General features: G+C 44.8%; 49 protein-coding genes (2 of these 49 running past the window's edge). 35 read left to right on the forward strand and 14 right to left on the reverse strand.

Annotated elements, in window-relative coordinates; all coding sequences use genetic code 11:
- Together ilvA and MKY42_RS04000 are read left to right on the forward strand one after the other, a co-directional pair.
- Positions 1-425 carry the end of a threonine ammonia-lyase IlvA gene (ilvA, locus tag MKY42_RS03995; RefSeq protein ID WP_090904885.1) on the forward strand. It extends 868 nt beyond the left edge of the window, so only the last 425 of its 1,293 coding nucleotides appear in the window; its start codon lies off the left edge, out of view; the stop codon is at positions 423-425.
- Entirely contained in the window at positions 425-1,027 is a 603-nt protein-coding gene (locus tag MKY42_RS04000; RefSeq protein WP_339848748.1) for a GNAT family N-acetyltransferase, read from the forward strand. The genes ilvA and MKY42_RS04000 overlap by 1 nt, the downstream gene beginning before the upstream one ends.
- Before the next feature lie 149 nt (positions 1,028-1,176).
- Here the strand turns inward: MKY42_RS04000 and MKY42_RS04005 are convergent, their stop codons facing one another.
- On the reverse strand, positions 1,177-2,145 hold the full coding sequence (locus MKY42_RS04005) for a hypothetical protein (RefSeq protein ID WP_339848751.1): 969 nt from the start codon (positions 2,143-2,145) through the stop codon (positions 1,177-1,179).
- A 287-nt stretch (positions 2,146-2,432) separates the two neighbouring features.
- On the opposite strand from MKY42_RS04005, the gene MKY42_RS04010 reads away from it, so the two are divergent.
- Both MKY42_RS04010 and MKY42_RS04015 read left to right on the forward strand, forming a co-directional pair.
- Complete coding sequence (locus MKY42_RS04010) at positions 2,433-5,585, forward strand: copper amine oxidase N-terminal domain-containing protein (protein WP_339848754.1); 3,153 nt, start codon at positions 2,433-2,435, stop codon at positions 5,583-5,585.
- Between the two features lie 437 nt (positions 5,586-6,022).
- Entirely contained in the window at positions 6,023-6,940 is a 918-nt protein-coding gene (locus MKY42_RS04015; protein WP_339848757.1) for an AraC family transcriptional regulator, read from the forward strand.
- A gap of 335 nt (positions 6,941-7,275) precedes the next feature.
- Here the strand turns inward: MKY42_RS04015 and MKY42_RS04020 are convergent, their stop codons facing one another.
- Positions 7,276-8,118 carry a DUF1129 family protein gene (locus MKY42_RS04020; protein WP_339848760.1) on the reverse strand — a complete coding sequence of 281 codons (843 nt, stop codon included), beginning with the start codon at positions 8,116-8,118 and terminating at the stop codon, positions 7,276-7,278.
- Positions 8,119-8,531: 413 nt separating this feature from the next.
- Between MKY42_RS04020 and MKY42_RS04025 the strand changes: the two genes are divergently transcribed.
- The 3 genes from MKY42_RS04025 (at position 8,532) to MKY42_RS04035 (ending at position 10,804) form a co-directional block, all read left to right on the forward strand.
- Positions 8,532-8,768 carry a hypothetical protein gene (locus tag MKY42_RS04025; RefSeq protein WP_091000884.1) on the forward strand — a complete coding sequence of 79 codons (237 nt, stop codon included), beginning with the start codon at positions 8,532-8,534 and terminating at the stop codon, positions 8,766-8,768.
- Positions 8,769-9,007: 239 nt separating this feature from the next.
- The gene (locus MKY42_RS04030) at positions 9,008-9,838 is read left to right on the forward strand and encodes an alpha/beta fold hydrolase (RefSeq protein WP_339852696.1); all 831 of its coding nucleotides are present in this window, start codon (positions 9,008-9,010) and stop codon (positions 9,836-9,838) included.
- Positions 9,839-10,018: 180 nt separating this feature from the next.
- Positions 10,019-10,804, forward strand: a complete 786-nt coding sequence (locus tag MKY42_RS04035; RefSeq protein WP_079697187.1) for a class III extradiol ring-cleavage dioxygenase — start codon at positions 10,019-10,021, stop codon at positions 10,802-10,804.
- A 175-nt stretch (positions 10,805-10,979) separates the two neighbouring features.
- On the opposite strand, the gene MKY42_RS04040 is transcribed toward MKY42_RS04035, so the two are convergent.
- Complete coding sequence (locus tag MKY42_RS04040; protein ID WP_076291601.1) at positions 10,980-11,192, reverse strand: hypothetical protein; 213 nt, start codon at positions 11,190-11,192, stop codon at positions 10,980-10,982.
- Between the two features lie 158 nt (positions 11,193-11,350).
- Positions 11,351-11,890 (reverse strand): DoxX family protein, encoded by a 540-nt coding sequence (locus tag MKY42_RS04045; RefSeq protein ID WP_339848775.1) that lies wholly within the window; start codon positions 11,888-11,890, stop codon positions 11,351-11,353.
- 336 nt (positions 11,891-12,226) lie between these two features.
- Here MKY42_RS04045 and MKY42_RS04050 point away from each other — a divergent pair, with 336 nt between their 5' ends.
- The 4 genes from MKY42_RS04050 to corA all read left to right on the forward strand — a co-directional run bounded on the left by MKY42_RS04050 (position 12,227) and on the right by corA (position 16,444).
- The gene (locus MKY42_RS04050) at positions 12,227-13,294 is read left to right on the forward strand and encodes a DUF3048 domain-containing protein (RefSeq protein ID WP_090904872.1); all 1,068 of its coding nucleotides are present in this window, start codon (positions 12,227-12,229) and stop codon (positions 13,292-13,294) included.
- Between the two features lie 216 nt (positions 13,295-13,510).
- The gene (locus MKY42_RS04055) at positions 13,511-14,128 is read left to right on the forward strand and encodes a DUF47 domain-containing protein (RefSeq protein WP_062327047.1); all 618 of its coding nucleotides are present in this window, start codon (positions 13,511-13,513) and stop codon (positions 14,126-14,128) included.
- Between the two features lie 14 nt (positions 14,129-14,142).
- The gene (locus MKY42_RS04060; RefSeq protein ID WP_090904871.1) at positions 14,143-15,132 is read left to right on the forward strand and encodes an inorganic phosphate transporter; all 990 of its coding nucleotides are present in this window, start codon (positions 14,143-14,145) and stop codon (positions 15,130-15,132) included.
- A gap of 352 nt (positions 15,133-15,484) precedes the next feature.
- A complete protein-coding gene (corA, locus tag MKY42_RS04065; protein ID WP_090904870.1) occupies positions 15,485-16,444 on the forward strand; it encodes a magnesium/cobalt transporter CorA in 960 nt (319 codons plus the stop codon).
- A 360-nt stretch (positions 16,445-16,804) separates the two neighbouring features.
- On the opposite strand, the gene MKY42_RS04070 is transcribed toward corA, so the two are convergent.
- Together MKY42_RS04070 and MKY42_RS04075 are read right to left on the reverse strand one after the other, a co-directional pair.
- On the reverse strand, positions 16,805-17,896 hold the full coding sequence (locus MKY42_RS04070; protein ID WP_179261702.1) for a DNA alkylation repair protein: 1,092 nt from the start codon (positions 17,894-17,896) through the stop codon (positions 16,805-16,807).
- Positions 17,897-18,078: 182 nt separating this feature from the next.
- Positions 18,079-18,705 carry a hypothetical protein gene (locus MKY42_RS04075; protein WP_090904868.1) on the reverse strand — a complete coding sequence of 209 codons (627 nt, stop codon included), beginning with the start codon at positions 18,703-18,705 and terminating at the stop codon, positions 18,079-18,081.
- A gap of 448 nt (positions 18,706-19,153) precedes the next feature.
- Here MKY42_RS04075 and MKY42_RS04080 point away from each other — a divergent pair, with 448 nt between their 5' ends.
- The 8 genes from MKY42_RS04080 to bioC all read left to right on the forward strand — a co-directional run bounded on the left by MKY42_RS04080 (position 19,154) and on the right by bioC (position 26,479).
- Positions 19,154-19,444, forward strand: coding sequence for a YerC/YecD family TrpR-related protein (locus MKY42_RS04080; protein WP_017690665.1), 291 nt, complete (start codon positions 19,154-19,156; stop codon positions 19,442-19,444).
- Between the two features lie 2 nt (positions 19,445-19,446).
- The gene (locus MKY42_RS04085) at positions 19,447-20,226 is read left to right on the forward strand and encodes a CbiX/SirB N-terminal domain-containing protein (RefSeq protein WP_179261700.1); all 780 of its coding nucleotides are present in this window, start codon (positions 19,447-19,449) and stop codon (positions 20,224-20,226) included.
- Positions 20,227-20,558: 332 nt separating this feature from the next.
- Positions 20,559-21,917 carry an adenosylmethionine--8-amino-7-oxononanoate transaminase gene (gene bioA, locus MKY42_RS04090; protein WP_339848787.1) on the forward strand — a complete coding sequence of 453 codons (1,359 nt, stop codon included), beginning with the start codon at positions 20,559-20,561 and terminating at the stop codon, positions 21,915-21,917.
- Entirely contained in the window at positions 21,914-22,648 is a 735-nt protein-coding gene (gene bioD, locus MKY42_RS04095; protein WP_179261696.1) for a dethiobiotin synthase, read from the forward strand. Before bioA ends, bioD begins: the two co-directional genes overlap by 4 nt.
- Positions 22,645-23,649, forward strand: coding sequence for a biotin synthase BioB (gene bioB / locus MKY42_RS04100; RefSeq protein ID WP_339848792.1), 1,005 nt, complete (start codon positions 22,645-22,647; stop codon positions 23,647-23,649). Before bioD ends, bioB begins: the two co-directional genes overlap by 4 nt.
- Positions 23,650-23,662: 13 nt before the next feature.
- Positions 23,663-24,841, forward strand: coding sequence for an 8-amino-7-oxononanoate synthase (gene bioF, locus MKY42_RS04105; protein WP_339848794.1), 1,179 nt, complete (start codon positions 23,663-23,665; stop codon positions 24,839-24,841).
- Positions 24,838-25,629 (forward strand): alpha/beta fold hydrolase, encoded by a 792-nt coding sequence (locus MKY42_RS04110; protein ID WP_339848797.1) that lies wholly within the window; start codon positions 24,838-24,840, stop codon positions 25,627-25,629. Before bioF ends, MKY42_RS04110 begins: the two co-directional genes overlap by 4 nt.
- Positions 25,616-26,479 (forward strand): malonyl-ACP O-methyltransferase BioC, encoded by an 864-nt coding sequence (bioC, locus tag MKY42_RS04115; protein ID WP_179261690.1) that lies wholly within the window; start codon positions 25,616-25,618, stop codon positions 26,477-26,479. Before MKY42_RS04110 ends, bioC begins: the two co-directional genes overlap by 14 nt.
- Here bioC and MKY42_RS04120 read toward each other — a convergent pair.
- Positions 26,476-27,042: a TetR/AcrR family transcriptional regulator gene (locus tag MKY42_RS04120; RefSeq protein ID WP_179261688.1), complete on the reverse strand. Its 567-nt coding sequence runs from the start codon at positions 27,040-27,042 to the stop codon at positions 26,476-26,478. The genes bioC and MKY42_RS04120 overlap by 4 nt on opposite strands.
- A 168-nt stretch (positions 27,043-27,210) precedes the next feature.
- Between MKY42_RS04120 and MKY42_RS04125 the strand changes: the two genes are divergently transcribed.
- Together MKY42_RS04125 and MKY42_RS04130 are read left to right on the forward strand one after the other, a co-directional pair.
- Positions 27,211-28,134: a 2-dehydropantoate 2-reductase N-terminal domain-containing protein gene (locus tag MKY42_RS04125; protein ID WP_339848802.1), complete on the forward strand. Its 924-nt coding sequence runs from the start codon at positions 27,211-27,213 to the stop codon at positions 28,132-28,134.
- An 89-nt stretch (positions 28,135-28,223) separates the two neighbouring features.
- Complete coding sequence (locus MKY42_RS04130; protein ID WP_339848805.1) at positions 28,224-28,640, forward strand: DUF4395 domain-containing protein; 417 nt, start codon at positions 28,224-28,226, stop codon at positions 28,638-28,640.
- Positions 28,641-28,815: 175 nt separating this feature from the next.
- Here the strand turns inward: MKY42_RS04130 and MKY42_RS04135 are convergent, their stop codons facing one another.
- Complete coding sequence (locus tag MKY42_RS04135) at positions 28,816-29,532, reverse strand: NPP1 family protein (RefSeq protein ID WP_339848807.1); 717 nt, start codon at positions 29,530-29,532, stop codon at positions 28,816-28,818.
- A gap of 608 nt (positions 29,533-30,140) precedes the next feature.
- Here MKY42_RS04135 and MKY42_RS04140 point away from each other — a divergent pair.
- Positions 30,141-31,022 carry a diacylglycerol kinase gene (locus tag MKY42_RS04140; RefSeq protein ID WP_063568189.1) on the forward strand — a complete coding sequence of 294 codons (882 nt, stop codon included), beginning with the start codon at positions 30,141-30,143 and terminating at the stop codon, positions 31,020-31,022.
- 102 nt (positions 31,023-31,124) lie between these two features.
- Positions 31,125-32,774, forward strand: a complete 1,650-nt coding sequence (rlmD, locus tag MKY42_RS04145; protein WP_339848811.1) for a 23S rRNA (uracil(1939)-C(5))-methyltransferase RlmD — start codon at positions 31,125-31,127, stop codon at positions 32,772-32,774.
- Between the two features lie 681 nt (positions 32,775-33,455).
- Here rlmD and MKY42_RS04150 read toward each other — a convergent pair.
- The gene (locus tag MKY42_RS04150) at positions 33,456-33,875 is read right to left on the reverse strand and encodes a Shedu anti-phage system protein SduA domain-containing protein (RefSeq protein ID WP_090904858.1); all 420 of its coding nucleotides are present in this window, start codon (positions 33,873-33,875) and stop codon (positions 33,456-33,458) included.
- Positions 33,808-34,263: a hypothetical protein gene (locus MKY42_RS04155; RefSeq protein ID WP_090904857.1), complete on the reverse strand. Its 456-nt coding sequence runs from the start codon at positions 34,261-34,263 to the stop codon at positions 33,808-33,810. The genes MKY42_RS04150 and MKY42_RS04155 overlap by 68 nt, the downstream gene beginning before the upstream one ends.
- A 114-nt stretch (positions 34,264-34,377) precedes the next feature.
- Between MKY42_RS04155 and MKY42_RS04160 the strand changes: the two genes are divergently transcribed.
- The 6 genes from MKY42_RS04160 to MKY42_RS04185 all read left to right on the forward strand — a co-directional run bounded on the left by MKY42_RS04160 (position 34,378) and on the right by MKY42_RS04185 (position 42,007).
- The gene (locus MKY42_RS04160; RefSeq protein ID WP_090904856.1) at positions 34,378-35,046 is read left to right on the forward strand and encodes an abortive infection family protein; all 669 of its coding nucleotides are present in this window, start codon (positions 34,378-34,380) and stop codon (positions 35,044-35,046) included.
- Between the two features lie 661 nt (positions 35,047-35,707).
- Positions 35,708-36,178: a hypothetical protein gene (locus tag MKY42_RS04165; RefSeq protein WP_218152293.1), complete on the forward strand. Its 471-nt coding sequence runs from the start codon at positions 35,708-35,710 to the stop codon at positions 36,176-36,178.
- Between the two features lie 55 nt (positions 36,179-36,233).
- Complete coding sequence (locus MKY42_RS04170) at positions 36,234-37,754, forward strand: DUF262 domain-containing protein (RefSeq protein ID WP_090904855.1); 1,521 nt, start codon at positions 36,234-36,236, stop codon at positions 37,752-37,754.
- Positions 37,751-39,778 (forward strand): DUF262 domain-containing protein, encoded by a 2,028-nt coding sequence (locus tag MKY42_RS04175; protein WP_177185922.1) that lies wholly within the window; start codon positions 37,751-37,753, stop codon positions 39,776-39,778. The genes MKY42_RS04170 and MKY42_RS04175 overlap by 4 nt, the downstream gene beginning before the upstream one ends.
- Positions 39,779-40,056: 278 nt before the next feature.
- Positions 40,057-41,508, forward strand: coding sequence for a hypothetical protein (locus MKY42_RS04180; RefSeq protein ID WP_090904853.1), 1,452 nt, complete (start codon positions 40,057-40,059; stop codon positions 41,506-41,508).
- Positions 41,509-41,593: 85 nt separating this feature from the next.
- On the forward strand, positions 41,594-42,007 hold the full coding sequence (locus tag MKY42_RS04185) for an IS5 family transposase (protein WP_256222524.1): 414 nt from the start codon (positions 41,594-41,596) through the stop codon (positions 42,005-42,007).
- A 597-nt stretch (positions 42,008-42,604) separates the two neighbouring features.
- On the opposite strand, the gene MKY42_RS04190 is transcribed toward MKY42_RS04185, so the two are convergent.
- On the reverse strand, positions 42,605-43,543 hold the full coding sequence (locus tag MKY42_RS04190) for a 2-dehydropantoate 2-reductase N-terminal domain-containing protein (protein ID WP_339848822.1): 939 nt from the start codon (positions 43,541-43,543) through the stop codon (positions 42,605-42,607).
- Positions 43,544-43,691: 148 nt separating this feature from the next.
- Between MKY42_RS04190 and MKY42_RS04195 the strand changes: the two genes are divergently transcribed.
- Positions 43,692-44,273: a TetR/AcrR family transcriptional regulator gene (locus MKY42_RS04195; protein WP_090904850.1), complete on the forward strand. Its 582-nt coding sequence runs from the start codon at positions 43,692-43,694 to the stop codon at positions 44,271-44,273.
- Positions 44,274-44,446: 173 nt separating this feature from the next.
- Here MKY42_RS04195 and MKY42_RS04200 read toward each other — a convergent pair whose 3' ends face one another.
- Both MKY42_RS04200 and MKY42_RS04205 read right to left on the reverse strand, forming a co-directional pair.
- The gene (locus MKY42_RS04200) at positions 44,447-46,114 is read right to left on the reverse strand and encodes a leucine-rich repeat domain-containing protein (protein ID WP_339848827.1); all 1,668 of its coding nucleotides are present in this window, start codon (positions 46,112-46,114) and stop codon (positions 44,447-44,449) included.
- Positions 46,115-46,497: 383 nt separating this feature from the next.
- Positions 46,498-47,379: a GNAT family N-acetyltransferase gene (locus tag MKY42_RS04205; RefSeq protein WP_090904848.1), complete on the reverse strand. Its 882-nt coding sequence runs from the start codon at positions 47,377-47,379 to the stop codon at positions 46,498-46,500.
- A 467-nt stretch (positions 47,380-47,846) separates the two neighbouring features.
- Here MKY42_RS04205 and MKY42_RS04210 point away from each other — a divergent pair, with 467 nt between their 5' ends.
- Positions 47,847-52,322, forward strand: a complete 4,476-nt coding sequence (locus tag MKY42_RS04210; protein WP_339848832.1) for an endo-1,4-beta-xylanase — start codon at positions 47,847-47,849, stop codon at positions 52,320-52,322.
- Positions 52,323-52,583: 261 nt separating this feature from the next.
- A complete protein-coding gene (locus tag MKY42_RS04215; RefSeq protein ID WP_339848835.1) occupies positions 52,584-54,437 on the forward strand; it encodes a sugar-binding protein in 1,854 nt (617 codons plus the stop codon).
- 143 nt (positions 54,438-54,580) lie between these two features.
- Here the strand turns inward: MKY42_RS04215 and MKY42_RS04220 are convergent, their stop codons facing one another.
- Complete coding sequence (locus tag MKY42_RS04220) at positions 54,581-54,787, reverse strand: DUF2536 family protein (RefSeq protein ID WP_339848838.1); 207 nt, start codon at positions 54,785-54,787, stop codon at positions 54,581-54,583.
- 399 nt (positions 54,788-55,186) lie between these two features.
- Here MKY42_RS04220 and MKY42_RS04225 point away from each other — a divergent pair, with 399 nt between their 5' ends.
- The 3 genes from MKY42_RS04225 to MKY42_RS04235 form a co-directional block, all read left to right on the forward strand.
- Positions 55,187-56,173, forward strand: a complete 987-nt coding sequence (locus MKY42_RS04225; protein ID WP_339848841.1) for a tRNA-dihydrouridine synthase — start codon at positions 55,187-55,189, stop codon at positions 56,171-56,173.
- Positions 56,174-56,188: 15 nt separating this feature from the next.
- The gene (locus MKY42_RS04230) at positions 56,189-56,758 is read left to right on the forward strand and encodes a hypothetical protein (RefSeq protein ID WP_339848844.1); all 570 of its coding nucleotides are present in this window, start codon (positions 56,189-56,191) and stop codon (positions 56,756-56,758) included.
- Positions 56,759-56,993: 235 nt separating this feature from the next.
- On the forward strand, positions 56,994-57,671 hold the 5' portion of the coding sequence (locus MKY42_RS04235; RefSeq protein WP_339848846.1) for a cobalamin-independent methionine synthase II family protein. It continues 489 nt past the right edge of the window; the window shows 678 of its 1,167 coding nt (coding positions 1-678); the start codon lies at positions 56,994-56,996; the stop codon falls past the right edge of the window.

Raw genomic sequence — 57,671 nt, forward strand, 5'->3', positions numbered from 1 at the left:
AAAATGCGATAGTTGTGGAGCCTGCTGGTTCTTTGGCGGTTGCTGCACTCGAGCAGTATCGCGAACAGATTGCGGGCAAGACGGTTGTCTGTGTGATCAGCGGCGGCAACAATGATATCGATCGGATGCAGGAAATCAAGGAACGTTCGTTGATTTATGAAGGTCTGAAATATTATTTCATGGTCAATTTCCCACAGCGAGCGGGAGCTTTGCGTGAATTCCTTGTGGAAGTACTGGGACCCAATGACGACATTGCCCGTTTTGAATATACGAAGAAGCATGATAAGGAAAATGGACCGGCCTTGGTGGGCATCGAGCTGATGTACAAGGAAGATTACCAGCCGCTGATTGAACGTATGAATCGTAAAGGCCTCGCGTATACCGAGCTGAACAAAAATCTCAATCTGTTCAACATGTTAATCTGATGAAGCAATCCAATGTGAAGTCGGACCGTAGTGAGGCACAGCCTCTGTTGAGACCTGCTCGCAAAGAAGATGCCGCACAAGTCATTCCTTTGCTTTATCAGGCGATTGGTGATATTGCCTATGCTCTGGCGGGTGAAGGTGAGCATGAGAAAGCGATGCAGATATTGCAGCAATTTTACGTGCAGGAAGACAATAGGATCAGTTATCGCAACATAACGGTAATGGAGCAGAACGAACAGGTCGCTGGAATACTGGTAGCGTATGATGGCGGTGAAGCAGATCTTCTGGATCAGCCAATATTGGATCGGCCTGGTCGGAGTACAGATGAGAAATATACGTTGGTCAAAGAAACCCGTCCCGGGGAGTATTATCTGGATACTCTATCCGTAAGCGAAGCGTATCAGGGGCAGGGCATCGGCAAGGCGTTGATGGCTGCTTTTGAGCAGCAGGGAAGGGAACTCGGACACTCCCAGGTGTCCCTCATTGTTGAACGGGACAATGGCCGGGCCTTGATGCTGTACGAACGGCAGGGCTATATCAAGGATGAAGTCATTGTCATTGGTGGACATGAGTATAACCATATGGTCAAGCCAATTCTGTAGTTCATGCATCCGAACGAATTAGCCTGGTGTAGGAGATTCAATTCAAATTCAATTCATCGATAGAACCACAAAGAAAAGCCGACATGGGAGCGAATCCTATGTCGGTTTTCTTTGTGTTCTTTATATGCTTTAGGTGATTAATATCATGATTATTGAATAGCAGCATCCGCCCCGGTCGGAACATTCTGTTCCAGCCATTTCTCCACCGCAGCTGTTTTCTCATACTTCGCTTCCTTAACCACATCCATAAAGGCATCCAGCTTGGAGAGAAACACACTATCGACGGATGCAAGACGCTGCAAGACGCCGTTGTAACCTCTTTGGGCGTTAGCAACCATTTTGTTCGTTTCATAATCAAACAGCGGTGTATTGTTCAGCCCATAAAAGGTATACAGGGTATAACTGTTCAACAGATCCTGTACCTGCTTGGCCCGATTCGATTTCGGATGCAGCTCCAGGAATCTTTCCTGGCTAAGTGCCCGAAGGAGAATTTCCTGATATCCAATGACCAGAGCTCCGTCATCCGCAGGCAGGTTTTTCGTTTCCTTCGTCATGATATTGATGTAGCTTGAGATATCCTCTGTAATTTCAGAGGTATATTTCACGAATGCCGCATAATTCATAATGGGATAGAGGGAGCCTTCGAGCATGACGAGGCGATAGCCGCTGTCACGGGCTTCTTTTAAAAGTACACGCAGATCGGAATTCTGGGTACGCTCCATGAGTTTAGTGAAACTGTCGTTCGCTTGGTATGCCTTGAGCATTTTGTCCTGAACGTTAGGAACGAGCAAGCGGTCCGTCATGGAGGTTAGAGCCTTCAGGCGTGCATTCTCCAATTGAAGCACCATCAGGGTGGCATGATGCTTTGTTACTTTTTTGATATTGGATTCCAGAAAGGTGTCAGCGGCGGGAAGGCCGTTCTTTTTTCTGAGCATGGACTGAAAGATTTTATATATGGCGGTTGAACTGCTGGTGGTTACTTTGGTATCCAGGCTTGAAGGAGCGGCAGTAGCAGCTCCGGATGTAGCTGGGGTTCCTGTAAAGATTGCAGCAATGGTAACGACTGTGATGAAGAATCGCATCCTTTTGCGTTGACCAGATAAGTACGATGATGTCATCTGTGTGAACCTCCCGTAATTATAAAGATAATAGGTTGTTATTCACTATACATTAAACGAAATTGGGAAAGATGTTGTTGCGGAATAATGACAAATTCTTCTGTTATTTTTAACCTTTGGAGGGTAGATGGTGCAAGGACATTTCTGCGAAAATATTTTTTGTGGGATTGGAAACTTTTACTCATGTTCATACGTCTTAGATGTGCACAGGAAATTACAGGAATAAATTGAAATTCATCAACGATCACATTTTAACTTAAATATTGAAGAGAATGGGGATATTGGATATGAGAAAAGCGGGAGGACGTCAAGTGAAAAAGGTGATGTCAGCACTGGCCGTATCGGCCATGTTGATGTCTGCACTTCCAACGTCAGTTATGGATGCAGCGGCAAGAATCAGTATTTATATTAACGATGCGGAGTTATCCTCTGCACAGGCTCCTGTGATGAAAGGTGGACGTGTACTGGTTCCATTACGCTCTATTTTCGAAGGCTTGGATGCCACGGTAAAGTACACCAATAAAACCAAAACGATCACGGCGAACCGGGGAGATCAGGAAGTATCGCTGAAACTGGGTTCCAAAACGGCTTACATCAACGGAGAAGCGGTAGCGCTAGATGTACCTGCAAATACCATCAAGGGAAACACAATGGTTCCAATTCGTTTTGTTAGTGAAGCTTTTGGGGAGAAAGTATTCTGGAATTCCCGCAATCAGCGGGTAGATATCAAAACAACGTCTACTCCTCCTGTGGATGAGACACAATATGCAGCATGGAACATTTACGGTGCTGTGTCAGGAAGCAATGGGGATGGTCGAGATCTGACCGTAAGTTTCACACGTCCGACGTCTGAGAAGGCTGTATCCGCATATCGGATTATGTTGGTAAAAACGCGTGATGTGAACAGTTTCAATGAGTCTGCGGCAACGGCAGTACCATCTAGTAATTACACTTCCATTTCTCCAAATGGCACCGATCCAAGATTGACATTGAATGCTCAGACACGTGACGTGAACGGGGATCTGTTGAATTCAAATGAAACCTATCGATTGTATGTACTTACGGTGGGGAACAGCAACAACAGCTACAAAAATCAGCTGGCCTGGTCTACCCAGTCCATAAAACTAAACAATGTGAAAACGACGGTGCAGCCTGTCACAGGCCTGCGGATCGCAGATATCAGTGATTATGGCGATGGACGTGATCTGGAAATTAACTTCACACAGCCAAGTACCACATCCAATATTACGTATTACCGTGCTTTTGTAGTTAAGGCGAAAGACGCTTCTTCATTCAATCTAACTACGGCCAATAATGTGTCCAGTTCGAATTCAACCATTATTTACAAAGGTAACAGCGCAGCGGTCAAAACCCAGCTCAGTTCCTCGACGCGTGATACATCCGGGGAATTGATCAAAAACGGCACATCTTATGTCGTTTACATTGTATCCGTGAGCTCCAATGCGGCAACAGCAGACAATAAACTGTCCACAGTATCATCTTCACTTACGCTGGGCGTAAACACAGCAACAGCGCCAGTCATCACGCAAGTAAAAGACAATTCGGATTATGGAGACGGTCGTGACATTCAGGTGAGCTTCAACCGTTCATCCGATGAGTCCAAAGTTGCTAATTATCGAATTTTTGTAGTGCGGAACTCGGTATCCAGCAGCTTTAATCTGACTACGGCGAGCAATCTGTCTTCCAGCTTGTACTATAACGTGAACAAAACAGGCAACAACATTACAACAACACTGCCATCCTCCATGAAGGACACAAGTGGTTATAACGTAACGAATCTGCAAGATTATCGAATCTACGTTATGGCTGTAGGCAACCAGCAGAATGGATATACTAATGCGCTGTCTTCGTCGTCAACGCTGTTGAGACTGATAACGAATAGTAATGCTGGCGTTGCAAGCAATATCGGGGTTGCTGATGTGAGTGACTATGGCGATGGGCGCGATCTCCGGGTTTCGTTTAATAGAGCTTCGGATGAATCCAATGTTTCTGCGTATCGGGTATATGTGGTACGTTCTGCTTATGCAGGCAGCTTCACACTGAGCGCGGCTAATGCATCGAACAATTATTATCAGGTGAGCAAAACGGGTGGAAATCAGTCATTTACTCTTCCGAGCAGCGCGGTAGATACTAATGGATCTCGAATCTCTAATGGTGTTTCTTATCGTGTGTTCGTCCTGTCGGTAAGCAATAGCGGCAATTCCAGCCAGAATGCATTGTCATCTTATTCTTCACAAATTACGCTAGTACAGAACTCGACTGTGGCCGCTCCGACCTACGTGAATGCAGCGGACATCGGAGATAATGGAGACGGTAGTGATTTGCAGGTGACATTTAATAGATCGTCTAATGAGACGAATGTTTATCATTATCGTGTTTTCGCAGTCAAAACGGCGAATTTGGGTGGGTTCGATTTGGCCGAAGCAAATCGGAACTCAAACTATAAGGTTGTAAATAAAGCTAGCGGAAGCGGAAATTATACTTTGACTTTAAAGGATGTAAAAGCAACAGATGGTACAGATATTCGCAATGATGAGAACTATCGTATATTTGTGCTTGCAGTAAGCAATACCAGCAACTCTTCCAATGTGCTGTCCACGGCGTATGCTGATATTAAATTGTCTGTAACAAGTGCCGTTGGAAAAGTTAAAATCACTGATGTAGAAGTTAAAAATGAAGAGCAAGCTGCTGGTGATGCAACGGATGTGACTTTGAAATATACTGAACCAGCTTCAAAGGTAGGGATCAGTCGTTATGTTTTAATGATTGCCCCGACTGGAAGCACATTTAATCTAAGTATGGCAAAGAATATTGCATTAGTTAATAATAGTAGATCTGTAGGAATAAATGGTAGTCCAGTTTTACTTTCAAATGCTCTGCTTGACATTAACGGTCAAAATATTGAAGCAGGTAAATCGTATACTGCATATATTTTATCAGAATCCTCCGACAGCAAACGTGAATCAAACATAGATTCAGCTACTTTCATAATTAATGCTAAAAAACAGTCACCAACATTTGTAGAGAAGGTAGCAGATGTGAAGGCAACGGCAACCGATACTTCGATTAGTGTAAGTTTCACCAAGCCTGGCAATGAAACAGGAATTTCTCGTTATGATGTGTACGTTGTTAAAGCTAAGAGTGGTTCAGGTGATACTGGAAAAGCTTTAGAAAGAGTGAATATTGGTAGTAACCCAAGAACAGCAACTGTGAATATTGGAGTTTCCTCCAATGATTCTGACGGTTCAGTTTTTGAAGCGGGAGAATACAAAGTTCTGGTAGTTTCTGTGGCTAGTGATAATACTAAGTATAAAAACAATTCAGAAGTAGCTACATTTCCAATTTCGGTAGCTCCTACGGGTACAGACCAAGGGAGCAACAATACACCAGCACCAGCTGGAGATACACCATCTTCATAATAATAAAGTAAGATTAACGTTAAACAAGGTAAGTAGTTCGTTTTGAGCTCCAGAAGTAGTGGAGGGGACGGAATCGATTCTGAAGAAGCGGTAGCGCTCGCCTTTGTCTCCGAATTTAAACCTTATAGAGGTTGAATCAAAAAAAATTTGGAGACAACAGCGATCGAAAGAACGATCCGTAACCGGAACGGCCACTCCAAGAACCAACAATCTTATCTTTCAGTTATGTTAACACTCAGCCTCCCTTTCCAAATGAGAAGGGGAGTTTTTTTATTTATCATCTTAAAAGTTGTTGTGTCATCGCAGTAGATTTTGTGAATCGTATGTAATCCATTTTAAAAATCCTGTCACCAAAAAGGTTCCTTTGACCGTTGCTGCAACGAGTCAACCGATGGATAATAGGAGGAAGAAGAGCATGATCCGAAAGGAATGATGGAATGCTTGCATTTCGCTTGACCGGCCTGCCGGATTCCCGGTTGCCTCTGTATCTGTATTGTGTGGGAACACAAGAAGAGAAGGTCCAGTTCAGACCGGATGGATTTCCGGTGTATCAGCTTTTTTTGTTACGCAGCGGCAAGGGAGAATTTAAGGTTCCAGGTGAAGGAGCATGGACAGTATCGGCAGGTGAACTGTTCGTGATCGAACCGGGGGTGGCACATGAGTATATTCCGCATTCCAAAACACACGGGGAGCTTGGATATATTGGCATTGGTGGAGAGGCGGCGGGGGCGGTGCTTCGGTCGGCGGGACTGCTGCCAATGGGGCCACGGCGTTTGTCCGAATTTGAACAGTTCTGGTCAAGAGTGACGGGGATCTGGCACTCGCTGGACGATGGGATGACTGAAATGTGGAACAGCTCAACGATCATCTACCAGCTTATTCTGGACATGTCTCGTTACATCCTCCCGCTGCATGATGAGACAGAAGAGCGAGAAGCAAGGCGTAGGTCGTTAACACGTTCTGAGCGCGAGTCGGAATCGGCAAATGAAGCATTCACTCGAGCAGTGTCGCTGATGCATTCACACTACCAGGATGATCTGCTGCTGAAGCATGTAGCTGAAGCTGTTGGTTATTCAGTGCAGCACCTGAACCGATTATTTCACCAGAGACATGGGGTGACGGGACATCAGTACATGCAGCGATTACGTTTGCACAAGGCATCGGAATGGCTGGACAAGCACCCACGAGCAAGTGTAAGAGAGGCTGCGGAGACGGTTGGTATGGAAGTGAACTACTTTATCCGCATGTATAAGCGAGAATTCGGAGAGACCCCGGGCAAGGAAATCAAACATCGCATTCAGCTCAAAATGGAGAGAGACTCTACGGGTTCTGTGGATCATCTATATGAAGTATGATAAGCCCTTCCTTTCGGGAGGCGGGATCAGCTTCATACGAGCTACTGACTGTATGTAAGGTTACTCATAAGGTGTGGCACATGATCACCTTTACCTCTGATAGATAAAGAGCATTATGAGCTTTTTCTGAACGGTTTGAAAATAAAAATAGCTGTCGAGAATTTCTCAACAGCTGGCCAGGGGCCATTATGGCCCCTTTTTGGACACTCGATAATCTATCTCATCACCGAATGTCGTACTTCAAATGTCGTACTTCATTCGTACTTTAATCTTCGCACACCACATTACTGTACGATATACCCAATGCTACTGCCCCACCAAGGGCATCAGCATCCTTATGCTTTCTTTTGTCCAAATAGTGGTCTCAACGTAGCCAAGCCCACAATACCGATCACAAGACTTATCCACGGAGCCAGCGTAAATACGGGAAGGCTGTCACGCAACGGATATCCTACAAATAAGACAAGCACAACGATAACGATATAGATGGCGATCCCACGAAGGTTGATCTGTGGTCTGGCCGTCTTGTCTGCTCCCTGATCATCTGGACGCTCAGCAAGGCGACGAAGCATTTCAACCAGTGCAATACCTCCAACCGCCGCAACGATAAGGGAGAACAGGCTGATATGGCTAAATGGTTCCGTATCTCCACCCGTCCAGCCAATAAATAGCCCTACTGCACCTTGAATCAGCATGACAAAAGACAAAGCTGCCCAAGAGATCATGAAGTACCATTTAGGCGTCCGTTTCACTTGATCCGGAGTCTCCGCGGGTTCCACTTCAACCGCTGCTGTCTTTTTGGCTGAGGTACTGGTTGTTTTATTGGATTTGCTTCCGGAGCTCTGTACAGCCTTACTTGAAGCTCTGGATGAGTCCATATGAATTTCGCCAGCAGTTGCAGCCGGATTATTATCATCTGCTACTCCTAGTTGTGAATAGATATGTTGTTCCAGATTAGGTCCATATAACTCGCGAGCAGGCTTACCGTCACGCTGAGCTTGTACGATGGCTCTTCCAGCCGAGAGAATCCATTCTTCCTGCGTTCTCTCATCGGCAGGTGCTTGGCGCGCAATGGTGCTGATCTGATCAAACAGTTTTACATGCTCCGGTGTCATTTTACTCATTTCGGTCATTTGCCGATTCTGTATTTCTTTCAACTTTTTATAGGAAATCCCCAATGATTGCTCCCCCTGTCTACACACGTTCTGATCCCCGTTGATCTGGAGACCCTGACGGTATTTTAGTATACGGGAAGGGCTCTCGTTTCGCAAAGTCATTCCTTATAAAACAACTGTTTACGATTCGACCATAGCCCTGCACAGGCCAGAATGACACAGGTGCATAACAGCACCAGTTTTCCGTGACTACGAATCCATTCCAAGATGTGTTCCATGAATTCAACCCTTTCGCCAGAAGGAATCAGAGGCAAATGTTGGCTATAATATTTTGCTTAGGTTCTCCGTTGTTCGCCATTAATATGCGTAAGTGCTCGTCAAGTTCTAACGATTGTGTGAAGAATGAATAAAGTACAGCCGATTCCACCACAATAGTAGCATTTCCAACAGAAACCAGGGATTGGAGTGTGGCAGGTATGGATCAACAAACGGATAAACTAACAAGGAAGCTGCTGCTGAATAGCAACTCTCGTGGAGTAACAGATGAGGTTGTGCCAATGGAAGAGACGTTGGAGGATGTTGAATATGCGGAAGAGTATACAGATGGAACCTTTCAGTCTGGGAGCTTCTGGGGGAGCTCGAATTCGGTTCATGAACATGATTGGCAGGGTCGAGTGGAGACCCATGAGATGTTCCGTCGCAGTTATGAGTAGTGACATTAAGGATTAGAAATGATTCGAGTCAGCTGTGATCAGCTTGGCTCATTTTTTTTGCGAAATTACCGATAAAATGTAGACAAGGTACGTCTGGAACTAGACATTTCCTCGCGTTGACTTGAGGTTCACAGGATGATAATATACTAATATCATCTTAATACACATTAAACTTATCGGATTTATATATAATTAACAAAATGAACAAGAGCAGGGAAGAATGGAAAGGGGAAATGGGCATGGAGCGTCAGATCAGTATTCGTCATGGGCAAGAAGAATTAACAGCCACGATTCATTATCCTGTCGTCAAAGACATCAAGGAGGGAAATCACCAACAGCGCGTGCCTCTTGCTATCATCTGCCATGGATTCGTAGGGAGTCGGATCGGTGTGGATCGTCTGTTTGTGAAGACCGCCCGTGAGCTGGCCGAAGATGGGTATTTGGTGCTGCGCTTCGATTATATCGGCTGCGGGGAGAGCAGTGGTGAGTACGGAGCTGAAGGACTGGAATCCATGATTACCCAAACACGTTCTGTGCTGGACTATGCGGTTAATTGCAGTGATGTAGATCCAACCCGTGTAACGCTGATCGGTCATAGTCTGGGTGGAGCTGTTGCGCTGCTCACTGCTGTCCGTGACAAACGGGTCAAGAATCTTGTGATGTGGTCATCCGTGGGATACCCGTTCAATGATATTGTGAAAATTACGGGACGTGATGTATACGATGAAGGGGTGAAACTTGGGGCTGCTGATTATCTCGGCTACAAGTTTACACCAGCATTCTTTGAATCACTGGCTGAACATCAGCCTTTCCAGGAAGCCGTTAAATTTAACGGGGATGTGCTGGTGGTGCACGGTACGTCGGATGAGACCATTCCTGTCGATTACGCATTCCTGTATCAAAAGGTATTCTGGATGCGCCAGGAAGGCCGCTGCGACAAGGAGATTATTTTCCAGGGCGATCATACCTTCTCTTCCGGTAAAGAGCGTGAACAGCTGATTACGCGTACGAGAGAATGGCTGGGAGAACGTCAGAAGATCGAACAGGATTGGCAGCACTGGATGATCTAAGAGTGGTTATATAGCAATCTTTATCTTTAAGCTAGAACATTCTATATCCAATATGGATTGGTCCATAAGGCCACATACGCGTCCAGATTGCATCTGATTGGGATGTTAGCTTGGAAAAGCGCCTTCTTCGGGGTAAAATAGAAGGGTAAGCATACTATCCGTGTCTGGAGGTTGGCAGCAATGACATTACCCGCACTATTCATTGCGCATGGTTCTCCCGCTCTGGCGGTGGAGAGCAATGATTACACTCACTTTTTGAACCAGCTTGGAGACAGGCTGCCGGCTCCGAAAGCCATTGTTGTATTTACGGCGCATTGGGATCGTCCCGAACCGTCCGTGACAATGGATGATACACATCAGACCTTGCATGATTTTTACGGATTTCCCTCTAATATGTATACAATGAATTACCCTGCACCTGGTCAGCCAGACCTTGCGAATGAGATCTGCGCTCTGTTCACCCGTAGTAATCTCCCACATCAACCGGTTCGAGGCCGGGGATTGGATCATGGGGTATGGGTACCGCTGCTACACATGTATCCAGAGGCCAATATTCCTGTAATTGCGGTATCTGTCGATTCGCTGCGTTCCCCGCAGGAACAGTATGATATTGGCCGGATGCTGGAGCAGCTGCGTCATGATAATGTGCTGATTATTGGCAGCGGTGGAACCGTTCATAACTTGCGTATGCTTGGCAGTAATGATGAGCCGCAAGACTGGGCAGTGGAATTCGATAACTGGATTGGCGAGCGGCTGGAGCAGTGGAATACGAGAGAGCTGTTTCAATATGACAAAAAAGCGCCCCATGCCCGCACAGCAGTTCCATCTTATGGAACGGAGCACATTGCGCCTTTGTTCTATGCCATGGGTACGGCCGATATGTCACGATCTGCAAAACGTCTATTCCAGTCGTATCCTTACGGTACGCTCAGTTTGAACTGCTGGCAGTTTGGTGACGGCGTATAACTTGGAACAGACAAGAGGATGTAAACAGGTCCGCGGATTGTATTTTGCAAAAACACGTAGTTCTTTGACCAGATAGAGTTAGGTTATGAATGAGCTGATCCAAAAAGGTTTCTGCGGCCAGCGTAATGGGCCTCAGGAACCTTTTTCTATAACTTGACCATTCTGCAAATGAGATTCACTTGCGAATCTCGAAAAGCTCACATGCTGTACGCGAGTGATATGCCAGTTCACTTACACTGGACTGAACCACAACGGTATTGCTGTCAAAACGGATAATGACGCCACCGGAATCAATCTGGTGATTATCTTTAAAAACACGGACTTTATGCTTCATTTCCATGGCTTCCTGGAAGTCGGCATCGGTCTCAAGACGGCGCTGGGTTGGCATGTCATGTACTCCTTTGATTATAATCGATCGATATGTTCATCATAATACGTGTTTCTGTCGATGGGCAAGTCGGATGACCTACAAGCATATATAAAAATACAAAAAAGTCCTGCTCTCCAGGGGGAGGGGAGCAGGACCGGATCATGTCTACTTACGATTTAGGCTGTTTTGTGCGTAGGATTTATCGTTGGTGTTTCTTTAGGCTGGCTTCCTTTATTGCGATTGAACAATCCGCGAAGGTAAGGCATTACCCAACGATCCAAACCAATTTTACCAGCGTTCGCACCTGCAACTACAAGGAAGATTTCCATCAGAACTAATTGAGCATTCGTGCTTACTGTTCCCGAGAAGAGGAACGCGAAGTTCATGACCATCGCCATCAGTGCTGCCAGTGTTGTAAAGCATCCAAGAATGAGACCCAGACCTACAAGGAATTCACCCAGCGGGATGATGAAGTCGAACAGTCCTGCATTTGGTACCGCGAATTTCTCAAGGAAGGTTGCCCACCAAGCTTGCACCGCCGGGTGATCACCAGTTGCTTTTTCTACAGCGCCTGCAAGGAATCCGCCAGCTTCGAATCCACCTGTTAATTTGCCCCAGCCGTGTGTCATCCAGTCGTAACCGATATACACCCGAAGTACTGTCAAAATCCACATTGCCACTTTGTTTTCTCTAAGCCATTGGTTGAAGCTGAACATATAAACCACTCCTTCATGGAATCTAGTGTGTGTTGTTTTTGTTTTTCTAAGTGATCACCTTTGATGTCTTTATTGTATAGTTCAAAAGTCATCTTGTTTGTGATTATTATCACAATCTAGTTCAAATTTTAAGTAAGGTTTGAGAAGTTCACATTTAGGACATATTTTTCATCCTGACTCAGGTTTCAAATGTAAAATGCAGGGTAGAAAATACGCTCTCTATCGAAGACAAATGGTGCTGTGTGTGATTAAATGGAAAGAAATACGTGAAATGGTCACCTTCATAAGAGCAACTACAGCCTAGATTTCAGCCATATCGTTCAGGAGGTACATATATTGAAGCAATTGAAATGGAACAAGATGGTTTCTGCGGCATCAGTGCTTATTCTGGCCTCAAGTCTGGTTGCTTGCCAGAGTAAGGAGATGGTTCAAATTCCGAAGCCGGAGTCCGTTCCTACACCCGTACAGGAAGAACAAGAGACGGAAGAGCCTGCTACGTCGCTCTATACAGCCCCATTGACGGGTCTGCCTGTTGATGAAGCCATTACGCGCCGCCCATTGGCGGTTATGATTAACAATGCTCCTGCAGCACGGCCCCAATCCGGTCTGAGTGCGGCAGATATTATGATCGAAGTGCTCGCTGAGGGAGGCATCACCCGTTTTATTGCCATCTTCCAAAGCGAAGGCGGGGCAGAGACGGTTGGGCCCGTGCGCAGTATCCGTCCGTATCTGATCGAGCTTGGTGAGAGTTATGATGGGGTATTGGTTCATGCGGGTGGCAGCCCGGATGCCTATTCCATTTTGCAAAAGCAGCAGAAACAGCATATGGATGAGATATCGAATAGCGGCCCTTATTTCTGGCGTTCCTCCGATCGTAAAGCACCGCACAATCTGTACACGTCGGCGGACAAGCTGAGAGAAGGCGCGGACACCAAAGGGTATAGTCACGACTTCAAATCCCCTGTATATACGTATAACGAGGAGGGAGCCACGTCTAGCGGGGAGTTGGCCAAGCAGTTCGATATTCATTATTTATTGGAGAGCTACCGGGTCACGTATGATTATGATGAAGTTAGCGGACGATATATGAGATTGGTGAACGGAAAGGCAGATCAGGATCTGGATAACGGCAATCCGATCGGAGCGTCCAACATTATTGTAGCGGGTGCGGATCATAAGGTGCTCGATAATGTGGGCAGATTGTCCGTTAATCTGGAGCAGGGCGGTGAAGCCATGCTGTTTCAGAGAGGCAAAATGATTCGAGGACAGTGGGTCAAAAAACCGGGTGATATTATTCGATTTGTACAAAATGGGACCGAAGTTGCTCTTGTTCCTGGCAAGACTTTTATCAGTATCGTTCCGAATCAGCCAGACTTTGCAGGACATGTCGAAATTGAAAATTAATCCAATTTGAAGAGAAATGTAAACGCAGTGTAAAATTTCATCATCATTTTTCCAGCCATTCCAAATAATTAAGATTCATTTCAGATTTATGTGATAAGAATATAAAAAAGGATCATGCCTTATGTACAAACCGTGAAACATTTATGATAAGATATCAAAGGTTGTCATTTCATGTTTCATCGGTTATCGGCAATTTCTCGTAAAGGGGATAGAGCTATGAAGCTTAAGAAGAAGAAGGATATATTTTTTGAGACACTAGAGAACATGGCAGATACGGTCGTGCAAGCGGCTGATTATTTCTCCCAACATGTTTCCAACCTTCAGGATGTGACTCTTTTTGCCAATGAAATGAAGAAGTACGAGTCCCAGTGTGATGATTATGTTCATACCATCATTACAGAGCTCAACAAGACATTTATCACGCCGATCGAACGCGATGATATTATGGAACTGACAACGACACTTGATGACGTATTGGACGGACTCGAAGCAACGGCTTCCCGTTTCTATATGTACCAACTGACTGACCCGGACGAATATATCGTTCAATTCGCTGAAATTTTGCGCCAATCGGCTTACGAAATTCAGAAGGCCATTCATTTGCTGTCTCAGAAAAAATTGCTGGCGATCCGCGAGTACACGATTCGTCTGAACGATCTGGAAAACCAGGGCGACGAAGTGCTGCGCAACTGTATCAAGAACCTTTTCGCTACTGTGCCTGATCCGATTGAACTGATCAAACGCAAAGAAATTTACGAACGTCTTGAGACAACAACGGATGCTTGTGAACACGTAGCGAATGTGCTCGAATCCATCATCATGCGTAATTCTTAAGGAGCCAGAGAATAATGGAAACAACGATTTGGGTATTGGGTATAGTCGTCTTCCTTGCACTGGCGTTTGACTTCATCAACGGATTCCACGATACGGCGAATGCCATTGCAACTTCGGTCTCGACACGAGCACTGACTCCTCGCCGGGCAATCCTTATGGCTGCCGTGATGAACTTTGTCGGTGCCATGATGTTTACTGGAGTAGCGAAGACGATCGGGGGGAGTGTAACAGACCCCACCAAGCTGGATAACGGGATTGAGGTCGTCATAGTCACCTTAATCGCCGCGATTATCTGGAATCTCGTTACATGGTGGTTCGGAATTCCTTCTTCATCCTCGCATGCATTGATTGGTGCTCTTGCTGGTGCTGTACTTGTTGGCGCAGGGGCTGATAAAGTCAAATGGAGTGGATTTATTGACATCGTCGGAGGGTTGTTATTATCACCTCTGATCGCATTTGCCATCGGGTATGTGGTCATGACCATTCTCAAATATATTTTTGCCAAACGCAGTCCGCATAACGTGAACAAAGGTTTCCGTACGGTACAGATTTTCACAGCAGCACTCCAGGCGTTTACGCATGGTACCAATGATGCACAGAAGGCAATGGGGATCATTACCTTTGCACTCGTTGCAGCAGGCGTACAGGATCATCTGGAAGTTCCGTTGTGGGTTAAAATCTCTGCGGCAACAGCGATGGCTCTTGGTACTTCCATCGGTGGTTGGAAAATCATCAAAACGATGGGAACCAAAATTTTTAAAATTGAACCGATTAACGGATTTGCAGCAGATCTGTCAGCCGCATCTGTTATTTTCACAGCAACCTTGCTCCACCTGCCGGTGAGTACAACTCACGCAATCACATCTGCCATTCTGGGTGTTGGTTCCGCGAAACGTTTCTCAGCCGTGAAATGGGGACTAGCTGGACGTATCATTATTACGTGGTTCATTACAATTCCGATTACCGGGGCGCTGGCAGGATTGTTGTACTGGATCATTTTCTAATTCGAAAAAGTGTTCCAGAACAAATTTTGGATTTCAGACAAACTGTTCATAACGTTGTGAATATCGGGATATGTGGACAATTAAACAACCAAAAAGAAGAGACGCCTGTGCATGAACGTGTGGACAGGCTGGATATGTGGATAGCCATCCGTGGAATGATAAACCAAAAGAAGATATTCCTGTGGATACAGGAGACTGTGGATAGGGAAATGAGAGAAGCCAACAGGGTTGGCTTTTTTTGTTGTCGCGTTTGCAGGATAACGTGTGTATAATGGGCTGTTGCAGGGGACGGTTCAATGGTTAAAGTTGTGCAATAGCGTAAAGGATACAAGACAAGGACGTGGTCTAATTTATGATTCGTACACTCGCCATCTCACGGGATCATCAGGTATCTGTAAATGTACCGCTGACACAGCTGGATCTGCAGGATTACGCCTGGGTATGGGCAGATTTCAATCAGCCTTCCGAAGAGGAAAGCAAGTTACTGGATACATATTTTCATTTTCATCCATTAGCTATTGAGGATTGTATGCATGTGTTGCAGCGACCCAAGCTCGATTATTATGACAATTTGCAGTTCCTCGTGCTGCATGCATTGAATCCGACCACATTGGAAGCGGAAGAGGTGGACCTGTTTCTGGGTGCAAACTTCCTGGTATCCTATCATCACGGGGCCCTGGAGGAAGTCGATGAAGCTTGGGAGCGATTGCTGCATCATGCGCATGAACGAACCATTTGGGCCCGAGGCCCGGTGGCAGCGGCGTATACGGTGATGGACAAGCTGGTCGATCATTATTTCCCGTCTCTATTTGCCATTGAGGATGAGCTGGCTGAACTGGAGAACCGGGGCGGCAAGGAGTCGGTGGAAGACCTGATGAATCAGGTGTTCGACTTGCGCAGTCGATTGCTGAAGCTTAGACGGACGGTAGTGCCCATGCGGGATCTGCTCTATCGGGTAGTCAATTCTCAGCATGTGCAGCGAACTGGGGAGCATACCGTTTATTTTACCGATATCTATGATCATTTGTTGAAGCTGACAGACATGATTGAAGCTGATCGGGAAATGACGGCTGACCTGCGTGACAGTTACATCTCCTTGAATTCCAATCGAATGAACCAGATTATGAAGACCCTCACCGTAATTACAACAGTCTTTATGCCACTGACGCTGATCGCGGGGATCTATGGCATGAACTTTGCTTATATGCCTGAGCTGCAATGGAAGTTTGGGTATGGAGCTGTGCTGCTGCTGATGTTTGTTCTGGGCGGAAGCATGGTGGCCTGGTTTGTGAAGCGGGGCTGGTTTAAATAAGAAAGACTAGCAATTGGATAGCAAGCGAAGAGTTAGCGATCTGCACAGATCGCTTCTTTAGCCTGTGTACGATGTGTATAAGAGGGCAAATAGGAGTACATATAGATTGGTTTTCGGAATAGATGTCCACATGTGGATAAGATAAATGAAGAAGCAACATGTGCATAACTTTATTTTGAAGGATATTTGGCTGCTACGAACAGAGTGAAAATAGTAAAAGGCATCTTCAGTAGTGAAGACGCCTTGGGGAATTTCTCGATGAATGGATTCTATGAGCTGAATTCTAACATGGGATGCATATCATAAAATGAACCGTGCCACGTTTTCATGATAAGTTGGATGGCTACAGCATAGGGTAGTTTACTCTGCTTGCTCCAATACAAATGTGGCCGTAGCGGCAGGTTGTCCATTAACGACAATCGTTAGCGTATGCAAACCAGCGTAATGCTTTCTCGTCGTAATGACTTTGAACGATTGCTTCGTTGCAACCTTGGTTCTCCCTGTAGGGAAGGTTTTGTCAGAGCATTTGAACCGCTTGGGTGCCTGCTTGCCATTGGCTTTCATATATCCGATTTCATATTCGATTCGCAGCATCTGTGACTGACCACTTTTATTTACCACATCAAAAGAGAAATGAAGATCTTCCCCGATGGCTACGGTATCTCTTGCAAGCTGAAGATGCTCGATATGTGTCGCATCCTGCTCGACATAACCAAAGAGGCTCAGCGCCTTCGGATGTCCCTTTTTCAGCAAAGAGCGGCTTGCATGACGAACGATCCAGTCCGTATGCTCATGTTGTCCGTACCAGCTGGAGGCCAAATCCAGGACCAGTTCAGGGTGGTCTTTCGAGATGTCGTTCAGGTGGTTGGCTACACTTTTTCGGACATACAGGGATTCGTCCTGCTTCAATTCATGCAGAATGGGAAGTACGGGTGTTGGATCGGTGATGAACCCCCGAAGTTTGGAACCCCATGGAAGACGTGGACGGCTGCCTTCACTGGCAAGCCTGCGTATATGTTCATTCGGACTGCCCGTCCATTCCATCATGCGTTTCATCGTTTCGATCGGGTATCGTTCAATAAAAGGGCGTACCGCGAACTCGGAACTGGAATAAGGTGTGAAGAGGGTCAAGTATTTCATGGATAGTTCGTAGTTTTCCGGCGCAAGTCCGTTGACTTCAATAAAATCGGGAACGAACAGATACTCGACCCCTCGCATATGCGGTGCGGCCTGCTCAATCACGTGTAATGCCTCTTCATAGTTGTCAGGGAGAACTTCGGTCAATGCCGACGTAATGCGGCGGATACGAGCTTTGAATTCCAGCTCTCCCCAGCCTTCGGCAAATACAAGTTCACGAAATTGCTGTTTGTCCAACTTGGGGTAGAATTGGTGTAACCATTCCCCTGTCCGGTCGATTAATGCGGGAGTATATTTGTCTTTGAACAGTTCCATAATCCGCCTCCTTTATCTATAACTCAGTATACCTCAATTTACGGGAATAAGAACATAGGTTCTTAAAAAATGGTTAGGAAAATTCTCTTATATTAAAGAATGAGTGAATTGATGGGGAGAATAGATGGAAGTGGATTAAGGCACCCCCTTATGTAAGAGGGCACCTGGGAAAAATGTTAGAGTTATTTGCTTTTTTTGGGACGACGTTTGGTGGAATTGGATTTATTCCGGCCCGTTTTACTACTCGTGTTCCGTTTGCGAGGAGCAGAGGTCGTTTTTTTACGACGTTTGCGTGAGCGAGGTGGCGAATACTCTTCATAATCTTTATCCGCAAGACTGCTGCTCTTTTTTCCTTTTCCAAAAGGCAGAATCCCCATCACCAGTTTCATCATGGGTGCCATCTGCTGGAAGCCGCCAACGACCTTTTGCATTTTGCCGATTCCGTTCATGATGCCATCAATTCCACCAAAACGGTCGATCATTCCTTTCAGTTCCCCGATGTTGGCCAGGGAAAAGCCTGAGGAAGACGCAGGCGCTTCCACCGGAACAGGGGGAGCAACAGGAGCTCCCCCGCCGAAAAAGTTTCCACCAGGTCCCCCCGGGCCACCTGGACTATAAGGTACAAGTCCGGATGCTTCAACCTCTTGGAATTGAGGGTAGTAAGGCTCTACTCCAGGATACATGGGTTGAACCTGAGCTTCATTCAATGCCCGTGGCGGCATATAGGCAGAAGAATGGGCCTGCCGTTGCGTATGGGAAGACGGACGCTGCCGTGGAGCGGGCTGGCGGTGATAATAATGCTGTGGCATGAACTATCACGTTCCTTCTATGTTGGATTTCGGAATTGCGTTCCTTCAGCTGCTGGACGTGCATAACAGACCGAGTCGGAACTCCCTTTTGCTATACTGTATGTCATTAGCGGAGAGACGGCGTAGGCGAGTATCCCGTAAAACGGGATATTTGCGGATTTGGGCGCAGAGAGGATGCCAGCTTCACAGTGGAATTATATTTTTCCGACACAAAATTGTCACATTTTAAATTTGATAATTCCTACATAATTAATAGGAAATATACACGGAAAAAGAGGGAAAATCGTAAGAAAGAGGAGGATTGTGCGCGCACGGAGGACATTTATGCTATATGAAAGCGGTAACATGTATTTTTATTCTGTAGTGCGTGAAATCGTTAACGCTTGAAATACCAACTCAGGCTGGGTACAATGAAGGTACACAGTAACCGCTAGGGGATGATGATGAAATGCAGCTGAAAAAGCTAAATGATAAAAGCATTGAACAATTATTTGAGGCTATTTTGACTCTGAAAGATATTGAAGAGTGTTATGTGTTTTTTGATGACCTCTGCACGGTAAACGAGATTCAATCCATGTCCCAGCGGCTGGAAGTAGCACGTATGCTTGGCAAAGGAAATACTTATAACCAGATTGAAGCGGAGACAGGTGCAAGCACAGCCACGATCTCTCGTGTAAAACGCTGCCTGAACTACGGTAATGACGGTTATAAAATGACGCTGGAACGCCTGGGACGATAAGGATGAAGAAACCGGGTGTACTCATCATTAGTCACGGTTCTCAGGAGAAGACCTGGGTAGAATCCGTCGATGACGCGGTCTCCCGGTTGAATCTGCCTGAATCATTGCCCGTTGAAGCCGGGTTTCTTGAACTGGTGGAAGGACGCCTGATCCAGGACGGTATCAACCGACTGGAAGCACAGGGCGTAACTGATATATTGGTCGTACCTCTGTTTGTATCGTCCGGTAGTACACATGTGGATGAGATTGAGTATGCCATCGGTGCCAAAGACGCTCCGGAGCGTGAGACGGATCTGGAACCCTTTGAGGTGAAAGCACAAGTCCACTTCGGCTATCCTGTGGATAACGACCCGGATATTGCGGTCATGGTCTGGGACAAGGTAAAGGCCCTGTCGCAGCAGCCAGAACAGGAGACGATTCTGCTAGTCGGACATGGGAGTATTCACGATGGATTCCGTCAGCGCTGGGAAGCGGGTATTTCTTCACTCGCACAGCGGGTGCAGGAAGTCAGCGGTGTTGCTCATACCGATTATGCGCTGCTAAATCCGGACAGTGTGTACAGCAAGGCGAAATACTGGAGTGAAGAGCGGGGGAGCCGGGTTATTGTGGCGCCGTTGTTTTTGAGTGCCGGTTATTTCACTATGAAAGTGATTCCGAGCCGACTGAAGGAGCTGGATTACGCGTATAGTGGTGAGACGCTGCTTCCACATCCGCTATTAGGGACGTGGCTGGAGCGCCAAATTCAACGTTTACTGGAAAGATGTAATGAGGTTAAGGTTTAGGATAGGGAAAGCAGGTCGCTGCTAGCGATTATTTCCGTTCTCTCTAACAATAGCTTAAACACCAAACGGCAGAGATGCCGTTTTTTTTGTTTTTGTATGTAATTTAGACCAAACACGCCGAAGCAGGCGTGTTTTTTTGTATTAGGCAAACCCTCTACGAGGGGAAACTTCGAGTTCAATCCATGCAGACAGAGTGAAGACAGAGGATTCTAACTCTGAAATGATTCTCTTTACAGGAAAGTTTTTGTCTGATAAGATGTCAACATTCAATTGTTAACCTAAATAATATTTTTGGTTAACAATTGAAATGCTCTTACGGAAGGTGATATCTTGTGACACATTATGAACGGCTTGCAGCCAAAAATAAGGCTCATTTATGGAACCCTTTTACGCAAATGAAAGATTACAATAACTCTGATCCTCTCATCATTGAACGAGGCGAAGGCGTCATGCTGTATGACGTCCAGGGACGTGCTTATTATGATGGCTTCTCCTCGGTTTGGCTTAATGTTCACGGACATAACATACCCGAGCTGAACCAAGCTATAACGGATCAGTTGGAACGTGTTGCACATTCTACGTTACTCGGAATGGCTAATGTGCCAGCTATTGAACTTGCTGAGAAACTAGTAGAGATTTCCCCAGAGGGATTAAATAAAGTATTTTATTCCGATTCGGGAGCAACCGGTGTCGAGATCGCGGTGAAAATGGCGTTTCAATACTGGAAGAACCGAGGAGAAACCGGTAAAACGAAGTTTATCACGATGAATCAAGCCTATCACGGAGATACGATTGGTGCGGTAAGTGTCGGTGCAATTCCGTTGTACCACGATGTGTTCCGTCCCATGCTGTTTCCTACTCATGTCATTCCATATCCTTACGTTTACCGACATGAGGACGGCGAACGGGAAGCAATGGAAGCTACGTTAACCGCATTACGTAATGTACTTGAAACGAGTGCAGATGAAATCGCGGCTATTATCGTGGAGCCGATTGTGCAAGGAGCTAGTGGCATCCTGATTATGCCAGAGGGCTGTCTCCGCGAGATGGCAGCACTTTGCCGTACATATGGTGTATTGTTCATAGCCGATGAGGTGGCGACAGGCTTCGGTAGGACAGGTGCGATGTTTGCTTGTGATCTCGAAGAAGTGTCACCTGACTTGATGGTGATAGGCAAAGGTCTTACAGGCGGTTACTTACCTGTGGCTGCGACACTGGCAACAGATGAGGTGTACAACGCATTTTATGCCGATTATGAGGAGCAAAAAACATTTTTCCACGGTCATTCCTTCACAGGTAACCCGCTCGGCTGCGCTGTTGCTTTGGCTAACTTGAAACGATTTGAAGAGCGCAACCTGGTGGAAGGTGTAAGAGCAAAGGCGGCTTTTGTCGAGCAGAAGCTCTCAGTACTTAAAGGTTCTCCGCACGTCGGGGATATCAGGCAAAAGGGATTGATGTTAGGAATTGAGCTTGTACGGGATAAAGCAACTCGGGAACCGTACGATTGGGCCGAACGAATTGGTGTTCGGGTAACGGAGCGGGCCAGAGAGCTTGGCATGCTTACGAGACCCCTTGGCAATGTTGTTGTGTTCATGCCTCCTCTCGCTAGCACAGAAGCTGAGCTTGAAGCAATGATTGATATCTTGATGCAATCCATTGTTGACGTTACCGAAGGTGGTTCGAAATCATGAATGTATTTCCCGGATTATTTGTAACTGGTACGGACACAGGGGTTGGAAAAACAATCGTTACAGGGGCTCTTGTTGCTGCGCTTCGTGCTGAAAAGCGGAATATAGGCGTCTGGAAGCCTGTGCAATCCGGTGCACTTCTTGGCAGTGGAGAAACCGATGCAGAACGCCTGTTGCAATACACCGGAATTGATGAGCGTGCCGAGCATGTGGCGCCATTTACGTTCCAAGCTCCACTGACCCCGATGCTAGCTGCCAAGCAGGATGAGGTGGAAATTACGCTACAGGAAATAATCAGTGCGGGTCAGCCGCTGGCAGATCGATACGAATCGGTACTCATTGAAGGAGCAGGCGGTGTCGCTGTCCCTCTGACCGAAGACTCTTTTGTGGTGGATTTGATCTCGAAGCTACGGACACCGGCCCTGATCGTTGCACGGACAGGTTTAGGTACGATTAATCATACACTTCTTACAGTGTCATACCTGCAGCAGCATGGGATTAAGATCGTAGGTTTTATTCTGAACGATGGTGAATCTGACGAGATTTATAACGACTCCAGCATCACAACAAACGCGGAGCTGATTGAACGTTATTGCGGCATCCCCTTTCTTGGACGTTTTCCTCGCTTAATGGACGAAATAAATACAGAATTGTTGATCCAGGTCATTCGAGAGACGATCCAGTTAACACCGATCAGACAGGCATTAACAGTTCAATCCATGGAGGAGGAATGAAGTTGAAAACAACGGTAACTAATCTAGAATGGTCGTCGCTTGCGAATCGATCGTTGAATGGCGAATGTTTAACAATGGAAGAGGGACTTGCCGTGCTTGAAGCAAGCGGCGATGAGGTATTGCCGCTGATGCAAGCGGCTTTCCAAGTGAGGCAATATTTTTACGGCAAAAAAGTGAAGCTGAATATGATTATCAACGCCAAAAGCGGCTATTGTCCCGAAGACTGCGGCTATTGCTCACAATCCATCGTATCCACCGCTCCCATCCAGAAATACAGCTTGCTCGACAAAGAAACGTTGCTTGCAGGAGCACATGAAGCTATGGCGCGTAAAGCAGGAACCTATTGCATTGTAGCTTCAGGCAAAGGTCCCACGAATAAAGAGCTGGATCAAGTGGTTGAGGCGGTAAAAGAAATCCGTGAAACGATGCCACTTAAAATCTGTGCTTGTCTAGGAATCTTGAAGGACGATCAAGCAGAACGTTTGGCTGAAGCAGGCGTGCACCGATATAATCACAACTTGAACACAAGTAAGGCCAATTATCCATCGATAACCACAACGCATACCTATGACCAGCGAATTGAAACCGTGGAAAAGGTAAAAGCATACGGCATGTCTCCCTGTTCCGGTGTCATTATTGGTATGGGTGAGAGTAATCAGGAAATTGTTGAGATGGCTTTCGCGCTCCGTAAGCTTGATGCGGATTCAATTCCGATTAATTTCCTGAATGCAATACCGGGGACCCCTCTGGAAGGAGCAGGACGCACTCCGGCTATGAAGGCGCTTAAGGTACTGGCACTATTTCGGCTCATCTGTCCGTCTAAAGAGATTCGTGTTGCGGGTGGACGCGAGATCAACCTCCGTACATTGCAACCTTTGTCCCTGTATGCTGCTAATTCACTCTTTGTAGGTGACTATTTAACAACAGCAGGTCAGGAAATATCGAATGATCATCAAATGATTGAAGATTTGGGTTTTGAAATTGAGTTAAATGCACTTTAAGGCGGTATGGACTATGAATTGGATGGAAAAAGAACTTGCGGTATTGGCTGATGTCTCCAATGAACGTTACTTACGTGACAGTGCTGCGGTTCCAGATCGTCCTGGTTATACGTGGAGAGGAGACCGGGTGCTCCTCAACCTGGCCTCCAATGACTACCTGGGACTTGCTCGACATCCCGCTATCATCGATACCATTCGCGAGGCGCTTCTTATCGAAGGAGGAGGCTCGGGAGCATCTCGTCTTGTTACTGGGAGTCGACCGCTTTATGGCCGTCTGGAAGAAGCGCTGGCCACTTGGCAGCATAGTGAAGCTGCGCTTGTTTTTGCAAATGGTTATATGGCTAATTCTGGTGTCATTCGCGCACTCGTGGGCCGAGGTGATGTGGTTTTTAGTGATCAATTAAACCATGCCAGCATCGTGGACGGTATTGTGCTGAGCCGCGCGGAACATGCCCGGTATCGGCATCATGATATGGAGCATCTGAAGCTATTATTGAACAAACATCGGGATAAACGGCGTAAGCTGATTGTCACGGATGCCGTCTTTTCAATGGATGGTGATCAAGCACACTTGAAAGAGCTCGTTGCGCTCAAACAAGAATACGGGGCCATGCTGATGGTGGATGAGGCGCACAGTGGGGGCATCTACGGGAAACGGGGTGAAGGACTGTGCTTTAAGCTTGGTCTGCATCATGATGTGGATGTGCATATGGGGACGTTTAGCAAATCATTCGGTTTATATGGAGCTTATGTCTGTGGCAGCCGAACATTAATCCGCTTTCTCATCAACAAAGCAAGACCACTTATCTATTCAACGGCATTGCCGCCTTCTCTCGTAGCTGGTATTTCAACAGCGTTAACTTTGGTACAAGCAGACCATTGGCGCCGCGAACGCCTCTACTTGGCAAGTCAATTATTTCGTTCTTCGCTTAGGGATGCCGGATTTCACGTTGGGACCGGGGATTCCCCTATTGTGCCGATCATTGTCGGTGATAACGAAGGGGCTCTTCGTTTCAGTGAGGCACTTGAAGCAGGCGGTATTGCTGGGATTGCCATCCGACCGCCTACCGTTCCTGATGGCACAGCGCGAATTCGCTTCTCCTTATTGGCCGACCATACCCCTAAGGAACTGAATGATGCCAGCGCACAAATCTGCAAAATCGGGCTTCAGTTAGGGGTGCTGAGCTCATGAATGCCTTGGATAATAATCCGCTGCAAATCGAGCAAGAGACTAGTGGAACTATATTATGGCTAACGGGATGGAGCATGCCAGATGCGGTGTTTGACCGTCTTCGCTTGTTGTTGCCTGATTTTCGTCATATGTCTGTAGATTATAGTGCTGCGGATTCTCCAGAGGAACTGCTGTGTTTAACTGAAACAGCAGTTAAGGACATGTTAGATATTGAAGGGTCAGCTTGCAGGGAGAGAGTAGCCCATGGTCCGCTTTTGATATCAGGTTGGTCGCTCGGAGGTTTACTGGCGCTCAGACTAGCGGCTAAAGGTTACGCAGATGGCCTTGTGCTGTTCGGTGCAACGGCTCGTTTTACCCGCTCAAAAGAAGAGTTTGACCGCGGCATAGCAGATGCATACGTTAGGCAGATGATCAAAGGGATGTTAAAGGATCGACACGCAGTGGAAGCCAATTTTCGAAAGATTATGTTTACGGAGCAAGAATGGGAGGCGGGTCTTGCTGAACGTCTACCTCATACGGGGAGCTGGACAACGGAAGCACTACTCGCAGGTCTCCAGATTTTACGAAGCGAGGAATGCTTGTCTCAATTGCCCCATATCGATAGTCAGGTTCTTCTTATTCATGGGACTGAGGATAAGATATGTCCTTATGGTGCTGGATTGGAGCTTATGAATCAATTACCCCATGCCAAGTTAATTACATTAACCGCCTGCGGACATGCACCTTTTTTGGGAAAGGAAGTACACATTGCTGATGAATGGAGGAGATGGTGGCATGACCATTGGTAGAAGCCGTGCGGTTCAACGCCAATTTAATCGTAGTGCCACTTCTTATGATGCACATGCTCATATTCAGCGTTCTATGGCTGAGCAGCTAGCAAGATCCCTCGCTGAATGGAGGAACAGAAGGTTCTTAAGTGATCCAAGCATTCTCGAAATCGGTTGTGGCACGGGGGCTTTGACTCAAATTCTGGTGAATGAATGGCCTAATGCCAATATTACTGCACTTGATATTGCATCCGAGATGATTGAAGTGGCTTCAAAACGGTTCCGATCAGCAGAGCATCCAGGTACTGCAAATTGCAAAATGGATAATTTACGTTTTCTACAAGCAGATATCGAAATGTGGGCCGTAAATGCTCCGGAGTGCTCAGTGGATATCATCGTCTCCAACGCCTGTTTTCAATGGCTAAGTTCGCCGAAGGAAACACTGGGTCACCTGCGGCGAATGCTGCGCCCAGGGGGTGTGCTCATATTTACGACCTTCGGGCCTGATACATTTCGTGAGATGCATGAGGCATTTGATAAAGTTTATCATGCCAACGGGATGGAACCACAGCGACATGGACTTTCGTTTCATGCACCTGCTCAATGGGAGATCATGCTTCAGGAATCCGGGTATTCTGGTTTCCGTTGTGAGCGTTCGATGCATATGGAAAAGTATGCTTCCGCGAGAGATTTTCTTTATACAGTTAAAGGAATGGGAGCCAGCACTTCAGAAGCAGCAACGGTATCCGGGTACAGCTTGCGGCGATTGTTCACCAACATGTATAAGGAGTACGAGGATAAGTTCAGCATACAGGGAGGCGTCGCAGCGACGTACGATCTTCTACTCATTCAATCCGTAGCTCCTTATTAACCCTTTACCTGAGAAGGAACAATCAGATGAAGCTCCAGCAAAGACATCAGTTCTTCAACAATCTGTTCGGCTGGATAAGGCATGGAATTCATGATCCACCATTCCAGCAGGCCTGCGGAGGCACAGGCCAGAAATTGTACAGTGATTTCCCGGTTAATCCCTTTGTGAATGCCACACGCATCAACCTGCTCTTCGACCCCCTGAACCAGGAGCGTCATCATCCGATTCCGGAAGGCGGGAATGCCTTTTTGGGTTAATAGCGTGGTATACACGGGGGCGTGCTGCTCCAGGTAACGGAAGGTTCGGAGCAATGCCTCCTTGACAGTCATGGGCGTGGTAGGGCTCTCCACCATACAGCTCTCCACCAGCTGCTGCAAATACGTCTCAATGCTTTGATCCAGCAGATCGAACTTGTCCGTGTAGTGCAAATAGACGGTACCGCGGTTCACATCGGCCCGATCAGCAATGTCATTAATCGTAATTTGCTCAAAATCCTGCTCTTTCAACAGCCCGATCAATGCCTCGGTTATGGCTTTTCTTGTCTTGACAACTCGTCTGTCCATGGCTCCTCCTTTGATGTTTTCAACAATATGGGTTCATTCGTTGATTATTCAACAAAAACGGATATTTTAGCGATTGAAGCGCTGCAGATGCTTTGTTACTCTTATTTTATCAACAAATGTTGATAAAGCAACGAATATCTATAAAATTTTGAAATAGAGGGATAACTAATGAACATATTAGTGTATGGTGCAGGCGTCTTGGGCAGTCAGTTGGCGCAGGTTCTGGTACGTGGGGGAAATGACGTCACCATTCTGGCTAGAGGGAAGCGGGCAGAGGAACTGGAGAGGGATGGCATTGTCATTCGTCATGTGTTCCAGTTTAGAACGACCGTTGACCCGGTGCGGGTAACAAGAACGTTGGAAGAGAATGATCACTATGATCTTATTTTTGTGGTTATGAAATATAACGATTTTCCATCAGTGCTGCCTATTTTGGCGGCCAATCAGAGCAGGAATGTGGTGATTGTCGGTAACAATGCAGATGCACGAAGCATGCAACTCTTTTTGGAGGAAAACAGCAAGGTGGAAAAGAAAGTCGCATTTGGTTTTCATATCAGCGGCGGGCGGCGGCAAGAAGACCGTATGTTATCCATTGGTGGAGCAAGCGGGCAAATGGTGATTGGTGGGCTGGATAGCGAGATTGCCTTTAAATCCATACTGGATCAAGCTTTTGAGAAGACGAAATACAAGTTGAATTACCTGGATGATATTGATGCCTGGCTGAAAAGCCATATTGTGCCCATTCTGATGCTTAATGCGGTGAGCTTTAATGAGAAGCGTGAGATGATCCAGCTGGACGGGAACAGAAAGCAAATCCAGCATATGATTGGGGCGATGGATGAGGGCTTTCGCGTGCTTGAGGCCATGGGCATAACGATTATACCCGAGATTCAGGCTAAACTGATTCGCAAGCATCAACGGATGTTTTACCTTCTGTTGAAATTATATAGTATGCTTCCGATCTATAAACTGGTTGCGGGTTCTTTTTGGGAGATCGAGGCGTTAGATCATGCATTTACCGATTGGAAAAAGGCCACAGGTGTACCAACACCGCATTGGGAGATCTTGAAAAGGGACTATTCCATCTTATAAGCATGATCAAAGCAACTTCCTATTGCTCTTACTTCATTTACAGACTACAATTAAACCAACTAATAAAATGGGGATAAGGTGATATACAGATGCGGGAAGTGCCTATGCGCTATGTCAAAGCGAACCAGATTGGGATTGTGCTATTTGTTGTCCTGTCATTTCTGTTCAACCAGCCGTTAATTCTGGGGGCGTTATGGATCATCCAAGTTGTCGGCCTGGCATCCGGAGGCAAGCTTAATCTGTTTGTACAGATTGGGAAGGCCGTGTTAACGGGAAAAGGGTCAGAGACACAGGCAGTGGAACTGCAACGCTTCAACAATGTTCTGGCCGTATTGTTTCTCACGTTGGCACTTGTCTCATTCGGTCTTGGCTGGCAGGTAGCGGGCTATATTTTCTCGTCGATGCTTCTCCTCGCTGCAAGTGCCGCATTGCTCGGTTACTGTGTGGGCTGCACCGTATATTTTTGGTATAAACAGCTCCGTGCTGGCAGAAAGATTGGCTTTTAAACTATATGTGATTGCAAAAACAATCCCCTCCAAGTTCTGTGTCTACTTGAAGGGGATTTTACTTTTTTTCAAAAGAGGATGGCGGTTAATTCTGTTCTCTGCACGAAACATGTATTCAAATGGAGAGAGAAAGACCTTTTTGTGACAACTCCCATGCCTAAAGGCAGAGGAGTTGTCACCTAAACCAGGCCTTGTTTAAATTGTTGATAAAATTACTATCGTTCAAAGGAACATTGGCACTGCCAAAATCGGTTGTATTCAGCGCATTGCGGGCCGCAGACGTCAGATCATCCCAACCGATCAAAGGCTGCATTCCACCGACGGTTCCAGTAACACCAAGCTCATGGTTTAGAGGCCAGGTACTGTTGTAACTAATCAAAGGATTCGTACCGTTCAGGTTCGTATTACTTGGTGCAACATTCGTGAACTGCCCATGTCCTGAATAGGCGATGGAGAGAATTTGAGGATTTGGTGCTGCGGGATTGTCTACCCATACAACGATACCTTCCCAGTCATGACGATGGCCGAGGCCGGAGGAAGGGGAGTCTTTCGGGAAGTACCATGCGTACATAATAGCCCATACGCCATTATGCCATGCCGAACGGGAGTACACTTGGCCTGTGCTTGAGCTGCAATTTCCACTAGGTGAACCGGAGGTCTGCAAGCCTGCATTGGTATTGCCCTGTTGATCCACGGCGGGGAATGGAACACATCCATGGTAGACTTTTAGGTAGGGTTGGAAACGCTTGGCTGCGATTTGGGTGACTGTGACGGGACTTACTTCCTGGAATCCGACAACCTGATCATGGTTAATGACTGCGGCTTCAACGGCTGTAATAAAGGGAAAAAAGGCTAAGATCGATATCATGAGCAATAAAACGAGTTTTTTCATTCGGTGATCTCCTTCATGGATATGGTATTGGAATGTGTTGAGGATGCACTAAGACTATATTGGAAAAGGTTTCATTTTATTTGTCATCTCATTCAGGTTATTGTGAATTTTTTGCAGGATATGTGTTCTCATGATTTGAGAGGGTATAAGACTATTTCCGGCCCAAGCGGGCAGAATGGTGATGAATGGTTATAATTTACAGCAAATCCATAGGATTAGATTCAAGAGGAGTGCCAGAGGTTTATTTTGTAAAGGATAGGCAAGCTCGGAAGTGAACAGAAAGTATGTTGTCATTGCTGGAATGAGGTAATTCTTGAGGGTTTATCGTTATTGTTATCCAGATGTAAAATTTCACTATAGTATATATGAAAATAATTACTTATGTATCACAGGCTAGGACATCTTCACATTTGATGATATGATAGTACATAAAGGCTTTGGAATGAGACGGAATTCCTTATGCATATATATAAGTAGAGAAAAGTGTTGGGGCAGGATTAACGGACGTGAGTCATTGTGTAAAATGATGCCGACTGCGATCACTCTCAGATAGTAAGAAAATGAGGTCGTTCAGACTCATGGATAATGTGGAATAGGTGGCGTATGAGATGAAAAAAGCTCGCTTGATATATAATCCGACCTCAGGCCGGGAAGAAATGAAGAAACGTCTGGCTGATATTTTGCAGCGTTTGGATCAAGGTGGTATCGAAGCCTCGTGTCACGCAACAACGGGTGAAGGAGATGCAACCCGGGAAGCGGAGCTGGCGATTGAACGCGGATATGACATGATTATTGCCGCTGGCGGCGATGGTACATTGTATGAAGTCATTAACGGTATGGCCGAGCGGGAGAATCGTCCTCCGCTGGGTGTATTTCCGTTGGGAACGACCAATGATTTTGCGCGTGCGCTGGGTATTCCGAGGCAGTGGGAAGATTACGTGGATCTGGTCATCAACCAGCAGCTTCGTCCGCTCGATCTGGGCAAGGCGAATGATAAATATTTTATCAATATTGCAGGCGGGGGTTCGTTAACCGAACTGACCTATGAGGTGCCAAGCCGTCTGAAAACGATGATTGGGCAACTGGCCTACTATATGAAAGGTATTGAGAAAATGGCGAGCCTGTCTCCGCAGGAGCTGGTTATCCGTGCCGCGGGTCAGGAAGAAATTCATGATGAATTCATGCTGTTTCTCATTGCCAATACGAACTCCGTCGGGGGCTTCGAGAAGCTGGCTCCGGGTGCGACCATAGATGATGGCTTGTTCGATGTGATCGGTGTGCGCAAATGTAATCTGGCTGACATGATTCGCCTCGTAACCCTTGCGCTGCGTGGTGAACATCTGAATGACAAGAAGGTCGTTCATTTCCAAACGGATTATATGGAAGTAACGTCTCCGGGCTATGTGCAGTTGAACCTGGATGGTGAGCTGGGCGGTACATTGCCTGCGACATTCAAGAACTTGCGCCATCACCTGATGTTGTATCGTTAAGCGTAGTATGGATCGGGGTGTGATTTCCTGTTGCCGTGGGCAGTGGGATCACGTATAATCTCAGGGTGCCTGAAAATGAATGGAATCTCCCTTGTACAAGGGATGAACATATATGAAGAAAGAAGTGAATGTACGTTGTCTAATACGAACCGCAGCGGTCGTGGAAAAAACCGCCGGAATTCGGCTGCCTCTCAGGGGCAAGGGAATGCTTCAGCATCCCGTCAGCCAAGTCAAACATCTCGTCCATCTACACGTCAGCAAGGAAAAGAGGTGCGGCCACAAGGCGCATCTCTTTCTGCCGTTCGTCCAAAGGAGAGAGCGCGTGAATCTGCACCAATCGAAGGGCTGCCCGTTAGTAAAAATGAAGAAACCGTCATCGATATCATTGGCATGAACCATGACGGTGAAGGTGTCGGCCGTGCCAATGGATACACGCTCTTTGTGCAGGGTGCGCTTCCCGGTGAAACTGTGCGTGTGCGCGTGATGAAAACCAAAAAGCAGTACGGCTACGCCAAACTGCTGGAGATTGTGAAGGCCAGCCCGGATCGTGTATCCGCGCCTTGCCCGATCTACGATCAATGCGGCGGATGTCAGATCCAGCATATGAGTTACGCTGGACAGCTTGCGTGGAAACGCCAGCTGGTAGTGGATAATTTGCAGCGGATTGGGAAGTTGAATGTGTTGGTGGAGGATGCGGAAGGTGCCGAGCAACAAGGCATTCGTGTGCTGCCTACCATGGGCATGGACGAGCCATGGCGTTATCGCAACAAGGCACAGGTGCCTATCGGTGCAGCCGATGGAGGCTTAGTGGGTGGTTTTTACGCCAAAGGAAGTCATCGGATCATCGACATGGACATCTGCTTGATTCAGCATGAGCATAACGATGAAGTGGTGGCCAAGGTCAAGGAACTAGGAAGCCATCTCGGCATTAGCGCATACAATGAAGAAACAGGTCGCGGTCTGCTACGTCATGTGGTCGTGAAGAAGGCATTCCGTACAGGCGAGATGATGCTCGTTCTCGTCACCAATGGCCGTGACATTCCACACAAGGATGCATGGATCGGTAGTATCCGTGAAGCGATTCCGCATGTGGCGAGCATCTGCCAGAACGTGAACAAGAAGCAGACCAACGTCATCTTTGGCGATGAGACCCGCGTCCTGTGGGGACGTGATGTAATCTATGATTATATCGGGGATGTGCAGTTTGCCATCTCGGCACGTTCGTTCTATCAGGTGAATCCGGTGCAGACGGAAGTACTTTATGGGAAGACGGTGGAGTACGCAGGCTTGAGTGGTAAAGAGACGGTAATTGATGCCTACTGCGGCATCGGTACGATCTCTCTTTTCCTGGCGCAACATGCGGATCAGGTGTACGGGGTGGAGATTGTACCTGAAGCGATTGAAGATGCTCGCAGCAATGCGATGTTGAACGAGATGAAGAACGTCAAGTTCGAAGTTGGTGCTTCAGAGGACGTTATTCCACGCTGGAAAGAGCAAGGCATCGAAGCCGACGTCATCGTCGTCGATCCGCCGCGGAAGGGTTGCGATCCGCGTTTGCTGGATACGATTCTGGAAATGAAACCGGAGCGTGTGGTGTATGTGAGCTGTAATCCGAGTACGTTGGCACGTGATTTGAGAGTGCTGGAAGATGGCGGGTATAGAACGGTTGAGGTAACGCCGGTGGATATGTTCCCACATACGGTGCATGTAGAATCGGTAGCTTTGCTGGTGAGGGATGGTACAGATCATTGAGATTGCAGTAGTGGAGTGGATTATGGGAGTAGTACAGATGGGGTTGAAGTGTGAAACAGAGGCTTGAAAATAGTAGAGTTGACTGATTGTTGACGAAATAAATAGATTAATTGGGAGATGCCTGATTCTTGAATCGAGTAATTTCTATTATAAGGACAGGGTTCAAATCCCCTCGCCCCCACCAAATGGAAGCCCCGTCCTCGTCTGTGTTGACCACTGAGGATGGGGCTTTGTTTTGTTCGTAAATGTAGACAGCTTGTAGACAAAGGTTATGAATGGCTTGCATTATCTTGTCTTCCTGTAGACAAAATGTCTACAACAGATAACGGTTATTTATGCAGCTTGTTATAAATCTCAGCCGGAACTTGTGACAGGGGTGAAAAGTGCAGTCTGTCAACTTTACACAATGTCCGTTTCCTTTCGTTCCTCCCGGAGCGCAGCTTTATGAGGTTACCATGAGAAAGTCCATTATTGACGAAGTATTTCCCACGGAGCTGCTAAAGCCGGTGAATGAGTACCCACCGCCAATGGGAATCGTTCGTCCTGGCAGCTGCCAAACTTTAATGGGTAGGTCGCCTTTAGCCTATTTTACCTTACGGAAACATGCGTCACTAAAATTGATAAGGGCATTGTTCTAATTTCTTGGGCATGACTTGTCCCACTATAGTCATAATCGTATGTTCAGTAAGTATTTTGACCGATTTTTTCCTTAGCGTAGTCACACAGGTTATCGAAGTGAAGTATTTCAATACCATTAGTGCTTCTTAATTGCCTCTTATGCCAACGTGTAGTGTCGTTAAAATCGTCACGTCTACCCGCAACGACTGCGAAATGAAGACGGTATGGTTCGTAGGTCTTAAACTCGTTAGGCAGTTCCATGGTAGAATTTTTGTATTTATTGAATGTTTCTTCTAGCGTGGTGAAGTTGGCCGAAAGGTAACGTTTCCAATCGTTTACTTGTTTAATTCCTTTATTAAATGTCGCGCCCAAGTCTCCCGTTTGAACCGTTATATTTTTATACGGATTTTCTAACTCAACGAAAATAAACTCGTATCCGCCCGAGTTTTTGCCAATTATTAAATAGTCGACACGGGTATGTATTGCCTAACCAGAATTCGGGAATTACGTATACGTCATGGTGACCGAAGTCGTAACTTTTAAGTATATAAGCGATAATAAAATGCGCTTCATTATTCTTAATGTTAGCCATTAGCGTTGTTTCTGTCGCATTTGTAGCGTCTAGGTCAGCAATAAACTTTGCCAATAAATCGTTAAGCCGCGGTTCGTCTTTTAAGTCCACGGTGTCTAGATAGTGGTTAGGAAAGAAGCTTAGATAATGCCTAACCGCTTTTGGGTAGGTCAAGTAGTTAACTGCTTTTCTTAACTTGCTAGTGTTTCTCAGCTTTTCGGCGGCATCCATTTCGTCCCATGCTTTTCTTTCATCGTCAGTTAGTACGTTATAATCTCGTTGGTACAATGTCGCAGTCATGTTTATTAACTCTCACATTAGGTATTGATTCGTAATACTTCGATAAAAATGCCTTTTCCCTTCATTTCCCAACAAGTATAATGAAAAATATAGTACTTTCGTTGGGGGCGTAATATGTACGAAATTCAAATAGAGGTTGAGACGTTAAAGAACATTATGCTTTCTAAAGCGACTGGTGGAGTTGTAGATGGTAGAGAGTACCGTAGCTTAAGGGATAAGCTCGTTAAAAACGATAAGGTAAAGTCATTACTCCCTAAGTGTGTCGTTACCTGCCGTACGATTGACGAGTTTTGGGGGCATATGAAAGAGGTTGCAGGCTCTTACCAAGGTCGACGTGATTATTTACGCGACGAGTTCAACTCAATATTAGAATACCTCGAAAGCATGGCGGAAACACCGTCTGACAATATCATTCTAACTGCGTTGGACGGTAAGAACGGGGCTACATTTATTCAAGACGCATGGAGTAAAGCTCTAGAACGTCGGGATTCTGACCCCGAAGGGGCAATAACTTCCGCAAGGACGCTATTGGAATCGGTCTGTAAATTCATATTGGACGAAACAGGAGGATCATATGACGATAAAACCGACATGCCCCAGCTCTATAAAGGCGTTCATAAGGCGTTAAAACTTGCCCCCGACGACCATACGGAGGAAATATTCAAGCAAATCCTAGAGGCTTGTTCGTCAGTCGTGGGCGGGTTAGGCTCACTACGTAACAAGCTAAGTGACGCACAAGGGCGTGGCTCAAAAGCCTTAAATGTCTCAGGAACGTCCTTATAATGTAAAAAGAGACGCCCTATGTCGACGTCTCTTTACGGTTCTAACCGCTCTTATCACCGTTGATTTACGTATACCCGTTAGCGATTCTACTTGCGTGTATGAATTGGTAGCTAACAGTACTATAGCGTGGTCAATCTGTTTCTTGCCGAAACTTCTTAGGACGCCCTCAGAGTAATCATCACGCTGCCTAACGATAACCCTACGTACGTTCTACAAACATATCCCGCTCAAATTCAGCGAAGGGAAGCATTATTTTGAATAAGGCAACCTGTAGACGTATCCTCGACAAGTTCCATAAGACTTGGAACCTCCCTAGCCCCAGACCAAAGGGGGGAGAGAGGTATCAGCCGTGCGCCAAAGTGTTACAATTTGCATATATTTTTCCGTAATCTCGAAGGGGACGTTGGGAGGCAACCGAGCATGGGATGCGCTATCTCCAGATCCGTTTCTGAATCCTATGAAATACGATTTTCAGTGGCTGACAAGAGTGTTTGAATCGGTGAAACCTACTGATTGAAGAGGTGGGTTGATATGGGCTTCACTCGGGGCGAAGACGTTGGAATTGGTTCATGAGAATCTGCAAGTGGGAGAAGTACATGATGAATGGAAATTCTTACGATGGAGGCAGATTTAATCGAGAATTTATTCAAAACAAAAGGACTTGAGAAAGACAACGATCAAAGTTGAAATTGATTTGGTCGCGAAAATTCGCAAGCACAGTAATGATGTTAAATTCGTAAAGTTAGGAGAAAAACTTGAAAATCTCCGTGAGAGACACGAACAGGGGTTAATTACCAGCATTGAGTTTCTAAAGCTGTTACTAGAGCTTGCGCGGGAAGCTGCAGAAGCTGAAAAAGAAGTAGTGCCTGAGGAAGAAGTGGACAAAGGCAAAGCAGCATTGACAGAGCTCTTTGACGGGGTAAGGAATTCAAAGACACCAATTATCGTCGAGCGAATTGTTAACGATATAGATGATATCGTTAAGATTGTACGTTTCGATGGTTGGCAGGGTACGACTGCAGGAGAACAGGAAGTAAAGAAAGCTCTTCGGAGTGTTGTCTGGGTCAAGTACAAAATTAAAGACAAAGAGGTCTTTGATAAAGCTTATCTGTACATCGAGCAGTATTACTAATTCGAAGATAGAGTGTTGTTTAGCTATGACCAACCATTGTTAGGAGGTTAGAAAATTGGCAAATGGAGAAATGACAATACGAGAGCTGAAAGGTTACAATTTTTTCGTGCCTTCATATCAAAGGGGATACCGTTGGACCGAGGGTGAAGTAACAGCGCTACTTGATGATGTGTCCGAATTTTCTAACGAAGGCGATAAGATGTACTGTATTCAGCCACTTATAGTAAAGAGACGGGATGATGGTTCATTCGAAGTAGTAGACGGACAGCAACGCCTTACCACTATTTATATTTTTATGAAAATCGCTGCACAAGAAATTCGCTCTGCCGTGCCACCGTTTGAATTGAGTTACGAAACGCGTGAAAACAGCACTTCATTCTTAAAGAATTTATCGGACGACAACTACTCTGATAATTCAAACATAGACTTCTACCATATGGGACTTGCCTATAAAAATATGAATACATGGCTTGAATCTCAACCTGATAAGTCGGTTGCAATTCAAGAACTTAATACCAAAATCAGAAAGAGCGTTTTTTTTATATGGTATGAACTCCCTCAAGACAGTGACCCTATTACTATGTTCACAAAAGTGAATCTGGGTAAAATTTCACTCACTAATGGGGAGCTTATTAAAGCCTTACTCCTAAACAAAGATAACTTCGACACATCTGCAAATAAGCGCCAAACTGAGATTTCCTTAGCGTGGGACAGGATAGAGCAAGGATTACGCGATGATTCCTTTTGGTATTTCCTAAATGAAAAAGAGCAAAGCGGCACTCGTATTGATATGCTATTTGATTTGCTTGCAAAAGATTATAACAATAACACAAAAAATCCGATATCAACTAGCCAAAACTACTTTCCGTTTCTAGTATTCTCAGCAGCTTTGAAAAACGCTAAGGGAAGCGAAACTGATTTTGTCAATTACCTATGGAGTGATGTTGAAAAGTTATATGCAGAATTTCGCGATTGGTATAATGACTTAAATAAATATCATATAATCGGCTATCTAATAGCTACAGGCACAACGATTACAGAGATTTTTTCACTTACTCGCGGCAAACGAAAAAGCGAGGTTGCCACAGCTTTGCTCGCAAAGGCTAACATTAAGTATGATGACTTAGCCATACTAGCTCTTGATACAACTGCCCATAAGAGAAGAATTCGCCAGCTACTCTTGCTTTTCAACCTTGCAACACTTGTATGTAAAAGTGAAAAACAATATCGGTTCCCGTTTGATATTTATAAACGTGAAAAATGGGATATTGAGCATATCCATGCAACTGCAGATGAAACAGATGATGCAGATGACAGTTTCGGTAACCTTGCCTTGCTCGACTGTCACACAAATCGCAGTTATAAAGAAGCGCCATTCGTTGACAAACGCAAAATAATTATTGAACGTGAATCCAAGGGTCTTTTTGTGCCGCTATGTACAAAAAACGTCTTCTTGAAGGTGTATTCAAAAAATCTTGATGAAATGGATATATGGAACGAAAAAGACAAAGCGGATTATGTTTACGCTGTAACCCAAACGCTGAACTCATTCTTCAACGGGGGGGCAGGGCAGTGAGCGAAAAGACAATTCAAACCTTCTTAGAACTGCTTGATAAATATCAGGTTGAAGTTCCAATTATACAGCGAGATTACGCCCAAGGGCGACAAGATACCCATGTAAAAACCGTACGTTCAACTTTGCTCAATGACATGAGGGCTGCAATTCTGGGAGAAACACCGCCACTAGATCTTAACTTCGTGTATGGAAAAGTCGAAGGCGAAAAATTCATACCGATTGATGGGCAACAGCGGTTGACAACGCTCTTTTTGTTATACTTATTTGCTTTCCGCAATGACAGTACTAAAACACCGGTTTTAAATAAATTCAGATATGAAACCCGAATAACATCTCGAGAATTTTTGAAAGCATTGACTAATAACCGTGCTGCAATTTTTGAACCTAAAGCAAAACCATCCTCAGAGATAGAGGATTCTGAGTGGTTTGTTTCAGGTTGGATACACGACCCAACTATCCAATCTGTTCTTGTTATGCTCGACGAAATACAGGTAACATTCGGAAATGTAGAACACCTTGCTGAGAAACTATTAGATGTAGAAGTTAAACCTCTTACATTTAAATTTTTTGACATGCAGAAACTTGGCATGGAGGACAGCTTGTATATAAAACTAAATGCACGAGGAAAACCTCTGACAGAATTCGAGAATTTCAAAGCACGGTTAATCGGAAGGATGAAGAAGTTAGAACTACCATATATCAATAAGTTCGAACTTTATTTTGACACCGACTGGACGGACCTTTTTTGGGCAGAACACAAAGTTGATTTCGACCAGACGTATTATGCTTTCTTTGGTGTTTTGTTGATGAACAAAGGTATAATTCAAGACGATAAAAATTGGGCGAACAACCTGAACTATAGTAAGATTGATGCAGAAGTATATAAAAGGGCATATTATACTCTTAATTTTTTATGTAAATACCCTGACTATAAAGAAGTAAGTAATCTGATATTTAAAGCTTTGACCGAAGGGCGTACTTATTCTAATCGTGTATTGTTCCACGCTGTTACAACGTATTTGTTTAAGGCAAAGGGTATATATAACGGTTCATTGAATCAGTGGCTGAGGATAATAAAAAATCTAACGCTTAACAGCAGATTGGACGAAATCAATTTATACCGCAATGCGATCGAAAGTATTAACGCTCTCGCCGAAAATTGGAATAACTTACTTGTGTATTTTTCGGAAAATGGGAAGGTTTACGGTTTTAATCAACAACAAATAGCGGAGGAAAGAATAAAGGCACAGTTGATTATCGCCGATATGAGTTTTGCGAAAGAAATATATAAGGCAGAAGAACACCCATATTTCAGTGGACAGATTCGTTCAGCCCTATATCTTGCAAAGAATTCAGATAAAAAGTTTGAAAAAGAAAAATTCACAGAATACTGGAAGATAATGTCCGCCATGTTTGACAGTAATAAACCAAAGCATGGGCATTTATTACGCCGTGCATTACTTGCAATAGGGGATTACACACTCCCTGTAAGCCAATTTAAAACTCTGTGCGTTGATGACCCGAATGAAGCTGCAAGTACGCCCAGTTTGAAAACATTGTTCTCGAATTGTGGTAAAGTTGTTGGGCAACTGCTCGATGCACTTGATTCAAATTCCGATATTCAAGTACAATTGCGAGGAATAATTACAAAATCGGTAGTGTCTAAAAAAGATTGGCGCTACTGTTTAATTCGCTATCCAGAATTGTTTAATTGGATGAGTGTGTCTCACCTGCGATTGCGTGTGCTCCAAAACGAGATGCATCTCATACAAAACAAATGGTCAAATGGATACAACTATGCACTCTTCCTTTCGGCATTGTATGAGGAGTTGAAAAGCCGTAAGATAAAATCACAATTTGACGCTGAATTGGGGATTTATGTACAGCACTACCTATACGTTAAAGGATATACCGTAAGCTTTAGCAATGGGAAATTCACTGTTACAAACGGAACTAATAAGGTTGTGTATGAATCACAGACAGATGACCCGATTCTCGAAACGGCGGAATTTATCTCCAGGTGATTATACACTCCCTATCGACAATATACCTCGGATTAAGTGTTATCCTTAAGTTACAATAAAACTTGAGGAGGACATATAAAAAAACTCCACGACAGGTATATCTTTGTGGGTGAAGATATTATTATTTTTAGGAACATCAATTAACTCCTTTAGAGACAAAGCCACAACATTAGTACCTATTTACAAGCCTAAAAAAATGAGGTGCTTTCATCTTGCAATAACATTAAGCAGTAAGGTAGCTCTTTATGTAGCACGAGTACTAAAAGCGAGGTCATTTTATGATATTAGATAATAAATTAAAAAAACTTGAAGACTCTATTGATACGCATGTTATTGATGTTTCAAAATATGATTATTCAGAGGTTCCAGTTGTTTTAGCCTTTTATGAGCTGGAGGGATATCTGAAACTTATCATTGAATTGAATCGTGAAAGAAACGCATGCAAGTCTTATGAGGAAAAAGAACTATTTCTTAATAAGTATAAAAAAGTTTACTTATCAGAAAGATTGATGTACCGACGTATTCTAAAGAATTTGATTAATGGAACAGTTAAGATACGTTATTCAGAAACTCTTAGGGGTCAAGAAGAATATCTATTTGGAGCGCTGAACCGTTTCAAAAAGTTTGATAGACAGAAATCATTAAATGAAAATTTAAGTGAATATATGAAAGCAAAACTGAGACAAAAAATTCTTGATGTTAATCAGGAATTGTACAAGCTGCAAAATTATCCTGCTGACTATATTAATACTTTTAGCAAATTTATTGGTCCAAACCCAATCTCAAAATATCGGAAGGATATAATTGTTTATAAAGATGTGAGCATTGCAGAAACTGAATCGAATAGTTATTCTGTCTTTTATAATGAAAACACTACTGAAAATACCAAGAATGCTTTGTTAAACATACTGGCATATTTCAACGGTAGTCCCTTTTTTTATTATACTGAGAACTACAATTTCAATAGAAAACTTTTAGAACTCTATGAACAGTTTGATTTATTAGATATGCTGAGGCTTAGAGAAAAAAACTTCTTTGACAGAAATAGGAAAGAGCCGTTCTATCTTGAACTTCCGATTTTAAAACAAAAGAATGATTACAATATCGTAACCATTCAAGATTCAGAACACGAAATGATTTTTGAATTATACCATGCATCACTGAAACAATTCGAGTCACTTCCAAGATGTGTATTTCTTTACAGGGTGATTGAGTATGGTATTGTTAAGCATTATCAACCATTAATGAGACCCTCAGACTTTTCTCATGAAGAAGCCATAGAGTATTACGCTGATGAAATAATGGTTCATAGATTTAATCCTTTATTTTATGTCGATTTTGGAACGTATGAAAATGAAAATGGAACAGCGTTTGTTAGAAAAAGGAGAGCGAAATACGTTAATTTAACTACAAAATTAAAAGAAGAAATCAAAAAAATTAAGTTAGAGTGGAGCAACCATTCGTTTCTTAAAAATAAAAGTATCGGAAGTATTATCTATGGAACTGGGAGAAATGCAGTAGCCCATGGTGGGGGTGGTAGAGGGAATGCAAGGTATGACTATTCAATGAATTACAAACATATAAACGACGTGAATATATTTCTTGAACTAATAGCTAGGTATATTATTGAAAAGTTAAATCCACAATTAATGAATATGGTTGAAAGAAGAACGAATTATTACATTCAGCATAATCAATATGGAGATATTTTTGCTCAAGAGAAAGATTAAGTTGATGAATTGAAAGAAATGTGGTTGGATCTGCCCCGCCTTTTGTTTACAATGGCTCGCCTGTGCTGCTACCAGCAAGCAAGCGATCGGACGTTCCCGAGGCGGATTAACCACGAAAATTCATGTTGTAGTTGATGCCTTGGGCAATCCGATCCGCTTTGAGTTGACACCCGGACAAGCACGCGGTTCGGTAATGGGTTACGAGATGCTTTCGAAGCTGGATATAGAGAACCGAGAAATTTTAGCGGATCGGGCACATGATGCCGATGCAATTCTGGCCTTAGCAGAGGAACAAAACGCAACCACCGTCAATCCGAGCAAACGCAACCGGCGAAAGAAGCGGGCTTATGATAAGAATACGTATAAAGAACGGCATTTAATTGAATGCTTTTTTAATCGAGTAAAAAAGTATCGGCGCTTGGCAACCCGCTATGACAAGACAGCGAGCATGTTCAAGGCCTCTTTGGTGTTGATTTCGATAAGGATGTGGCTCAAATAGGTTTGCGTACAGACCCTAAAACATTACGTGTATTTTAAACGGACTTCCTGTCAGGTTTTTATTAGACGCACATAGACGGGAGCTTAAATACCAAGGTAATTTTAGGTAGCGAGAGATAGGAAGATGACTGTTCAAAATCCTTATAGTTTAATGTTTTTCGGATTTGATAACACGAATTAATTTTAGGGGATAGCAGTTCGACTCCTATCAGAGTATCCAATATTTGTTGACACCTTGTTGACGAACATCGTCAACAAACAGCCAAACCTAAACAAAATGAACAATGCGGTATGGTTAAAACCCTTATATATCAAGGGTTTTAGCCAACTAACACAGATCCCATCCAACTCCCACATGTTCCCGCATACGGTGCATGTGGAGTGCTGTGCGTTAATAGTTAGGGTGTAGTGTTTTGAAGCCACATTTACATGTTTTAATAAATAGCTACTTGCCCGAAGCTTCTAAAGCTCGGGCTATATTTGTTATAACCACAGTAATTAATTCATCGCAGCGCAAGATGAGGCTTCCGTTCGTCGGATGATGGTTTATATAATCATAGTAGAGTTGATGTTAGTCTGAAATATCCAGTTTTCCTGTTTATCCGTTTTTAATAGCTGTGTGTTGTTCATTGTTTTCTAATGCCGAGGTAAGACGTGGCAAAGGTATACCTAACTTTTGGGCTTCTCTCACAACTTCAAGTACAGCAAAACCCGCTTTACTATTGTTGTATTCAATGAAAAGTCGTGGTAAGCTGCCCTTTGCAAAAATAACTTTGTTAAACAGCGTGCCGAGAAGTGCTGGTGGAATCTTGGTCAACAATAGAGTAATCGCGTCCATCTTTGCACCTCTTGCTTTAAGAACAGGCTTCATTTCTCGCATACTCTTGCCGACATTTACGAATGAGTCACCATGATTCAAGAGTGCTGGGAAACTTCCCCGTTTTAACACCTCGGTCTCCATCGCCGCATTCATGGCATAGTGATTCCATAACCAGCTTTGCATATCCTTGATCCAATTGATTTTAAAATTGGCGCTTTCAAATAGTTCTTTGACCTTGTTGTTTATCTGTTCCGTGCCTACCCGTGGTTTTTCTAGAAATATCATTCTTAAAAAGCCGCCCCTGAGCTTATTGTCCTCAATGCCGCCTCCTGCTCCTGGGAACCCAAAGACAACATTGTTCATAGACAGGGGCAAGATTGATGATTTTAAATCCTGCCAAATATTATTGAATATTAGGATCGGGGTGTTACCAGCAGTATTCGAAAGTATTCTTGCTGCTTCGGGAAGTTGCTCCGTGTTGACACTCGCAATAATGAGATCGTAATTTGGGCTTATCTCCTCATGCAGCTTGATTTTCCAGCTTTCCTGGATGAACTGTTTTCCTCTTCGTGCGTCCCACATTTCAAGCGCTATATGACTTCCGAACGTTTCTTTCCTCCCTGTTCTAACGTAAAACTCAACGGTATGCCCTGCCTTCTCTAAAGCCCAAGCGTATTGGGTCGATATTACACCTCTACCGAAAAATAAAATTCTCATCTTAGCCTCCTAATATCCATATTCATCTTTGTTGATGATCCAACAACGTGTTGTATAATGTTATTGTATAGATTCACTATTTGGTCATCAACCATCAGATTTTTAATATCTGTCGTATAATCAATTCAACAGAAAATGGAGGTTAACAATGAATAAGCAACCTGAAATTACGGAAAAAACAAGGCAGACATTTATAAATGTATTCTGTGATTTATATTGCCGAAAACCAATCGAAAAGATATCCATTCAAGAGATTGCTAACCAATCAGGATATAATCGGAGTACATTTTATCAATACTTTACAGATATCTATGAGTTGTTGGACTGCGTTGAAGAGCGTATGTTGAAATCGATCAAGGAGGAAATGGCAGGCAGAGAGTTTTCTACACATACTATCCAAGATGCACTTCAATGCTTGGAAAATGCAGAGGAAATTACAGTTCTTAAAGCTGTATTGGGCGACTATGGTTCTGTTCATTTTGTGGAACGCTTGAAAAGAGAAATTCCCTTTGAGCGATTGATTATGGATTTTTCAACAGATGATGTCTTGGCACCATACATCATTGAGTTTTACATATCAACATTAATATCTATGTTTCGTCTTTGGATACACAGAGACAAAGATCTATCGTCGGAGGAATTGATCAAGCTGATCGATAGTCTATTTTCAAAGGGGATAACACCGTATCATATCTTTGGCACGGTCAATTCGCAACGCTCTGGAGTGTAGCGATGATGGTTAGTAAAGCTAAACATAAACAAAAGGGGTTCGAGAATTTAACATGATTCTCGAACCCCTTTTTGTCTTTGTTTTAATACCATCCCTTCATTTGTGAGTAATTCTGGAGTGCCGACAAACAGATCATACAGTAGTCTAAAACTCCCCATCATCCCAGCCGGTAATTAATATACGTGCACACCCGTACCAAGCACGGATTTATTTTGTACGGAATTACCGGATAGATATACCTTTTGCAGATTAGGCAGCTGGCTTAGGGTCTCGATATTGGAAATGGCATTGTTCTCGAGATGAAGCTCTTCTATGGCCTGCCAGTGACTCATAAATTCGAGAGAAGCTAAATTGCTGTCTTGCAGAGTGAAGGAACGCAGAGCGGACATGTTGGCAAAGTAAGGCATCATCTGGTCAACTTCAGTAACAGAGGTGTTGTTTATGCTGAAATATGGCTGCTCTAAGGTCAAATGTTCAAGCACGCTGTTTTCCGCGGCCGCCTTTTGTTCAAAGTTCAGCCTGCACTCGGAGCACATCAGAGATTTGACCTGTTTTAAACGAAATAAGGCATCGCTTTCCTTGAACAGTGACGAGTCGTAAATGCTTAGGGCCTCTAGGCTGGACAAGCCGTCCAGGGCGCCAAGACGGGTTATTTCATCGATCTCCCAGAGCGATAGTTGCTCCAGTTTTGGGAATTTCCCCAGCGCAGCCAAGTTCAATTCCCCGCTTCCACCACGAAGCGTCAGACTTGTTGTAGTCGGGGCCTTTAGCCCGGTGAGAAAGGAACTTGGAATTTCCACTCGCCCCACATTAGGTAATGTCAGCGCTTCTGCATTCTCGTAGTAACCGGACAACGTTAATTCCCGCAGAGAGGGCAGACTGTTTATGGCCTTTACCGAGCCAAGTTGACTTAGAGAAGCCAGACGTAAGGTAGTAATGGAGTTTTTGCCGGCCAAGGGCTCCAGGCTTGAGAAGTTTACGTTTTCGAGATCAAGCGTTTGTAGAGCAGGCATATTTTGTACAAAGTCGATGGACTTTACATTCGTTAAGAAGGACAGCCGAAGCTCCTGAAGCTGGGTCAAGGCGTATAGCGGCTGTAGGTCTGTGGCTTCACTGTAATTGATGGACAGGGAGGTCAGCCCGGTCATGGACGACAACCATCCGAGTTCATCGACAAAGGTGAGCGACAGGGACTTGAGCGGCAGCTTGTTCAACAGAAAGAAATCCGTTACAGACTCATCCACGTAGGTAATGGATAAAGAGCTCAGATTAGGAAATTCCAGCAGTAGGGCCAATTCCTGATTGCTGCGAAGCTGAGTGGAAAGCTCCGTAATCTTAGACTTGTCGCCAAAGTAGCCCGAAAATGTACTAAAGGATTCGTTAAAAGCGCCTCCATAACTTTTTAATCCGGACATATGGGCCAAAGTGGTTTGGTCCGTCTGGGAGATTTCATAGGTATTCGTCAGGTCCAATGCCGTCAGTCCCTTAAAAGCTTCAAAATCGCGCTGATCGATCTCCTGGCTATTCAGTTTCTTGTCCTGAGTAATATAAGTGATCTTCTCGGCCTGTTCATCGCTGAATGGATCGGATAGGCTATATGTAAACGTCCACTGATCATTCTCCGAATACTCTACAGTTAAATAGCGAAGACGAGCCAATTCCTCCTCTGTTGGCAGGGCAGATCCTTTATCGAAGACATCTCGCAAAAAGGAGAGCAGAACCTCGCTTTCGGGCATCTTTCGCACAGGCAGATTGGCTTCTGTTTTTGAATAGGTGGAGCTGTTGCTATAATAAAAATAAGTACCGATGGCGCCAGTTAGGACTAACATCAGTATCAGCATTAGCTTTACGGAGACAGTCTGCTTCCGCTGTGCTTTAGGGGGCGTTCCATGGTAGTGATTAATGGTCTGGTCCACATAGTAGACGTGATTTTGCTTCAATAAAAGCTCTGTTTCACAATAGGGACACTTTAAAATCTCACCCTCTTTGTATTCAATTCTTCCGTTGCAATTGGGACAGTTTAACGGGATAAACGCCACGAATGTCCCCTCCTTCATTATGATGGTCATAAGATCATGCTGAACGGTCATCTGACTTCATTATACCTTGTGAATTTACGTTTGATGAGAGAAAGAAGTTTCACATAGCGAAGGAGCAGGGGAATCCTGCTCCTTCTTGATCTTTTTAAGTATGGCTGGTGGTAGGCATTATTGGGAATAAATCATTAAGCGATCGAAGTAATCGGATGTTTAACGTGCACAGGGTAGAGATGTTCACCATGGGTTCTTACAAATAAACCTTCATTGGTGATTGTACTTTTTAGAACGATATGTTCTGTTGCATCTGGCGTGAAATGAAAGGTTACTTTCTCCGTATCTTCATCTGCAATCTTATCCAAGATATCTTTCATATTCATTTCGTTTAAGCTAACAACGTCGAAGAGCTCAATATGATTGTCTTCTTTCTGATAAATAACGATGACGTTTTCATTTTCCAAGTAATAAATATCATCACTAAAAACATTCAGGCAGTAAAACATGAATATGCCCTGGACATGATCAGTTGCAAAATGCTGCGAAACAGGTAGTCTTTCGGATGCAAATTTATGGATAAGGCGCAAATCCTCCGCGTTAGTAACATCGAGTTTCTGAAAGTTGGCAGGCTCCGATGATTTTTTTGCCGTAAAATCCATTGAAAATAGATGTTCTTCCACAGGCTTAAACCCAAACTTGGGGTAAAAATCAAGCACAGATTCATTGGCAAAAAGGTACATGTAATCGACCTTGTTCTCGTATTCCTCTAAAACCATGTTCATTAAACTCGCAGATAATCCTCTTCCTCGATAATCGGGATGTGTCATCACCGTGCCGATTTGAATCGCTTTTTTCTTCTCCCCGTGAATGATGAGCTCAAGGATGTTAACAGAAGCGTTGGCAATAACCTGGTCTCCATCTACAAATGAAAAAGGTATGTATCGTTCTCCCCAACACCCTTGTTGATACCAATTTTCAAATTTTATATCAAAAGTGTTAGCAGCAAGTTCGAAAAAACTTGTTCGAAGTGCTTCATTGTTTCTATAATCCTTCTTAAATATAAATTCCTGCAAGGTCTTTCCCCCTTAGTCCTCAAAAGTAACTATTTGTATATTAATGGGTATTATCCTTTACTTCAACTGGTTTAACAAGCATCGAATTCACGGAAACGCCGTATACCTGACACCTTTTCAATAGGCCAAGTGGTGTTAATTAAATGTGGTTTTTATGTATTTGATAGAGATTTATCATGATATTTGAACATAACAAAAACAATTTCGTTTCTAGTAATGAACAACGTTTCAACTTATATAGATTCACGATTCTATCTGCCTCGGCCTGATCAGCGGAACGAAGAGCATGTCCGTACCTGTATCAGACTTTGCATATATATGAAAAAAACTAGGATTCCCCTTTAATTTGGAGTAAGATTTCTCTTCCATGAAGTGGTATTATCTGGGGTGAAAGGAGGCTGGTCACAACAATTATGTAAGCGCTTTATATGTGTTTTTAAAAATTTGGTGTGGGGGGAATGCTTCGAATGAGGAAATCATTTAAGCAGGTCGTTTCCGGGTTACTCGCAGCGGCTCTGCTTCTTCCGGGCGGCTTGATAGCTCCGACAGTTAACGCTGCAGATCTAGTGGCAACTAATTCACAAATTGTGTATCAGGAAACATTCCAGAATGGTCAAGGCAAGGCAACTCAATCAGGCGGTGCCCAGCTGGACGCTGTAACAGGTAAGCCGTTTGAAGGCAATGATGATGGAGCGGCTCTACATGTTAGCAATCGATCTAATAACTGGGATGGCGTGGACCTCGCTTTTGATGACCTTGGTTTGTCAGTTGGCAAAGAGTATTCTGTAACCGCTTCCGTATATGTCGATACTGATGCTAACCCATCTGCAGACGGGAAAGCCGTTCTGGAAATTGTAAGCAATAAGGGCGTTGATGGATCTGAGGCATACACTGGAATTAGCTCTGCTGACTTTAAAGCAGGACAAGGCATTACACTATCCGCCGATCTCTCCGTTAACAGTGTGGAGAATACGGCTCTGCGAATCAAGTCTGATGAAGCAGGTAAGGGTGTCTCTTTCTATATCGGGAATATCACGATCACCCAGACAGTAACACCTGTCGAACCCACGGTAGTCCTTAACCAAAGCTTTGAAGACGGGAATACCGGTGGATGGAGCAAACTGGGTTGGGGATCGAATGGGGACACAACGGTCGTTAACGACGTAGCCTCCGAAGGCACGAGATCTCTGAAGTTCTTCAACCGGGCCGATGAGAAGGCCGTCCCTGCCCTCGTACTTACAGGCAAGATGAAATCCGACCGTAAGTATGATATTTCCCTCAAGGTTAAAATCAGTTCAGGTGAAGGCCAGTTCCATCTGGCTTCCAAGATAGATTCTGAAATATTGTCGGGAGACCAGAAGTATCCATGGCTTATAGGGAACAAACTTGTAACCGCTTCCGAATGGACACTATTTGAAACCAAAGGCTATGAAGTTCCTTCTAAAACGAATGAGGTCATCATCTACGTTGAACCATCAAACAATACGTTAACCTCCGATATCTACATTGATGAAGTCATCATCACCGATGTAACCCCTGATCAAACCGCACCAGAGATTGTAGATAAAACAGGCATCGCTGCCGATTTTGAGAATGACCTGGATGGATTCAAAGCACGGAACGGCCGTGAAACGGTAGCTCTTTCCCAAAACGATAATCATACATCTGGCGGCAAGCAAAGCTTGCTTGTGACTACTACGGCACAATATGATGCAGCCTTGGTTAATGCTGATGGCAAAATGGCAAAGAATCACGAATATGAGCTGTCTGCTTGGGTGAAAATGGCACCTGGACAAGAACCCACAACACTTCGTATAAGTGTTCAATATGCGGACAGCGGCTTTGCGAACGTATCTCCAAATGCAACCGTTACAGATCAAGAATGGGTACACTTAACGGGTAAGTATACGCTCACCACTACTCCAAGCGTACTTAATGCTTATATTGAAACAGCAAACAATGACGGCGGCAACCGTACCTTCTTCTTGGATGACTTTGCTCTAAAATATGTGGGACCTGTAACTGCCGCACCTCCGATTCAAGAAAACCTTCCTAACCTCAAGGATATTTACAAGAATGATTTTCTGATCGGGAACATTGTGAATCCGGCTACCTTTGACGAGACTCGGCTCAAGCTTCTGACGAAGCATCACAATGTCGTTACGTTTGAGAATGACATGAAGCCGGACTATGCATATGACGCGAACAGACAATTTGATTTCACTGCAGAAGATGCCCTTGTCCAAAAAGTACAGGATGCAGGCCTTGATTTGCACGGTCACGTGCTCGTATGGCATGCTCAGTCTCCTACATGGCTTCATACGGCAGCAAACGGCGAACCTTTGAGCCGTGAAGAAGCTCTGACGAACCTAAGAACACATGTTAAAACGGTCGTTGAACACTTTGGTGACCAAGTTATTTCCTGGGACGTTGTTAACGAAGCCATGAACGATAACCCGGCTAATCCGCAAGACTGGAAAAATGCATTGCGTAATTCAGGCTGGTTACAGGCCATCGGCCCTGACTTTCTTGAGGAGGCATTCCTTGCGGCAAAAGAAGTCATTGACGAGAATGGCTGGGATATCAAGCTTTATTACAATGACTACAACGATGACAACCAGAATAAATCTACAGCGATCTACAGCATGGTCAAAGAGATCAATGAGAAGTACGCCGAAGATCACCCTGGCGAGAAACTGATTGACGGCATCGGCATGCAAGCCCACTACAATTTGGGCACGAGATTGGATAATGTCAAGATGTCGCTCGAGCGTTTCATTTCCTTGGGAGTAGAAGTCAGTGTCACCGAGTTGGACATTATGGCAGGCACCAATTCTACAATCACTGAAAAAGAAGCAAAACAGCAGGCCTATCTGTATGCCCAATTGATGGATCTGTATAAGAAGAACAGCGAGCATATTCCGCGTGTCACCTTCTGGGGATTAAATGACAGCACCAGCTGGAGAGCCGAGCAGAATCCAACCTTGTTTGACAAAAATTTTCAAGCCAAAGAGGCGTTCTACGGGGTTGTTGATCCGGAGAAGTACCTGGCGGAAAATCCACCTGAAGAGCTTGAATATAAGAAATCAAGCGCGCACTATGGGACACCAGCTATTGATGGCTCCGTAGACAGTGTATGGAGCAAAGCTCCTGAATTGAAACTGGATACGAAGCAAATGGCGTGGTCCGGTGCGACAGGAACGGCAAAAGTACTGTGGGATGACGACAATCTCTATGTGCTCGTTCAAGTCAGAGACGATCAGCTGAACAAGTCCAATCCAAATGTATGGGAGCAGGATTCCGTCGAAATATTCGTCGATGAAAATAACGGAAAAACGTCCAGCTTCCAGGATGATGATGGACAATACAGAGTGAACTTCGAGAACCTAGCTTCCTTTAATCCTGCGGAAATCGCTGCAGGTTTCGAATCCAAAGTCTCTGTTTCCGGTACCAACTACACGGTCGAGATGAAAATTCCATTCAAAAAGGTTAAGCCAACGAACAATGCCAAAATTGGCTTTGATGCGCAGATCAATGATGCCAAAGATGGCAACAGAATCAGCGTGAATGCATGGAACGATGCATCCGGTCAAGGTTACCAGGATACGTCCGTATTCGGTGAATTGATGCTCACTGGCAAACCCTCTTCTGGCGGAAACAATGGCGGAGGCAACAATGGCGGAGGCAACAACGGTGGAGGCAACAACAGCGGGGGGAACAATGGTGGTAGCAGTGGCGGATCAAATTCCGGGACTACTCCGCAACCTCAACCACAGCTTCCAGGCAGCGATTCGGCGATTGTGCCGGTAATTAAAGTCGAAAATGGAACAGCCACAGCAACCATTTCAAGCGACAGCCTGAATAAAGCGATTGAAAAAGCTTCTCTAGGTGCGAATGGCAAGAAGCAGGTTACCATCGAAGTGCCGAAGCAGGCCAATGCCCAATCCTATGTGGTGCAGCTGCCGACTTCCAGCCTGCAAAGCAGCAATAATGTTGAGTTTGTGCTTAAGACGGACCATGGAACACTTCAAATTCCGTCCAACATGCTTTCTAACATTACGGAACAAGCCGGTCAAGTCTCTATCGAGATTAACAAAGTCTCGGCAGATCTTCTGAGCGCAGATGTTCGCGCTGTTGTGGGCAGCCGTCCGGTGATTGATCTAAGCGTAAAAGCTGGTGACCGTCTCCTTGCCTGGAACAATCCCGCAGCGCCAGTAACGGTATCTGTTCCGTACACGCCTGCTGCACAGGAGCTTGGGAATGCACATCAGATCGTGATTCTTTACATTGATAATCAAGGACAGGCAGCAGCCGTACCAAGCGGACACTATGATGCTAAATCTGGCTCGATGGTGTTCAAAACAACTCATTTCAGCACCTATGCTGTAGCCTACGTAACCAAGTCTTTTGCCGATGTACAGCATGTCCTGTGGGCAAAACAAGCAGTTGAAGCGATGGCTGCACGCGATATTATTAAAGGAATCTCTGATGACAGCTTCGCTCCTTCAGCTTCTATCACGAGAGCCGACTTTATCACCTTGCTTGTCCGAGCACTTGAATTGAAGGGTCCGGGCACGAACACGGCAGCCTTCAGCGATGTACAGCCAACCGCTCACTATGCAGAGGCCGTGGCTATTGCCAAAGAACTCGGAATTGCCTCTGGATTCGAAGACAACACATTCAAACCTGGCAACAGCATTTCCCGTCAAGATATGATGGTTCTTACGGCGAAAGCCCTGAAAGCAGTGGGTAAGCAATCTGCCGGAAACGGAAATCTAGATTCTTATTCCGATGCTGCAAGCATTTCCGCTTACGCGATGGATAGTGTAGCTTCTCTCGTAGGAAGCGGAATTGTCAACGGCAAAAATGGCAAAATCGCACCAGCCGACACATTGACCCGCGCTGAAGCAGCGATGATTCTGTACCGAATCTGGAACATGTAAATGTAAATTTAAAGTTTAATTGAATAAGCTGATTAAAAAAGACTCCCCCGTATATGATCTAACGGGGGTAGTTCTTCTATTAAGTCGACTTACGCCGGCCTGGCTATATCCATTTGGCCTCGCTATGAATAGCAGGTTGGGCACTGGTGTAGTCTCTGTTGAGACATTATTGCCACAGACAGAACCCGTTAAGAATTTTTCATCCATTGGCCGATCGGTACAACGTTTGATGAGATAGATGACTGGGGAGGAGATATTCAGATGACTAGAACAAGAATGTGGTTAAAGCCTATTTTGGTTACCATTGCTGTTATACCTTTGGTATGTACAAGTGCTTTCGGTTTCCGGTCTCCTGTTTCAGCAGCGCCTATGCACCAGACCAAGATTGTTGTGAATAACACATCCAAAATACCATCCCCAGAACCGGGAAAGGTCTCTTATGACCAAAACGGGCTCGATGCTAACGGAAGAATGGTGGCCCAATTCGGATCGCCAGTTATTGACGGTAATATGGATAAAGTGTGGAGCAAAGCTAAAGCGGTTAAACCTAAACATGTGTCAGACAACCTCGACACTTCGGTAGAATTTAAGGCTTTATGGGATGATCATGCACTCTATATTCTTGCAGAAGTTAAGGACAAAGACTTATCGGCACAATCTGTAACACCGTATATGCAGGATTCCGTGGAAGTATTCCTTGATGAGAACAATAACAAGACACAAGAGTATGGTGTGGACGATTTGCATTATCCGGTAAATTATGAGAACTTCCAGTCTATTGATAACGGCAAACCCGAGCAGATCTATTCATCTGCGAAAAAGGTGCAGGGCGGATATGTCGTTGAAACAAGGATCGCACTTCAATCAAAACCGGAAAACGGAAAAGTGATGGGCATCGAGCTGCAGGTGAATGATGCGAAGGGATCGGAGCGAATCGGGACCATTAATGTTTTCGACTCAACAGGCACCGCCTGGAATGATACAGGGAAGTTTGGAGAGGTTTTGCTTACCGGCAAGAGCAAGGGGGATATCAGCGGTGTGAATCCTTATAATCTTTTGAATTTGGTCAAGCATACGATCGAGATGGATTTTAATCTGTATAAAAATGCAAATGTCGTACAAGAGGCCATGATGAAAGTTGTCTCCGAGCACGTTCTGGACAATCATAAGATCACTCAAGAACAAATGGATCAACAGTATACTGCTTTGCAAAATGCAATCGGAAAATTGGAAATGACAGATGAAGCGGCAAACGAGAAATATTTCGAAGCGGTTCCCAATGAATATCGCGTGCAGAGTGAAAAACCGGGGACGATCCAGAGTGTAACGTACAAAGCACCTAATTTAGTGAACGGAACAGACGACAAGAGAGTGAATGTTTATCTTCCTTACGGATATGAATCCTCGGATACAACGAAGAAATATAATGTTTTGTATCTGATGCACGGCGGCGGAGAGAATGTGGATACGATCTTCGGCGGTCCTGGCCAGAATAAAGAGTTGAAGATTATCATAGATAACATGATTGCAAAAGGGGATATCGAGCCTCTTATTGTGGTAACCCCTTCCTTCTATGGCGGGACCAATGACACGGCTACATTCCACGAGGAACTGATTAATATTGTGCTTCCCTTAGTGGAAACCGAATTTAACACCTACACCGAATCGGCAAGTCGGGACAACTTAAAAGCAGCCAGAGCACACCGGGCCTTCGGCGGGTTCTCCATGGGTTCCGTAACGACCTGGTATACTTTTGTTCATGGGCTTGATTACTTCAAGTACTTTATGCCATTAAGTGGTGACAGCTGGGTCGTGGGCCAAACAGGTGGAGGCAGTAAACCGGTGGAAACGGCTGAATACCTGGCCAAGGCTGCAAAAGATGCCGGATACGGACCGAAGGATTTCTACGTATTCAGTGCTACAGGCAGTGCGGATACCGCTTACCCTAACTTGAAACCTCAGATTGATGCCATGAAGCAACTCACAAATACCTTCGTCTATTCATCGGATCTGACAAAAGGAAATTTCTACTTTATCGTAGCTGACGGCGGCACGCATGCTTGGTCTTGGGTGAACCAGTATATTTATGATATTTTACCGGATCTGTTTCAATAGGTTCATTTGAAATCTATGAGTATGAGATAACTGAATTTGGTATGAAAAGTGGACGCAAACGATTTTGCGTCCATTTCTTGTGTATGCCATATGTGGATGAGTACAACCGCATGTTGCTCTAACAAAGTAAAAAACCTCTTTCATCAATCTGCAGAAAAATGCACAACTGCACTATATAACATCTTGTTGCGAAGAGGGTCGAACGTCACTTGATGCTGAACCTGTTTCACCCGCAGCATCAGCGCTTTGTTCATTCCGATTCGTTCTTCGATCGCTCGTTCCAGTTCCCGGAAGTCATAAGCCTGCAGGCATTCGACTTTGTCTTTGATAATATCGAGTGAAATTTCCATGTTTGTTTCAGGCCTCCTCCATGTCACGATTTGCAGGTACAAAAGCCTGCCGAACTTTTATTGTAGAGGAGCTTGTCCGGTTCGGCAAGAGCAAACGAAGCGATCCTTTAAAACGATGGAGGCGGTCTGATTTCTATACTGGGGGGCCAAAACGAGAAGGTAAAGTTATGCTTCAAATAATCACGAATAAACCCGTGCTGAAAATCAACTAAAGACGTGGTAAAATTGGTGGAGTGATCAATGGAGAAAAGGTATATGTAAAGAAGAAGCAAGGGCATCAAAATGTAAATTGCAACGAATCTGCTAATGTAAATGATACGATTGCAGATGTATGGCTTACGATTTTTTATTATTAATGAGGACAAAGATTGTCCTGCTATATATAGAGGAGTTTCTAATATGAAAGAAAATTTTTGGCTTGATTTACCACGGCCATTTTTTATACTGGCACCCATGGAAGATGTGACGGATGTTGTGTTTCGTCATGTCGTAAGCGAAGCGGGCAGACCGGATGTGTTTTTTACGGAGTTTGCGAATACAGAGAGTTACTGTCACCCGGAGGGGAACAAAAGTGTGCGCGGGCGGTTGACGTTTACAGAAGATGAACAGCCGATTGTGGCACATATTTGGGGAGACAAGCCGGAGTTCTTCCGCGAGATGAGCATCGGAATGGCGAAGGAAGGCTTTAAAGGCATCGATATTAATATGGGCTGTCCTGTTGCGAATGTCGCTGAGAATGGAAAAGGAAGCGGTCTGATCTGCCGTCCTGCGCTTGCAGCGGAGATCATTCAGGCGGCCAAAGCCGGTGGCTTGCCCGTCAGTGTCAAAACTCGCCTCGGGTTCACCGAGGTGGACGAATGGCGCGACTGGTTGACTCATATTTTGCAGCAAAACATTGTGAATCTGTCCATTCATCTGCGTACAAGAGAGGAAATGAGCAAGGTCGATGCGCACTGGGAGCTGATCCCGGAGATCAAGAAACTTCGGGATGAGATTGCACCGAATACGCTGTTAACCATTAATGGAGACATTCCTGACCGTGAAACAGGCCTGAGACTCGTGGAGCAATATGGTGTGGATGGCGTTATGATTGGACGAGGCATTTTCCAAAATCCGTTTGCTTTTGAAAAAGAGCCAAGGGAACATACCACAGAGGAGTTCCTTCATTTGCTGCGGCTGCACCTGGACCTGCATGATCAATATTCAGGGCTTGAACCGCGTTCGTTCAGCCCGCTGGCCCGCTTTTTCAAAATCTACGTCCGTGGATTCCGCGGGGCAAGTGAGCTGAGAAATAGCTTGATGAACGCCAAAACAACGATTAGAGTACGGGAATTGCTCGATGAATTTGGTAGCAAGGATCATGATGGGGCAGAGGAAAATGAATAGAATACAGGAGGTCATATGTCCTGGAGTAAATTGAAGCAGCAACTGGAGAGTTTTCTTAGTCCCACGTTAGTTGGAACCGTCGAATACCGGGCAACCAGCTACCGCTATTTACCTGATAAATCAGGCAATTGTTATATTACTGTAGATAAAAAGAATGTACTCAACATGAGTGATACAACAACCCCAATCCGATGGTATCAGACGGAGCAGGAGATCAAGAGCGATCCGGAGATCATGATTCCTGTGAGCCATGAAGAGATTGAAGCCATCAGAAAAGAAACCAAAGGGACGGTTCCAGAGGATCGACTTCAAGTCATAGCAAGAAGCAGAAAAAGCACAGGGTATGCAAAAGAGCTCTTTTCTGCGCAGGCCGTATTAAGTAAATCCAATTTTACCGTTGCAGCGACTACGTTTTTATCTACTTCGATAGAGGATAATCTGGAGAGCAACGATATCTTGTTGAATATTCTGGCTTTGATGGACAGACGAGTTGGCAAAAAGCGAATTCTAAATATGTCTGAGCAGATCAAGTTAAAGCATCCAGCTGTGCAGTATTTTTATGAGTTGCGGCGTAGAACGTTGTGAAAATTAATTAATTTCAATGACAGGCACCCTGTATCAAGGGTGTCCTAATGAACATTAGCTTAATAAGAGAATAGATGATCAGTAGACTTCAACCTGTGCATGTGGGAAAGTCTACTTTTTTATTCGATTTTTTTCTGCTATAGCTTTTAACTATAACTAGTTATGGTAATTAAGTATCTCAGCCAATCTCGTTCTGCATGATATGATAATGGTATACAACGAGGGGGGTTTTGACATGACTGATAAGTTCCAGATCGTAGGAAGTTTGTTGCGTCCTGAAGAGCTGCTGACATATAAAACGCAAATTGAACATCGAGATGATATCCAGTATCCATTCTATGAAAGTTTTGAAGGTTATGAGAAATGCGAGACTGAGGCCATCAAACAAGTGGTGAAAAAGGAAATCGAGCATGACCTGTCGATCATTACAGATGGCGAGTTCTCCAAATCGATGTGGCATCTGGATTTTGTGTGGGGCTTTGGTGGAGTTGAGCGTTATATCGCAGACCATGGCTATTTTTTCCGTGATGTGGATGGCTCTTCAAAATATGAAACACGTAAAGATATTGGCCTGCGCATAACTGGCGAATTGAGCGGTAAAAATCATCATTTCATTCAACTGTTCAAACAGCTGCAAGACACGGCGGGTGACCAGCAAACGAAACTTTGCGTTCCGTCGCCATCCCATATTTTTGGAGAACTCTCCTGGTCGGATAATATCGGCGGTACGGACGCTGTGTATCAGAACAATCAGGAGCTCAAAGCGGGTCTTGTGAAGGCATATAAGGAATTTGTGGAGGAATTCGCTGCGGTAGGCGGTAAAATCCTGCAATTTGATGATTGCTTGTGGGAGCTATTTGCAGACGACAACCCGAACTCTCCGTTTACAGGGGAGCATATTAAGCAAGAGGAA

The sequence above is a fragment of the Paenibacillus sp. FSL W7-1088 genome (genome assembly GCF_037969855.1).
Lineage (GTDB): Bacteria > Bacillota > Bacilli > Paenibacillales > Paenibacillaceae > Paenibacillus.

Bases quoted from the DNA above. Each gene is read 5' to 3' on its own strand.
- bioB (WP_339848792.1), top strand. From the start codon at position 22,645: ATGAAGTTGAAAACAACGGTAACTAATCTAGAATGGTCGTCGCTTGCG.
- bioD (WP_179261696.1), top strand. From the start codon at position 21,914: ATGAATGTATTTCCCGGATTATTTGTAACTGGTACGGACACAGGGGTT.
- rlmD (WP_339848811.1), top strand. From the start codon at position 31,125: ATGAACATATATGAAGAAAGAAGTGAATGTACGTTGTCTAATACGAAC.
- MKY42_RS04055 (WP_062327047.1), top strand. From the start codon at position 13,511: ATGAAGCTTAAGAAGAAGAAGGATATATTTTTTGAGACACTAGAGAAC.
- MKY42_RS04190 (WP_339848822.1), bottom strand. From the start codon at position 43,543: ATGAGAATTTTATTTTTCGGTAGAGGTGTAATATCGACCCAATACGCT.
- MKY42_RS04015 (WP_339848757.1), top strand. From the start codon at position 6,023: ATGCTTGCATTTCGCTTGACCGGCCTGCCGGATTCCCGGTTGCCTCTG.
- MKY42_RS04220 (WP_339848838.1), bottom strand. From the start codon at position 54,787: ATGGAAATTTCACTCGATATTATCAAAGACAAAGTCGAATGCCTGCAG.
- MKY42_RS04085 (WP_179261700.1), top strand. From the start codon at position 19,447: ATGAAGAAACCGGGTGTACTCATCATTAGTCACGGTTCTCAGGAGAAG.
- MKY42_RS04080 (WP_017690665.1), top strand. From the start codon at position 19,154: ATGCAGCTGAAAAAGCTAAATGATAAAAGCATTGAACAATTATTTGAG.
- MKY42_RS04030 (WP_339852696.1), top strand. From the start codon at position 9,008: ATGGAGCGTCAGATCAGTATTCGTCATGGGCAAGAAGAATTAACAGCC.
- MKY42_RS04060 (WP_090904871.1), top strand. From the start codon at position 14,143: ATGGAAACAACGATTTGGGTATTGGGTATAGTCGTCTTCCTTGCACTG.
- MKY42_RS04075 (WP_090904868.1), bottom strand. From the start codon at position 18,705: ATGCCACAGCATTATTATCACCGCCAGCCCGCTCCACGGCAGCGTCCG.
- MKY42_RS04210 (WP_339848832.1), top strand. From the start codon at position 47,847: ATGAGGAAATCATTTAAGCAGGTCGTTTCCGGGTTACTCGCAGCGGCT.
- MKY42_RS04230 (WP_339848844.1), top strand. From the start codon at position 56,189: ATGTCCTGGAGTAAATTGAAGCAGCAACTGGAGAGTTTTCTTAGTCCC.
- MKY42_RS04045 (WP_339848775.1), bottom strand. From the start codon at position 11,890: ATGTTCAGCTTCAACCAATGGCTTAGAGAAAACAAAGTGGCAATGTGG.
- MKY42_RS04195 (WP_090904850.1), top strand. From the start codon at position 43,692: ATGAATAAGCAACCTGAAATTACGGAAAAAACAAGGCAGACATTTATA.
- bioF (WP_339848794.1), top strand. From the start codon at position 23,663: ATGAATTGGATGGAAAAAGAACTTGCGGTATTGGCTGATGTCTCCAAT.
- MKY42_RS04160 (WP_090904856.1), top strand. From the start codon at position 34,378: ATGTACGAAATTCAAATAGAGGTTGAGACGTTAAAGAACATTATGCTT.
- MKY42_RS04110 (WP_339848797.1), top strand. From the start codon at position 24,838: ATGAATGCCTTGGATAATAATCCGCTGCAAATCGAGCAAGAGACTAGT.
- MKY42_RS04125 (WP_339848802.1), top strand. From the start codon at position 27,211: ATGAACATATTAGTGTATGGTGCAGGCGTCTTGGGCAGTCAGTTGGCG.
- MKY42_RS04035 (WP_079697187.1), top strand. From the start codon at position 10,019: ATGACATTACCCGCACTATTCATTGCGCATGGTTCTCCCGCTCTGGCG.
- MKY42_RS04135 (WP_339848807.1), bottom strand. From the start codon at position 29,532: ATGAAAAAACTCGTTTTATTGCTCATGATATCGATCTTAGCCTTTTTT.
- corA (WP_090904870.1), top strand. From the start codon at position 15,485: ATGATTCGTACACTCGCCATCTCACGGGATCATCAGGTATCTGTAAAT.
- MKY42_RS04155 (WP_090904857.1), bottom strand. From the start codon at position 34,263: ATGACTGCGACATTGTACCAACGAGATTATAACGTACTAACTGACGAT.
- MKY42_RS04040 (WP_076291601.1), bottom strand. From the start codon at position 11,192: ATGCCAACCCAGCGCCGTCTTGAGACCGATGCCGACTTCCAGGAAGCC.
- MKY42_RS04120 (WP_179261688.1), bottom strand. From the start codon at position 27,042: ATGGACAGACGAGTTGTCAAGACAAGAAAAGCCATAACCGAGGCATTG.
- MKY42_RS04200 (WP_339848827.1), bottom strand. From the start codon at position 46,114: ATGCTGATACTGATGTTAGTCCTAACTGGCGCCATCGGTACTTATTTT.
- MKY42_RS04010 (WP_339848754.1), top strand. From the start codon at position 2,433: ATGAGAAAAGCGGGAGGACGTCAAGTGAAAAAGGTGATGTCAGCACTG.
- bioC (WP_179261690.1), top strand. From the start codon at position 25,616: ATGACCATTGGTAGAAGCCGTGCGGTTCAACGCCAATTTAATCGTAGT.
- MKY42_RS04025 (WP_091000884.1), top strand. From the start codon at position 8,532: ATGGATCAACAAACGGATAAACTAACAAGGAAGCTGCTGCTGAATAGC.
- MKY42_RS04225 (WP_339848841.1), top strand. From the start codon at position 55,187: ATGAAAGAAAATTTTTGGCTTGATTTACCACGGCCATTTTTTATACTG.
- MKY42_RS04130 (WP_339848805.1), top strand. From the start codon at position 28,224: ATGCGGGAAGTGCCTATGCGCTATGTCAAAGCGAACCAGATTGGGATT.
- MKY42_RS04215 (WP_339848835.1), top strand. From the start codon at position 52,584: ATGACTAGAACAAGAATGTGGTTAAAGCCTATTTTGGTTACCATTGCT.
- MKY42_RS04140 (WP_063568189.1), top strand. From the start codon at position 30,141: ATGAAAAAAGCTCGCTTGATATATAATCCGACCTCAGGCCGGGAAGAA.
- MKY42_RS04000 (WP_339848748.1), top strand. From the start codon at position 425: ATGAAGCAATCCAATGTGAAGTCGGACCGTAGTGAGGCACAGCCTCTG.
- MKY42_RS04180 (WP_090904853.1), top strand. From the start codon at position 40,057: ATGATATTAGATAATAAATTAAAAAAACTTGAAGACTCTATTGATACG.
- MKY42_RS04070 (WP_179261702.1), bottom strand. From the start codon at position 17,896: ATGGAACTGTTCAAAGACAAATATACTCCCGCATTAATCGACCGGACA.
- MKY42_RS04005 (WP_339848751.1), bottom strand. From the start codon at position 2,145: ATGACATCATCGTACTTATCTGGTCAACGCAAAAGGATGCGATTCTTC.